Source organism: Aeromonas dhakensis (assembly GCF_000820305.1).
GTDB lineage: Bacteria > Pseudomonadota > Gammaproteobacteria > Enterobacterales > Aeromonadaceae > Aeromonas > Aeromonas dhakensis.
Genome location: NZ_CDBH01000003.1, coordinates 1 through 55,911 on the forward strand (window position 1 = coordinate 1; position 55,911 = coordinate 55,911).

The 55,911-nt window shown below is 62.9% G+C and carries 52 protein-coding genes, 1 tRNA gene and 1 pseudogene (1 of these 54 only partly in view); 36 read left to right on the forward strand and 18 right to left on the reverse strand.

The window, feature by feature from the left end; genetic code table 11:
- The first annotated feature begins 125 nt into the window (after positions 1 to 125).
- A tRNA-Asp gene (locus BN1143_RS00210) sits at positions 126 to 202 on the forward strand.
- 91 nt (positions 203 to 293) lie between these two features.
- On the opposite strand, the pseudogene BN1143_RS22875 reads toward BN1143_RS00210, so the two are convergent.
- The 6 genes and pseudogenes from BN1143_RS22875 to BN1143_RS00235 form a co-directional block, all read right to left on the reverse strand.
- Positions 294 to 407, reverse strand: a pseudogene (locus BN1143_RS22875) (cupin domain-containing protein); the annotation flags it as partial.
- Between the two features lie 1,116 nt (positions 408 to 1,523).
- Positions 1,524 to 2,510, reverse strand: coding sequence for a helix-turn-helix transcriptional regulator (locus BN1143_RS00215; RefSeq protein WP_005308002.1), 987 nt, complete (start codon positions 2,508 to 2,510; stop codon positions 1,524 to 1,526).
- Positions 2,511 to 2,814: 304 nt separating this feature from the next.
- Entirely contained in the window at positions 2,815 to 3,201 is a 387-nt protein-coding gene (locus tag BN1143_RS00220) for a SirB2 family protein (RefSeq protein WP_042049212.1), read from the reverse strand.
- Positions 3,198 to 5,054, reverse strand: a complete 1,857-nt coding sequence (locus tag BN1143_RS00225; RefSeq protein WP_005308005.1) for a monovalent cation:proton antiporter-2 (CPA2) family protein — start codon at positions 5,052 to 5,054, stop codon at positions 3,198 to 3,200. Before BN1143_RS00225 ends, BN1143_RS00220 begins: the two co-directional genes overlap by 4 nt.
- Positions 5,055 to 5,124: 70 nt before the next feature.
- Complete coding sequence (locus BN1143_RS00230; protein WP_005308007.1) at positions 5,125 to 5,724, reverse strand: NAD(P)H-dependent oxidoreductase; 600 nt, start codon at positions 5,722 to 5,724, stop codon at positions 5,125 to 5,127.
- A gap of 56 nt (positions 5,725 to 5,780) precedes the next feature.
- Entirely contained in the window at positions 5,781 to 6,626 is an 846-nt protein-coding gene (locus tag BN1143_RS00235; protein ID WP_042049214.1) for a LysR family transcriptional regulator, read from the reverse strand.
- A 143-nt stretch (positions 6,627 to 6,769) separates the two neighbouring features.
- On the opposite strand from BN1143_RS00235, the gene BN1143_RS00240 reads away from it, so the two are divergent.
- The 6 genes from BN1143_RS00240 (at position 6,770) to BN1143_RS00265 (ending at position 14,796) form a co-directional block, all read left to right on the forward strand.
- A complete protein-coding gene (locus BN1143_RS00240) occupies positions 6,770 to 7,492 on the forward strand; it encodes an SDR family oxidoreductase (RefSeq protein WP_042049215.1) in 723 nt (240 codons plus the stop codon).
- An 87-nt stretch (positions 7,493 to 7,579) separates the two neighbouring features.
- Positions 7,580 to 7,903 carry a hypothetical protein gene (locus BN1143_RS00245; RefSeq protein WP_005308010.1) on the forward strand — a complete coding sequence of 108 codons (324 nt, stop codon included), beginning with the start codon at positions 7,580 to 7,582 and terminating at the stop codon, positions 7,901 to 7,903.
- 47 nt (positions 7,904 to 7,950) lie between these two features.
- Positions 7,951 to 8,382 (forward strand): DUF411 domain-containing protein, encoded by a 432-nt coding sequence (locus BN1143_RS00250; RefSeq protein WP_005308011.1) that lies wholly within the window; start codon positions 7,951 to 7,953, stop codon positions 8,380 to 8,382.
- Positions 8,383 to 8,606: 224 nt separating this feature from the next.
- Entirely contained in the window at positions 8,607 to 10,760 is a 2,154-nt protein-coding gene (locus tag BN1143_RS00255; protein WP_026141204.1) for a S9 family peptidase, read from the forward strand.
- Positions 10,761 to 11,175: 415 nt separating this feature from the next.
- Positions 11,176 to 12,147: a TAXI family TRAP transporter solute-binding subunit gene (locus tag BN1143_RS00260; RefSeq protein ID WP_010635409.1), complete on the forward strand. Its 972-nt coding sequence runs from the start codon at positions 11,176 to 11,178 to the stop codon at positions 12,145 to 12,147.
- 87 nt (positions 12,148 to 12,234) lie between these two features.
- Complete coding sequence (locus BN1143_RS00265; protein ID WP_042049216.1) at positions 12,235 to 14,796, forward strand: TRAP transporter permease; 2,562 nt, start codon at positions 12,235 to 12,237, stop codon at positions 14,794 to 14,796.
- A gap of 192 nt (positions 14,797 to 14,988) precedes the next feature.
- Here BN1143_RS00265 and BN1143_RS21585 read toward each other — a convergent pair whose 3' ends face one another.
- A complete protein-coding gene (locus BN1143_RS21585; RefSeq protein WP_010635406.1) occupies positions 14,989 to 15,129 on the reverse strand; it encodes a hypothetical protein in 141 nt (46 codons plus the stop codon).
- 188 nt (positions 15,130 to 15,317) lie between these two features.
- Here BN1143_RS21585 and BN1143_RS00270 point away from each other — a divergent pair, with 188 nt between their 5' ends.
- Positions 15,318 to 15,944, forward strand: a complete 627-nt coding sequence (locus BN1143_RS00270; protein ID WP_005308018.1) for a lysoplasmalogenase — start codon at positions 15,318 to 15,320, stop codon at positions 15,942 to 15,944.
- Positions 15,945 to 16,005: 61 nt separating this feature from the next.
- Here the strand turns inward: BN1143_RS00270 and BN1143_RS00275 are convergent, their stop codons facing one another.
- Together BN1143_RS00275 and BN1143_RS00280 are read right to left on the reverse strand one after the other, a co-directional pair.
- On the reverse strand, positions 16,006 to 17,559 hold the full coding sequence (locus BN1143_RS00275) for a DHA2 family efflux MFS transporter permease subunit (RefSeq protein WP_042049217.1): 1,554 nt from the start codon (positions 17,557 to 17,559) through the stop codon (positions 16,006 to 16,008).
- A complete protein-coding gene (locus tag BN1143_RS00280; RefSeq protein ID WP_005308022.1) occupies positions 17,559 to 18,611 on the reverse strand; it encodes an HlyD family secretion protein in 1,053 nt (350 codons plus the stop codon). Before BN1143_RS00280 ends, BN1143_RS00275 begins: the two co-directional genes overlap by 1 nt.
- 96 nt (positions 18,612 to 18,707) lie before the next feature.
- On the opposite strand from BN1143_RS00280, the gene BN1143_RS00285 reads away from it, so the two are divergent.
- On the forward strand, positions 18,708 to 19,610 hold the full coding sequence (locus BN1143_RS00285) for a LysR family transcriptional regulator (protein WP_005308024.1): 903 nt from the start codon (positions 18,708 to 18,710) through the stop codon (positions 19,608 to 19,610).
- Positions 19,611 to 19,665: 55 nt separating this feature from the next.
- Positions 19,666 to 19,980, forward strand: coding sequence for a putative signal transducing protein (locus tag BN1143_RS00290; RefSeq protein ID WP_005308027.1), 315 nt, complete (start codon positions 19,666 to 19,668; stop codon positions 19,978 to 19,980).
- Positions 19,981 to 19,994: 14 nt separating this feature from the next.
- Here BN1143_RS00290 and BN1143_RS00295 read toward each other — a convergent pair whose 3' ends face one another.
- The gene (locus BN1143_RS00295; protein ID WP_042049218.1) at positions 19,995 to 21,278 is read right to left on the reverse strand and encodes a dicarboxylate/amino acid:cation symporter; all 1,284 of its coding nucleotides are present in this window, start codon (positions 21,276 to 21,278) and stop codon (positions 19,995 to 19,997) included.
- A gap of 208 nt (positions 21,279 to 21,486) precedes the next feature.
- Here BN1143_RS00295 and BN1143_RS22250 point away from each other — a divergent pair, with 208 nt between their 5' ends.
- Both BN1143_RS22250 and BN1143_RS00305 read left to right on the forward strand, forming a co-directional pair.
- Positions 21,487 to 21,732 (forward strand): YecH family metal-binding protein, encoded by a 246-nt coding sequence (locus BN1143_RS22250; protein WP_017764705.1) that lies wholly within the window; start codon positions 21,487 to 21,489, stop codon positions 21,730 to 21,732.
- A gap of 100 nt (positions 21,733 to 21,832) precedes the next feature.
- Positions 21,833 to 22,432, forward strand: coding sequence for a YhgN family NAAT transporter (locus BN1143_RS00305; protein WP_010635400.1), 600 nt, complete (start codon positions 21,833 to 21,835; stop codon positions 22,430 to 22,432).
- A gap of 105 nt (positions 22,433 to 22,537) precedes the next feature.
- Here BN1143_RS00305 and BN1143_RS00310 read toward each other — a convergent pair whose 3' ends face one another.
- Positions 22,538 to 23,506 (reverse strand): LysR substrate-binding domain-containing protein, encoded by a 969-nt coding sequence (locus BN1143_RS00310; protein ID WP_017764704.1) that lies wholly within the window; start codon positions 23,504 to 23,506, stop codon positions 22,538 to 22,540.
- A 273-nt stretch (positions 23,507 to 23,779) separates the two neighbouring features.
- Here BN1143_RS00310 and tatA point away from each other — a divergent pair, with 273 nt between their 5' ends.
- The 3 genes from tatA (at position 23,780) to BN1143_RS00325 (ending at position 25,896) form a co-directional block, all read left to right on the forward strand.
- Positions 23,780 to 23,941, forward strand: coding sequence for a twin-arginine translocase TatA/TatE family subunit (gene tatA / locus BN1143_RS00315; RefSeq protein WP_005308036.1), 162 nt, complete (start codon positions 23,780 to 23,782; stop codon positions 23,939 to 23,941).
- 14 nt (positions 23,942 to 23,955) lie between these two features.
- Positions 23,956 to 24,258: a YfcZ/YiiS family protein gene (locus tag BN1143_RS00320; protein ID WP_042049219.1), complete on the forward strand. Its 303-nt coding sequence runs from the start codon at positions 23,956 to 23,958 to the stop codon at positions 24,256 to 24,258.
- Between the two features lie 213 nt (positions 24,259 to 24,471).
- Positions 24,472 to 25,896, forward strand: a complete 1,425-nt coding sequence (locus BN1143_RS00325; protein ID WP_010635397.1) for an MltF family protein — start codon at positions 24,472 to 24,474, stop codon at positions 25,894 to 25,896.
- A gap of 7 nt (positions 25,897 to 25,903) precedes the next feature.
- Here BN1143_RS00325 and BN1143_RS22545 read toward each other — a convergent pair whose 3' ends face one another.
- Positions 25,904 to 26,050: a hypothetical protein gene (locus BN1143_RS22545; RefSeq protein WP_005308040.1), complete on the reverse strand. Its 147-nt coding sequence runs from the start codon at positions 26,048 to 26,050 to the stop codon at positions 25,904 to 25,906.
- Positions 26,051 to 26,127: 77 nt separating this feature from the next.
- Here BN1143_RS22545 and BN1143_RS00330 point away from each other — a divergent pair, with 77 nt between their 5' ends.
- Positions 26,128 to 27,381, forward strand: a complete 1,254-nt coding sequence (locus tag BN1143_RS00330; RefSeq protein ID WP_042049221.1) for a phospholipase D family protein — start codon at positions 26,128 to 26,130, stop codon at positions 27,379 to 27,381.
- A 476-nt stretch (positions 27,382 to 27,857) separates the two neighbouring features.
- Here the strand turns inward: BN1143_RS00330 and BN1143_RS00335 are convergent, their stop codons facing one another.
- A complete protein-coding gene (locus tag BN1143_RS00335) occupies positions 27,858 to 28,976 on the reverse strand; it encodes a fatty acid desaturase (protein ID WP_042049222.1) in 1,119 nt (372 codons plus the stop codon).
- A gap of 149 nt (positions 28,977 to 29,125) precedes the next feature.
- On the opposite strand from BN1143_RS00335, the gene fabR reads away from it, so the two are divergent.
- Both fabR and BN1143_RS00345 read left to right on the forward strand, forming a co-directional pair.
- Positions 29,126 to 29,746: an HTH-type transcriptional repressor FabR gene (fabR, locus tag BN1143_RS00340; RefSeq protein WP_005308043.1), complete on the forward strand. Its 621-nt coding sequence runs from the start codon at positions 29,126 to 29,128 to the stop codon at positions 29,744 to 29,746.
- Between the two features lie 20 nt (positions 29,747 to 29,766).
- Entirely contained in the window at positions 29,767 to 30,132 is a 366-nt protein-coding gene (locus tag BN1143_RS00345; RefSeq protein WP_115599463.1) for a YijD family membrane protein, read from the forward strand.
- Between the two features lie 38 nt (positions 30,133 to 30,170).
- Here the strand turns inward: BN1143_RS00345 and BN1143_RS00350 are convergent, their stop codons facing one another.
- Positions 30,171 to 30,482: a DUF1145 domain-containing protein gene (locus tag BN1143_RS00350; protein ID WP_005308045.1), complete on the reverse strand. Its 312-nt coding sequence runs from the start codon at positions 30,480 to 30,482 to the stop codon at positions 30,171 to 30,173.
- Positions 30,483 to 30,740: 258 nt separating this feature from the next.
- A complete protein-coding gene (gene rsmD / locus BN1143_RS00355) occupies positions 30,741 to 31,370 on the reverse strand; it encodes a 16S rRNA (guanine(966)-N(2))-methyltransferase RsmD (protein ID WP_017785716.1) in 630 nt (209 codons plus the stop codon).
- Positions 31,371 to 31,480: 110 nt separating this feature from the next.
- Between rsmD and ftsY the strand changes: the two genes are divergently transcribed.
- The 10 genes from ftsY (at position 31,481) to hutH (ending at position 43,353) form a co-directional block, all read left to right on the forward strand.
- On the forward strand, positions 31,481 to 33,145 hold the full coding sequence (ftsY, locus tag BN1143_RS00360; protein WP_042049224.1) for a signal recognition particle-docking protein FtsY: 1,665 nt from the start codon (positions 31,481 to 31,483) through the stop codon (positions 33,143 to 33,145).
- Between the two features lie 90 nt (positions 33,146 to 33,235).
- Positions 33,236 to 33,904, forward strand: a complete 669-nt coding sequence (gene ftsE / locus BN1143_RS00365) for a cell division ATP-binding protein FtsE (protein WP_005308049.1) — start codon at positions 33,236 to 33,238, stop codon at positions 33,902 to 33,904.
- A complete protein-coding gene (gene ftsX / locus BN1143_RS00370) occupies positions 33,904 to 34,860 on the forward strand; it encodes a permease-like cell division protein FtsX (RefSeq protein ID WP_005308051.1) in 957 nt (318 codons plus the stop codon). The genes ftsE and ftsX overlap by 1 nt, the downstream gene beginning before the upstream one ends.
- A gap of 451 nt (positions 34,861 to 35,311) precedes the next feature.
- Positions 35,312 to 36,166 (forward strand): RNA polymerase sigma factor RpoH, encoded by an 855-nt coding sequence (gene rpoH / locus BN1143_RS00375; protein ID WP_005308053.1) that lies wholly within the window; start codon positions 35,312 to 35,314, stop codon positions 36,164 to 36,166.
- Between the two features lie 198 nt (positions 36,167 to 36,364).
- Positions 36,365 to 37,024, forward strand: coding sequence for a carbonate dehydratase (gene can / locus BN1143_RS00380; protein ID WP_005308055.1), 660 nt, complete (start codon positions 36,365 to 36,367; stop codon positions 37,022 to 37,024).
- An 11-nt stretch (positions 37,025 to 37,035) separates the two neighbouring features.
- On the forward strand, positions 37,036 to 37,740 hold the full coding sequence (gene hutC / locus BN1143_RS00385; protein ID WP_005308057.1) for a histidine utilization transcriptional repressor HutC: 705 nt from the start codon (positions 37,036 to 37,038) through the stop codon (positions 37,738 to 37,740).
- 154 nt (positions 37,741 to 37,894) lie between these two features.
- Positions 37,895 to 39,130 (forward strand): imidazolonepropionase, encoded by a 1,236-nt coding sequence (gene hutI, locus BN1143_RS00390; RefSeq protein WP_042049226.1) that lies wholly within the window; start codon positions 37,895 to 37,897, stop codon positions 39,128 to 39,130.
- On the forward strand, positions 39,123 to 40,061 hold the full coding sequence (gene hutG, locus BN1143_RS00395) for a formimidoylglutamase (RefSeq protein WP_042049227.1): 939 nt from the start codon (positions 39,123 to 39,125) through the stop codon (positions 40,059 to 40,061). Before hutI ends, hutG begins: the two co-directional genes overlap by 8 nt.
- A gap of 45 nt (positions 40,062 to 40,106) precedes the next feature.
- Positions 40,107 to 41,816 carry a urocanate hydratase gene (gene hutU, locus BN1143_RS00400; protein ID WP_042049229.1) on the forward strand — a complete coding sequence of 570 codons (1,710 nt, stop codon included), beginning with the start codon at positions 40,107 to 40,109 and terminating at the stop codon, positions 41,814 to 41,816.
- Between the two features lie 4 nt (positions 41,817 to 41,820).
- Positions 41,821 to 43,353, forward strand: coding sequence for a histidine ammonia-lyase (hutH, locus tag BN1143_RS00405; protein WP_042049230.1), 1,533 nt, complete (start codon positions 41,821 to 41,823; stop codon positions 43,351 to 43,353).
- A gap of 73 nt (positions 43,354 to 43,426) precedes the next feature.
- On the opposite strand, the gene BN1143_RS00410 is transcribed toward hutH, so the two are convergent.
- Together BN1143_RS00410 and BN1143_RS00415 are read right to left on the reverse strand one after the other, a co-directional pair.
- Positions 43,427 to 44,524, reverse strand: a complete 1,098-nt coding sequence (locus BN1143_RS00410; RefSeq protein WP_042049231.1) for a calcium:cation antiporter — start codon at positions 44,522 to 44,524, stop codon at positions 43,427 to 43,429.
- A 220-nt stretch (positions 44,525 to 44,744) separates the two neighbouring features.
- Positions 44,745 to 46,280, reverse strand: coding sequence for an EAL domain-containing protein (locus tag BN1143_RS00415; RefSeq protein ID WP_042049232.1), 1,536 nt, complete (start codon positions 46,278 to 46,280; stop codon positions 44,745 to 44,747).
- A 547-nt stretch (positions 46,281 to 46,827) separates the two neighbouring features.
- Between BN1143_RS00415 and BN1143_RS00420 the strand changes: the two genes are divergently transcribed.
- Entirely contained in the window at positions 46,828 to 48,756 is a 1,929-nt protein-coding gene (locus BN1143_RS00420) for an RNase E specificity factor CsrD (protein WP_042049234.1), read from the forward strand.
- An 85-nt stretch (positions 48,757 to 48,841) separates the two neighbouring features.
- Here the strand turns inward: BN1143_RS00420 and BN1143_RS00425 are convergent, their stop codons facing one another.
- Positions 48,842 to 49,789: a 1-aminocyclopropane-1-carboxylate deaminase/D-cysteine desulfhydrase gene (locus BN1143_RS00425; protein WP_042049235.1), complete on the reverse strand. Its 948-nt coding sequence runs from the start codon at positions 49,787 to 49,789 to the stop codon at positions 48,842 to 48,844.
- 69 nt (positions 49,790 to 49,858) lie between these two features.
- On the opposite strand from BN1143_RS00425, the gene mshI reads away from it, so the two are divergent.
- The 7 genes from mshI to BN1143_RS00460 all read left to right on the forward strand — a co-directional run.
- Entirely contained in the window at positions 49,859 to 50,722 is an 864-nt protein-coding gene (gene mshI / locus BN1143_RS00430) for an MSHA fimbrial biogenesis protein MshI (RefSeq protein ID WP_042049236.1), read from the forward strand.
- Complete coding sequence (locus tag BN1143_RS00435; protein ID WP_042049237.1) at positions 50,722 to 51,315, forward strand: PilN domain-containing protein; 594 nt, start codon at positions 50,722 to 50,724, stop codon at positions 51,313 to 51,315. Before mshI ends, BN1143_RS00435 begins: the two co-directional genes overlap by 1 nt.
- Positions 51,315 to 51,962 (forward strand): MSHA biogenesis protein MshJ, encoded by a 648-nt coding sequence (locus BN1143_RS00440; protein ID WP_042049239.1) that lies wholly within the window; start codon positions 51,315 to 51,317, stop codon positions 51,960 to 51,962. The genes BN1143_RS00435 and BN1143_RS00440 overlap by 1 nt, the downstream gene beginning before the upstream one ends.
- Complete coding sequence (locus BN1143_RS00445; RefSeq protein ID WP_042049241.1) at positions 51,955 to 52,281, forward strand: SctD/MshK family protein; 327 nt, start codon at positions 51,955 to 51,957, stop codon at positions 52,279 to 52,281. Before BN1143_RS00440 ends, BN1143_RS00445 begins: the two co-directional genes overlap by 8 nt.
- 70 nt (positions 52,282 to 52,351) lie before the next feature.
- Positions 52,352 to 54,079, forward strand: a complete 1,728-nt coding sequence (gene mshL, locus BN1143_RS00450; RefSeq protein WP_042049242.1) for a pilus (MSHA type) biogenesis protein MshL — start codon at positions 52,352 to 52,354, stop codon at positions 54,077 to 54,079.
- Positions 54,080 to 54,171: 92 nt separating this feature from the next.
- Entirely contained in the window at positions 54,172 to 55,062 is an 891-nt protein-coding gene (gene mshM / locus BN1143_RS00455) for an MSHA fimbrial biogenesis protein MshM (protein ID WP_017787332.1), read from the forward strand.
- A protein-coding gene (locus tag BN1143_RS00460) for a tetratricopeptide repeat protein (RefSeq protein WP_042049244.1) crosses the window boundary here: on the forward strand, positions 55,059 to 55,911 show its 5' portion. 257 nt of this gene lie beyond the right edge of the window; only the first 853 of its 1,110 coding nucleotides appear in the window; the start codon lies at positions 55,059 to 55,061; the stop codon falls past the right edge of the window. Before mshM ends, BN1143_RS00460 begins: the two co-directional genes overlap by 4 nt.

A 55,911-nucleotide genomic window follows, 5' to 3' on the forward strand; every position in this document is an offset into this window, starting at 1 on the left:
TTCGCCATGCGAGAGTAGGATACTGCCAGGCACCCAATTAAACGGTGATGTGAAAGACATGACCGGCTGCGAGGATGACACCTCAGAATAAGCGGCAAAAGATTTAGCGAAAGCTAACCGAATGCGGAGCGGTAGTTCAGTCGGTTAGAATACCGGCCTGTCACGCCGGGGGTCGCGGGTTCGAGTCCCGTCCGCTCCGCCACTACTTAAGAAGCCCAGTCGAAAGACTGGGCTTTTTTTCGTTTCCGACACCGTCCTCATTTTCCCGAGTTGCCTCTTTTTCCTCACGCGACTCAGTAAAACACGCAGAGCCAGACGGTGGTCATGTCGGGATGGAGCCACTCGACCCTGTGCTTCTGGTGGGCAGGGATATTGATGTGATCTCCCGGACCCTGCTGGATCAGCTGCTATCTTTGTCTCTCTTGCCTGCAATGATATTAGGGGAGAACGACACTCCACTGAGTGTCCTGGAAGACTGCAGAGCGCCTCTGTGCTCCGTACTCATACGGCGAAGTGCAGCTTGAATGTCTCGGCGCTTCTTTCAGGCCTTGAGAGAGGTCTTGTCGAAAGACACAGCCAAGGTATGGGCGAGAGTGACGAGCAGCAGGAACAAGCGCAGGGACGTGGCATGCACAGCATCTGCAGCGTGAGTGATGTGATTGGGTTGTTTCTAATAAAAAGCGCAAAAAGAAAAGGGGACGGCAGCTGCCGTCCCCTCGAGTCATTTCGTCCAGTCCCTGAACTGCAACGCTCCCTGCAATCCCTGACTTTATCCTGATCCTTCGGAATATCCCCTTCCCAATCCGTTGAGGTGTCCTGTGGCCATCCTAGCCTGGCAATCGATCCTGATTGCTGCACTCTCTCCATCCTGGAGGTGTCCGTTACCACATCCCGTGGTGTTCCTTACGTCATCCTGACAGATAACCATCCGGGTTATCTCGCTTCATCCTGAAGCTGTCCTGCTCGCCTCCGGCGAGGTTCCTGTTCGTCCTGAAGAGCAACAATCCTGCTGCTCTGCCTCATCCCTAGGTGTCCTCAACCACGTCCCGCGGTGTCCTGTATTCCCTTTGATAACCATCCTGGCTATCGGCCTCATCCTGAGGTGTTCCCTGCCCACGTCCTGTGGTTTATTCCCTGCTTATGCGCTGTTTCTGCATCCTGCCGAATCAGCTTCGTCCTTGTGAGACTCATATTAAGGGAACCAGAGGGCGGAACAAGGGAGGAGTTGGCGTTGTCGGTGTGATAGGAACGCTTAAACGATCATGGTTTTGATAATAAATTCATATTAATCATGGTGTTAGTTTGTTTCGCAGGAAATCATAAGGATTCAAAGATGGCTTCGCGTACGGTTCGACACAGTGGCCTCTTACAGCGGCGATGGCTGATCTCTCACACGCAAAAACAGGGCGAAAACGATGGTAAAAACAGGCTCAATTCGGAGGGTAAGGCTTAAAAATTAGTTGAATAAATATGCTCAAAAAGAATACAAAAAGCCGGGCTTGGCCCGGCTTTTTGAGAAGGTGTCAGCTGACGCGGCTACCCGGTGTCGGATATGCCTTGCGCAAGGACTCTGGCGCCAGCACTTCCAAGTTCCCGCTCATGTTGTTGAGCCAGGTACGGAACTCCGGAGTGTCCTGCACCTCGGTTTCCACCACCACGCTGCGCTTGTCGTAGCGAGTCATGCGCGGGTTGTGGCCGGGGATCTGGCCGTCGACCAGGGTCGGGCAGTTGGCATCGATGCGACCGACGAAGCGGATCGGCCCGCTGACATCCTGGTACCCCTGATCGCGGATCAGTTTCTGGATATTGAAATCCTTCGGCTGGGTCGCGCTGAAGTTGGTCAGCTCCACGTTCTTGATGTGGTCGAACGGGATGCCGTAGACCTTGGGATCCAGCTCGGACAGAGTGCAGAGCAGGGTCGGCCCCTCTGCCTGGTTCAGAATGCCGAGCGGATTGATGCGGTCATAGCAGAGCCACACGGTGCGCTCCTTGATGACACGCTGGATCTCGGCGCTGAACTTGCGGCCACGCCACAGAGCATCGCGGATCAGGGTGCTGCGGCGGATCTCCGGGTTGCCGGCAAACGGACGCGGTGACTGGTGCACGCTCTCGAGCCAGCGTTCCGCCAGTTCGCTCTGGCTGTCACGGATCACCTGGCTGGCCTTGTCGACCAGCGGGTTCAATTCGGTCAGGACACTGGCGGGCAGCAGCTGGCTGGCCTGGTCGCTCCAGGTTTTCAGCGCCACTGCCAGCGACAGCGGCATGATGTTGGCAAAATCGTTGAGGCCATGGCGCTCGAAGCACCAGCCGTGTGGTTTGCTGCGTTCATCCGAGGTGAGATCGAACAACCCCATGCCGGACATCTCTTCCAGGTCCCGTTGCACGGTACGCAGACTGACATGAATGCCTTCTTCTTCCAGTTTTACCTGGAGTTGGCTGGCGGTCAGCTTGTAAGGGCGGTGCGGGATGCAACGCGCCAAGGTCAGTTGTCGTAACAGCTTCTTACTCATGGTGCATGCCTTCACTGGTTTAGCGTTGAGTGTATCCTAGCCATGCCTTGCGACAGTCTATGTCGCAAGTTTTGCTGCGACAACTGTCGCCATTTTCATACAAACCAAGCTAACTACATGATCATAAAAGAGAACGCTCTCTTTTCTGGCAGCAATTGAGGCTAAAAAATGATGAAAATTCGCCAAATGAAAGTGCTGTCTTACGGATTTGGCATAGAAGAAAAAACAGAAATGATGGGTAAGCGCAGAATATGATGTGGAGGAGAGGACTCTCCTCCACCGGGCGGGGATTTTTGCTGTCGGATCAGGCCAGCCAGGACCAGGCCGACTTGGTGATGGCGGCGCCCACCATGTAGCCGAATACCGCCAGGGCCGCGAGGCCGGCCACCAGCTTCTGACTGCGCGCAGGGCGCTTGAGCGCCATGACGCCGAGGCCGATGTAAACCACCAGCGCGATCAGCTTGGCCATCAGCCAGGGCTGCTGACCCGGGCTCATCTGCAGGGTCACCGCCAGCACTACCCCGAACAACAACAGGAAGGTGTCGTTGACATGGGGCAGGATCTTCAGCCACTTCTGCTGCAGGCGGGCACTGCCCCCCAGGGCCAGCAGCCAGCGATAGAGGAACAGCAGCACGCTGACCAGCGCCAGCGTCATGTGCAGTTGTTTGAGCAGGGGGTAATAGGCAATCATATTGCTTCCTTGTCGTTGTCGGGCAGACCGCTGTTCCAGTTGTGGGCGTGAATGCGCTCCTGTCCTTCCTGATCGTCTTGCAGCAGATCGGAGAGGATGTCCCGGTATTGCAGGCTCTTGTTGATATAGGTGTGTTCGTCGTCCAGGTAGTTGACCTGCTCCCGCAGCAGCCAGTTGTCGTGCTGCTTGAAGGTCTGCCCGGCCCGCCAGGCCTGGTTGGCCCGAAAACCGAGCTGGGTCAGGGCTTCCACCCCCAGATCCACGGCGGAACCCAGGGTTTCCCGATACACGCTGCCCACGCCCTGGCGCAGGATCTCGTGAGCGTGGGGACGATCCTGGGCTCGCGCCAGTATCTTAAGGTGCGGGAAGTGTTTCTTCACCATTTCAATCACTTCGAGTGAAGTCGCAGGGTCGTTGATGGAGAGCACCAGCAATTTGGCCTTGTGGGCACCGGCGGCGTGCAGCAGGTCGAGCCGGCTGGCATCCCCGTAGAACACCTGATAGCCATACTTGCGCAGCATCTCGATCTGGCTGGCATCCTGCTCGAGGATGGTGGTACCTATGCCGTGACCGTGCAGCAAACGACCCACTATCTGACCGAAGCGGCCGAAGCCAGCGATGATCACCGGGTGCTCCACCAGCTCCGGCTGTTCGTGCTGCGGGACCTCGCTCTGGTTGCGGTAGTCGAACCAGGGCTGGATCACCCTATCGTTGAGTATCAGCAGCAGCGGCGTCAGCGCCATGGAGAGCGCCACCACCAGAGTCAGCAGGGCGATGGTATCCCCCGGCAATACCCTGTTCTGAGCGGCGAACGAGAACAGTACGAAGGCGAACTCCCCCCCCTGGGCCAGCGCCAACCCGAAGGTCCAGCGCTGGCTCGGCGAGATGCGGATGATGAAGCCGAGCGCCATCAACACCAGCCACTTGAGCAGCATCAGGCCGACCACCAGGGCCGGGATCAGCAGCGGATGTTCGGCAAATAGCCCGAAGTTGATGCCGGCGCCGACCGACATGAAGAAGAGGCCGAGCAGCAGCCCCTTGAACGGCTCTATGTCCGCCTCCAGCTCGTGGCGATATTCGCTGTCCGCCAGCACCACGCCGGCGAGGAAGGAGCCGAGAGCGGGGGAGAGGCCGACCGATTCCATCAGCACGGCGATGGCGATCACCAGCAGCAGGGCGGCGGCGACGAAGATCTCCCGCATGTGGGACTGGGCGATGGCGCGAAACACCGGGCGCATCAGGTAATGACCCCCCAGCACTATGCCGGAGATGGCGGCCACCACCAGCAGGCCGTGTTGCCAGCCGGCCAGCTCCGAGCTGCCGCTGCTGGCCACCGGCGCGATGGCCAGCAGCGGCAGGATCGCCAGGATGGGGATGACGGCGATGTCCTGGAACAGCAGCACGGCGAAGGCGGAGCGGCCGCTCTCGCTCTGCATCAGTTTGCGCTCCTGCAGGCTCTGCAGCACGATGGCGGTGGAGGAGAGCGCCAGGATGAGGCCGATGGCCAGCCCCTGTTGCCAGGGCAGGCCAATGAGGTGGGCCACGCCGGTCAGGGCTGCCGTGGTGAGCAGCACTTGCAGTCCGCCGGTGCCGAGAATGGGCCCCTTCAGCTGCCACAGCAGCGCCGGCCTGAGCTCCAGCCCGACCAGAAACAGCATCAGCACCACCCCGAACTCGGCGAAGTGCATCACATCTTTTTGCTCACCCACCAGCCCCAGCAGGAAGGGGCCTATGATGATCCCCGCCAGCAGGTAGCCGAGCACGGATCCCAGCCCCCAGCGCTTGGCCAGCGGTACCGCGATCACCGCGGCGGAGAGGTAGATGAAGGCATCGAACAGCAAACCGTGTCCCATCAGCGGATCCTCCGCGCCGTGGTGGAGGCCGATGAAGGCAGGCCGGGCTGGCGCCCGGAGCGAGTTCGGGTCATGGGAGTACCTCCAGCAGATCGCGCAGATAGGGGCTGCCGCCGAGTTGTTCCGGGGTCAGCTGCTCGTCGCGCAGGGCGCACAGCAACTGGCGATAGTCTTGGCCGCAGCGGCGCAGCGCCTCCGGGTCCCGGATCTTGTGAAAGGAGTGCAGCACGAACGGGGGCAGCCAGCTCATGCCGCACAGCTGGGCCGTCTGCTGAAAGGGGAGCAGGAAGTCGAGCAGCGGGCGCTGGTTGTAGCCGGCGCTGCAGTAGGATTCGGGGGCACCGCCGGTGGTGATGGCCGACAGCCACTGCTTGCCGTTGAGGGCGTGGGCTTCCGGGCCATAGGCGTAGCCGTACTCCAGCACCAGATCCATCCACTCCTTCATGATGGCGGGGCAGGAGTACCAGTAGAAGGGGTGCTGGAAGACGATGATGTCGTGTTCAGAGAGCAGGGCCTGCTCCCGCTTCACGTTGATGAACATGTCCGGGTAGTGCAGATAGAGGTCGTGCAGGGTGATGCCCTCCAGCCCGTCGATGGCCTGCAGCAGCTGCTTGTTGGCCCGGGAGCTCTGCAGCGCCGGGTGTGAGAAGATGACCAGAATGCGTTTCATGGGGTCCTGACCTGAAGAGGAGTGGATGCCGGCAAAAGATGCATTGCGCAGCGACGTTAACAAGAAGCGCCGTGGCCCGCCAGCTCCGGGATCAGCTCGCGCAGCGCCGGATTGAGGGTCTGGTGGGCGGGATAGCAGAGGCCGATGCGCCGGAACATCCGTGGTCCGCGCACCGGCACGGTACACAGACCCGCTTCGTCCTCCACCAGTCCGTCCGGCAGAAAGCTGATGCCGACCCCGGCCAGCACCAGCGCCATCACCAGCCCCTTGCTCTCGGCCTTGGCCACCAGATTGAGGGTGAGCCGGTCACAGGCCAGCAGGCCTATGGTTTGCTGATGGGCTTCGCAGGGAGGGCACTCAATAAAATCATAATGTTGCAGCTCGGCCAACTCGAGTTGCTGGCGGCTGGCGAGGGGATGGTCGCGGCGCACGCACAAGACATAATCCTCCTCCCACAGCGGCAGGAAGATTTCGTCCTCCCGGCGCAGAGCATCCAGAGTCAGCCGACAGTCGGCAGGCGTCCCGTAATCGGAGAGGGTGAGATCCAGCTCGGGCAGTACCGCCTGCACCTGCTGCAGCAATCCCGCCACCCGCCGCCGGCTCAGGTCCGGCATGATGGCCATGTTGAGCCGCGCACGCGTCGCCTTCTGGCGAAACAGCGCCGGCAGCCGGCGCGCCTCTTCCACCAGCTTGACCGCGTGGGGATAGAGGTAATGGGCCTGATCCCTGGCCGCCACCCCCTTCTTGCCCCGGATGAACAGGCTGTCACCCAGGGTCTCTTCCAGCTGGCGCAGCCCCGCCGAGAGGGAGGGCTGGCTGACGTGGCAGCGTTCGGCCGCCGCCGTGATGTTCTTCTCTTCATAGATGGCGATGAAGAAGCGCAGCAGTCTCAGATCCAGCATAAGCCCAACCATAGTTTTTTCAGATGATAACCAGCGGAAAACAATATTTATCACTGATGGATGCAGTGACTATAGTGATCCCGTTCCGTGCTGGCCAGCCGCTTGTTTGCTCAAACCGACTCTTGAATCAGAAGGAAAACATCATGTCCAAGCCTCTCGTCGTGATCACCGGTGCCTCCGCCGGGATCGGTGCCGCCATCGCCCGCGCCTTCTCGGCCGCCGGCCATCCGCTGCTGTTGCTGGCCCGCCGGGTCGAGCCCATGCAGGCGCTGGGCCTGCCCGATACCCTCTGCATCGGGGTCGACGTGACCGACACCGCCGCCATGAAAGCCGCCATCCAGCAGGCCGAGGCGCAATTCGGTCCGGTCGGCTGCCTGGTCAACAATGCCGGCGTCATGCTGCTGGGCCAGGCCGACGTGCAGGATCCGGCCGAGTGGCAGCAGATGCTCAACATCAACGTGATGGGGGTGTTGAACGGTGTTCACGCCGTGCTGGCCGGGATGAAGGCGCGCCGCAGCGGCACCATCATCAACATCAGCTCCATCGCCGGTCGCAAGACCTTCCCGAACCATGCCGCCTACTGCGCCACCAAGTTCGCGGTACACGCCCTGACCGAAAACATCCGGGAAGAGGTGGCCGATGTCGGCGTGCGGATGGTGACCATAGCCCCAGGCGCGGTGGAGACCGAGCTGCTCAGCCACACCACGGACGAGAGCATCAAGGCCGGCTACCACGACTGGAAGGATCAGATGGGCGGCGTCATTGCGCCCGAGGTGATCGCCGAGGCAGTGCTCTATGCATGGAACCAGCCGGCCAATGTCTGCGTGCGCGAGATCGTGTTGGCGGCCACCCGTCAGCAACCTTGATGGAGGCTGACTGGAAGAGGGGGAGGGCTTGACCCTCCCCCTGGGCCAGGGGTTACCATAGGCCACCTTTCGTCAATGAGTCGTCTCATGGTTCTGACCCGTCGCCAACTCGCTCGCGCCCGCCGCTGGCTCCCCCTGTGGAGTCTGCTGATGGTGCTGATGTCGTTTGGCAGCCGGGCGGCGACCGATCTCTGTACCCTGACGCCTCATTGCAGCCAGAGCGAACGCACCCTGGAGAAGGCCATGCCCTGCGGCAGCTTCACCTCGGCGCTCGCCATGACGGTACTCAGCAGTGACAGCCTGACGGTTGCCATGCTGGAGCCCGACGCCCCGGATTTCATCTCCCCTTCCCAGTTCATGCCGGATGTCCCGACCGACCGGCTGGAGCGTCCTCCCCGCACCCTGGCTTGAATCTGACCCCCGTTTCCGGGCATGTTTCATTCAATCTGAGGTGAGTTATGTACAAATCCCTGCTACTGGCCGTGCTGGCCGGTACCGTCAGCTTTTCTGCTCTCGCGGCCGAGAAGATGACCGTCTACAAATCCAAGTACTGCGGCTGCTGCCAGGCCTGGAACAAGCACATGGAAGAGAATGGCTTCGAGCTCGAGGTCATCGAAACCGAACAGCTTGCACCGGTCAAACAGCAGTACGGTATCACTCCGCAGCTGGCCTCCTGCCACACCGGCGTGGTCAACGGCTATGTGATCGAGGGACACGTGCCCGCCGCCGATGTGCAGAAACTGCTCAAGGAAAAACCGGCGATCCGCGGCCTGACCATTCCGGGCATGCCCCAGAGTGCGCCGGGTATGGATATTCCGGGTCAGCCCTATCAGGTGCTGAGCATCAGCAATGAGGGCGCGACCAGGGTCTGGTCGAGCTACCCCGGCTGATGAAGGCTGGCTGTGAGCGGACACGCTTCCATCATGTGAGGCACACCTGAGCGAGCCCGTGTCGCTCACGGTCAGGTATGGGGGCCGCCATCGCGAGATGGCGGCCCTTTTACATCCCGGCGCGGGAGAACTTGCAACTGAAGGCGACAAGGGGCAGATTGGTCCCCTGTCCAAGGAGCCAAGGCTCAGGTCCGCCAACCCTTTTAAAGCGCAAAGGATGCGACATGTTCACCTTTTCCCGAGGGCTTCTGCTGCTGGCTTGCCTGGCCGCCGTTCCCTGTTCATATGCCAATGATGAGTCCGCCATGCCCACACGCGACACCCAGATCCAGCCTCCCGTGGCCGCCAAACACCCCCATACCCTGAAAAAACACGGGGATACCCGGGTCGACAACTACTACTGGCTGCGCGATGACGAGCGCCAGAAACCCGAGGTGCTGGCCTACCTGGAGGCCGAAAACGCCTACACCGACGCCATGCTCAAACCGGTCAAGCCGCTGCGCGACCAGCTCTATCAGGAGATGGTGGCCCGCATTCCCCAGCAGGACGAGTCGGTGCCTTATGTGAAGAACGGCTATCGCTACCAGACCCGCTACGAGCCGGGCAAGGAGTACGCCATCTATTCACGTAGCAAAATTGGTGAAGAGGCTACAAGCCTGCTGCTGGACGGCAACCAGCGCGCCGAGGGCCACGAGTTCTACGCTCTGGGGGCGCTTGAGGTGAGCCGCAACAACCGCTGGCTGGCGGTGGCGGAAGATTTCCTCTCCCGCCGCCAGTACCAGATCCAGTTCTTCGATCTGGAGAGCGGCAAGTGGGCCGCCGACACGCTTCCGAACACCTCCGGCAATCTGGTGTGGGCCAACGACAGCAAGACGGTGTTCTACGTGCGCAAGCACCCCAAGACCCTGCTGCCCTACCAGGTCTATCGTCACGAGCTGGGTACGGATCCCGCCAAGGACACCCTGGTCTACGAGGAGAAGGACGACACCTTCTATGTGAGCCTCTATGCCACCACCTCGGAAGATTTCATCGTCATCGCCCTCTCCAGCACCACTACCGGCGAGGCGCGCCTCATCGATGCCAACGTGCCGACCCAGGCGCCGCGGCTGTTCCTGCCGCGCCAGGTGGATCACGAGTACAGCCTGGATCACTACCGCGGCCGCTTCTATGTGCGCTCCAACAAGGACGGCAAGAACTTCGGCCTCTACGAGACCAAAGAGAGCCCGGTGGAGCGCTGGAAGGCGGTGATCGCCCCCAATCCGGATGTACTGCTGGAGAGCTATGCCCTGTTCAAGGAGTGGCTGGTGCTGGAGGAGCGCAGTCAGGGGCTGACCCGGCTGCGCCAGGTCAACTGGCAGAGCGGCGAGCAGAAGGAGATCGCCTTCGACGATCCCGCCTATGTCACCTGGCTTGCCTACAACCCGGAGCCGGACACCAGCGCCCTGCGCTATGGCTACTCCTCCATGACCACGCCGTCTTCCACCTACGAGCTCGACCTGAACAGCGGCAAGCGCACCCTGCTCAAGCAGCAGCCGGTGGCGGGTTTCAAGGCCGATCAATATGCCAGCGAGCGGCTCTGGATCACTGCCCGTGACGGCGTGGCCGTGCCGGTGTCGCTGGTCTATCGCAAGGACCAGTTCAAGAAAGAGGGGACCGGCGCAGGCACCAATCCGCTGCTGGTCTACGGCTATGGCTCCTACGGCGCCAGCATGGATCCGGACTTCAGCAGCGCCAGGCTGAGCCTGCTGGACCGCGGCTTCGTCTACGCCATCGCCCACATTCGTGGTGGCGAGGAGCTGGGCCGCCACTGGTATGAGGATGGCAAGCTGCTGAAGAAGCAGAACACCTTCAACGACTTCATCGACGTGACCGAAGCGCTGGTGGCGCAGGGTTATGGTGCCAGGGATCAGGTCTACGCCATGGGCGGCAGCGCCGGCGGCCTGCTGATGGGGGCCGTCATCAACCAGGCGCCCCAGCTCTATCGCGGCGTGGTGGCCCAGGTGCCCTTCGTCGACGTGGTCACCACCATGCTGGACGAGTCCATCCCCCTCACTACCGGTGAGTACGACGAGTGGGGCAATCCGAACCAGAAGCGCTACTACGACTACATGAAGGCCTACAGCCCCTACGATCAGGTCAAGGCGCAGGCCTACCCGAATCTGCTGGTCACCACAGGCCTGCACGATTCCCAGGTGCAGTATTGGGAGCCGGCCAAGTGGGTGGCCAAGCTGCGGGAGCTGAAGACGGATGATAACAAGTTGTTGCTGAGTACCGACATGGACGCCGGCCACGGCGGCAAGTCGGGCCGCTTCAAGGCCTACGAGGATATCGCGCTGGAGTTTGCGTTTATCCTGGATCTGGCCAAGCCAAAAGCATAAGTCACCAAGGTTGCAGCCCTTGCCAGACAAGGGCTGCAAAAGAATCTCCTTTCCCTCTTCCCGCCTGCTGTCCGGTAGCACAACCAATTAATCTTCGATCGGCAAATTAATGATCGGCTTCAAATTTCTGGCGACCGATATCCTTCATTTTGTGTTTTTGTTTGATTTATGTTGGCGCCGTGTGCTTAATCGATGCCGTTATAACTCTTTAATTGGCCCCCTCGGTGCCAATTATCTCTGGTTGGCATGAAGCCGACTGTCTCACCACAGGATGCTGGTGGCTTTTTGGGGAACGCTGGTCGTTCACCCATTTCCTCATCGCGAGGTCACGGACGACCGCCGACGCAGCACGGCGGTTTGTCTTGCATTCGCCCGTGGAACGGGCGAGCTGAATCAATCAAAAAGGATGAACAACATGAAAGGATTATCCCTGGCGTGTGCCTTGTCGGCAGCTCTGGTCGGTGTCTCGTTTGGTGGTCCGGTACAGGCGCAGGAGCGCTTCGTGACCATAGGCACCGGCGGTCAGACCGGTGTCTACTACGTGGCGGGCCAGTCCATCTGTCGCTTCCTCAACCGCGGCGCCGCCGATCACCAGATCAAGTGCAACGCCCCGGCCAGTGGCGGCGGTGTTGCCAACGTCAACGGCATCCGCTCCGGCGAGTTCAACTTCGGCATCATGCAGTCCGACCACCAGTACAAGGCGATGAAGGGCGTCGAGCCGTTCAAGGCCGAGGGTCCGATGGATGACATCCGCGCCGTCTTCTCCCTGCAGAGCGAAGTGTTCACCATCCTGGCCCGCAAGGACGCCAAGATTGCCGGCTTCGACGATCTGAAGGGCAAGCGCGTCAACATCGGCAACCCGGGCTCCGGCCAGCGCGACACCTTCGAAGAGATCATGGCCGTCAAGGGCTGGGACAAGTCTGTGTTCAGTCTGGTCTCCGAGCTCAAACCCGCCGAGCAGGCCTCTGCCCTGGGTGACAACAACATCGACGCCATGAGCTACTTCGTCGGTCACCCCAACGGCGCTATCCAGGAAGCCTCCACTACCACCGACACCGTGCTGGTGCCGGTGACCGGCCCCGAGATCGACAAGCTGCTGGCCGAGAAGAGCTACTACAGCAAGGCCGAGATCCCGGGTGGTCTGTACAAGGGCAGCCCGAACCCGACCCCGTCCATCGGTGGCAAGGCCGTACTCTCCACCAGCGCCAAGGCCGATCCGGAAGTGGTCTACCAGCTGGTCAAGTCCGTGTTCGACAACCTGGATCGCTTCAAGCGCCTGCACCCGGCTTTCGCCGACCTGAAGGAAGCCGACATGATCAAGGTGGGTCTCTCCGCCCCGCTGCATGAAGGCGCGGTGCGCTACTACAAGGAACGTGGCTGGATGTAATCCGGTTGCGGTTTCGGATGTGCCCCAGACTCGCTCCTCCCTCGGGGGGGCGAGTCTCATTTATTGCAGTACCAACAGAGCCACACTATGCAGCAAACACAACAACAAGAGGCGCTCTCGGCCGAGGAGCTGATCGCCCAGGATGTGGGAGCCCGCCTGCCGGTGGGCACCATGAGCTGGATCATCGCGGGTCTTGCGCTGATCTGGTCCCTGTTCCAGCTCTGGATCGCTTCGCCGCTGCCGTTCTCTCTCGGCATCGGTGTTCTCAACGACACTGAAACACGCTCGATTCACCTGGCTTTCGCCATCCTGCTCGCCTATCTGGTGTTCCCGGCCATGCGCAGCTCGCCGCGCGACCGCGTGCCGCTCGGTGACATCGCCCTTGGCCTCATCGGCGCCGCCGTCGCCAGCTACCTGTTCATCATGTATGAGCAGCTGGCCCAGCGCCCCGGCAACCTGACCACCATGGACTTCGTGGTCGCCTGTATCGGCATTCCGCTGCTGCTGGAAGCCGCCCGCCGTGCCCTCGGCCCGGCCCTGGCGGTGATCGCCATCGTCTTCCTGGCCTACAGCCTGGCCGGTCCCTGGATGCCCTCCCTGCTGGCCCACCGCGGGGTGAGCCTGCATGCGCTGGCCAACCACCAGTGGATCACCACCGAAGGGGTGTTCGGCATCGCCCTCGGGGTCTCCACCAGCTTCGTCTTTCTGTTCGTGCTGTTTGGCGCCCTGCTCGAGCGTGCCGGTGCTGGCCACTACTTCATCCAGCTCGCCTTCAGCCTGCTCGGCCACCTGCGCGGCGGCCCGGCCAAGGCAGCCGTGGTGGCCTCGGCCCTAACCGGCGTCATCTCCGGCTCCTCCATCGCCAACGTGGTGACCACGGGCACCTTCACCATCCCCATGATGAAACGGGTCGGCTTCTCCAAGGAGAAGGCCGGCGCGGTGGAAGTGGCCTCCTCGGTCAACGGCCAGATCATGCCCCCGGTCATGGGAGCCGCCGCCTTCCTGATGGTGGAGTACGTTGGCATCCCCTACGTCGAGATCATCAAGCACGCCTTCCTGCCGGCGGCCATCTCCTACATCGCGCTGCTCTACATAGTGCACCTCGAGGCGCTCAAGCTCGGCATGCAGCCCATCGGCAACCGTCAGCCGCGGCCCTGGCTGCGCCGCCTGACCGGCTTCGCCTTCGGTGCCGCTCTCATCAGCGGCCTCTCCATGGCGGTCTACTATGGCCTGGGCTGGCTCAAGCCGGCGCTGGGCGACTACGCCCTGCCGGGGATCAGCGTGCTGCTGGCCGCCGCCTACCTGGGACTGCTGAAGATCGCCGCCAGCAACGAGCCGTTGCCGTCGGAAGATCCGGACAAGCCGCTGGACGAGCTGCCGGAAACCCGCGCCGTGCTGCTCTCCGGCCTGCACTTCCTGCTGCCGGTGGTGGTACTGGTGTGGTGTCTGATGGTGGAGCGACTCTCCCCGGGCCTGTCGGCCTTCTGGGGCTCGGTGATGCTGATCATCATACTGCTGACCCAGCGCCCGCTGCTGAACTGGCTGCGCACCGATGGCAAGCATGACTACGGCAGCTTCACCGACGGCGTGGTGGATCTGCGCGAGGGGCTGATCGCCGGTGCCCGCAACATGATCGGCATCGGCATCGCCACCGCCACTGCCGGCATCATAGTCGGGGCCGTCTCCCAGACCGGCGTCGGCCTGGTGCTGGCGGATCTGGTGGAGTTCCTCTCCATGGGCAACCTGCTGCTGATGCTGCTGCTGACCGCCCTGCTGAGCCTGATCCTCGGCATGGGCTTGCCCACCACCGCCAACTACATAGTGGTGTCGAGCCTGCTGGCGCCGGTAATCGTCACCCTGGGGCAGCAGAACGGCCTCATCGTGCCGCTCATCGCCGTGCACCTGTTCGTCTTCTACTTCGGCATCATGGCCGATGTGACCCCGCCGGTGGGGCTGGCCTCGTTCGCCGCGGCTGCCGTCTCCAAGGGCGACCCCATCAAGACCGGGATCACGGCGTTCTACTACAGCCTGCGCACCGCGGCACTGCCGTTCCTGTTCATCTTCAACACCGACCTGCTGCTCATCAACGTGGACTTCGCCCACGGCGTGCTGATCTTCATCGTGGCCACCATCGCCATGCTGATCTTCGCCGCCGCCACCCAGGGCTACTTCCTGGTGAAGAGCCGCTGGTACGAGAGCGTGCTGCTGCTGCTGGTGGCCTTCACCCTGTTCCGTCCCGGCTTCTGGATGGACATGCTGCACGACCCGTATCGCGACGCCGCGCCAGCCGAGCTGGCCCAGACCATGGGCCAGGTGGAGGCCGAGAGCACCCTGCGCCTGCGGATGGAAGGGGAAGATGCGGTGGGCAAGCTGCGCCGCTTCACCGTGCTGCTGCCGGTGCCGGATGGCGCGAGCGGTGAGGATCGTCTGGCCAAGCTGGGGATCCAGACCTATGAGCAGGACGGCAAGATCCTGATCGACAGCGTCACCTTCGGCAGCCAGGCCGCCGAGCTGGGGCTGGAGATGGACCAGCAGATCCTGAGCGTCAAGGCGCCCACCGAGCGCTGGCCCAAGGAGCTGATGTGGCTGCCGGGCTTCCTGCTGTTCGGCGCCGTGATCTGGCTGCAGCGGCGCCGTCAGGCACGCTGATCCCGCACCCAATAAAAACGGCGCCACGATGGCGCCGTTTTTATTTACCCCGTGTGGGGTTCAATCCTGTGGATCCTGCTCCTGCAGCAGGCTCAGGGTCTGTTGCTCCACCTGGCTCAATCCCAGCTGCTCGCAGGCCTGCTCAAAGCTGATTCCCAAGTGACACATCATGATGTCTGATACCGGGAAGGCTTATTCTTGCGGATCCTGCTCTTGCAGCAGGCTCAGGGTCTGTTGCTCCACCTGGCTCAATCCCAGCTGTTCGCAGGCCTGCTCAAAGCTGATTCCCAAGTGGCACATCATGATGTCGATGGCGGGCAGATAGTTTCTCATTGCTTCTTCCATGGTGATCCTCCGAACCCGTTCCTTATGCCCGAACCGGGAGTGCGGGACAATTAGACTTTAGGCGTAGAGTGCTCGTTTGCTGAGCGCCTCTGCCACTGGCCGGGGGAATTTGTTACTCTCCCTGTCAGCAAGAAGATGTTGCCGTATGACTGCGAGCGACACGTGAGGAGCAGGGCATGTTATTGAGTTTCTTGATCATCGCATCGGGCTGGTGGCACATTCGTGCGGCCTACGGCTCAGACTCCCGTCAGTTCTACATCAGCAAGCCGCTGACCATGCTGCTCATCATAGCGCTGGCGTTCGGCTATCAGGGCTATGACCACGACGGCTCCCACGCCTGGATCCTGCTCGGTCTCTGCCTGTCGCTGGCCGGCGACGTGCTGCTGATGCTGCCGAGCGACCGCTTCATCCAGGGGCTGGCGGCATTTCTTGTCGCGCACCTCTGCTACATCGTCGGTTTCGCCCAGGGGCCGCTGGTGCTGAACCTGGTGGATGGCCTGCTGTTGCTGCTGGTGGCCGGCATGGTGTTCGGCCTGTTGTGGGGCAAGCTCGGGGAGATGAAGATCCCCGTCTTCTGCTACATGCTGGTGATCATCGGCATGGCCTGGGTGGCCGCCGGTGCCTGGCATGCCTCCCTCACCGCCGGCAGCGCCGCCGCCCTGGTGGGGGCGCTGATGTTCCTCTTCTCCGACAGCATGCTGGCGCTGGATCGCTTCCGTCGCCCCTTCCCCCATGCCACCGCCTGGGTGATGAGCAGCTACTTCGCCGCCCAGTTCCTGATCGCCGCCTCGTTGGCGGGTTGACCGGCGGGCCGCAATAAAAAACGGGCCTGCCGGCCCGTTTTGCTACTCCCTTCCCACTCTTTCACGCCTCGACCGGTTCGGCATCCGGCGCCCTCGGGGCCGGCTGCTTGAGCAGCAGCATCAGGGCGCTGGCGATCAGCAGGAAGATACCCATCACGAAGAACACCTGATTGTAGGCCATGATGGCCGCCTCGCGGCTGATGGTGTTCGACAGCATGGCCTGAGCCTGCAGACGGGCCAGCTCGGGGCCGGAGCCCTGGGCCATCATGTTCTGGGCCAGCTGCAGCAGATAGGCCTGTCCCTCTATGCTGGTGGCGGCCAGGGTACTGCCGATCTGGCTGACATGGGTGCGGGTATCGTTGTCGATCAGGGTCGCTATGATGGCGATGCCGAAGGCCCCCCCCAGGTTGCGCAGCACGTTGAGCAGGGTGGAGGAGGAGGGGATTTCGTCCGGCGTCAGGCTGGCGGTCGCCACCAGGGAGAGCGGCACCATGATGAAGGGCTGGCCCAGCGCCCGCACGATGAGCGACTGGATCAGCTGGGGCCCGGCGTAGTCCGCGCTCATGTTCATGTTCATGAAGCAGCTGACGGCGAACACCAGAAAGCCGAAGCTCACCAGATAGCGCGGATCTATCTTGTGGGTCAATTTGGGCACCAGTGGCAGTACCAGCAGCTGGGGCAGTCCCATCCACATCAGCACCTCGCCGATTTCCAGTGCGTTGTAGTTGTGGATCTGGGTCATGTAGAGCGGCAGCACATAGATGGAGCCCATCAACGCCATGCCGAGCACCAGGTAGGCGAAGCAGGCCAGCGCGAAGCGCGGGTTGTGCAGCAGCCGCAGGTTGACCAAGGGGTGGCGGCGCAGCAGCTGGCTGATGACGAAGAACACCAGCGCCACCACCGAGATGACGGTGAGCCGCACGATGAAGCTGGAACCGAACCAGTCCTCCCGGTTGCCCTCTTCCAGCACCACTTCCAACAGGCCAAGCCCCACCGCCATGGTAAGGATGCCGATGAGATCCACCCGCTTGATCACCTCCCAGTCCACCGGCTTCTTGTCCAGCCCGTGGGCCAGCATGGCCATCACCAGCAGTCCCGGCGGCACGTTCAGGTAGAAGATGTAGTGCCAGGACATCTGCTCGGTCAGCCAGCCGCCCAGGGTCGGGCCGATGGCGGGGGCGAAGGTGGCGCACAGGCCGAACAGTGCCATGCCGGTGGCTCGCTTGTGCAGCGGCAGCAGGCTGACGATGAGGGAGAAGGCCATGGGGATCAGCGCCCCGCCGGTGAAGCCCTGCAGCGCCCGAAAGACGATCATGCTGGTGAGGTTCCAGCTGAACGAGCAGAGCACGGAGGCGATGATGAAGGCGCCTGTGGTCCACAGCAGGTAGCGCCGCACGCTCAGCCCCCGGCTCAGCCAGCCGCTCAGCGGGATGGCGATCATCTCTGCCACCAGATAGGAGGTGGAGATCCAGGAGCTCTCGCTCAGGGTGGCCGACAGGGCCCCCTGAATGTCCTTCAGGGAGGCGTTGGTGATCTGGATGTCGAGGATGGCCATGAAGGCGCCGATGAGGCCCCCCATGACCGCGATCCAGTTGCGGCGTGGTATGGCGTCCATCAGTTGGCGGCGACCACGGGATCAGGGCTGCGGGTGTCGACGATCACCTCGGTGGAGAGGCCAGGCAACAGCTTGCCTGCCAGGGCGCCCGGATCCGGAATGCGGATCTTGACCGGTACCCGTTGCACGATCTTGGTGAAGTTGCCGGTGGCGTTCTCCGGCGGCAGCAGGGCGAACTTGGCACCGGTGGCCGGTGCCAGGCTGTCGATGATCCCCTCGACCGGCTGATCCGGATAGGCATCCAGGATCACCTCCACCTTCTGGCCGGGCTGCATGTGGAGCAGCTGGGTCTCCTTGAAGTTGGCCTCGACCCACACCTGCTGCAGCGGCACCAGGCTGGCCACCTGCATGCCGGACTGGACGTAGAGCCCCGCCCGCAGACTGCGCTTGCCAATGATGCCGTCGGCCGGTGCCCGCAGCTCGGTATAGGCAAGCTCCAGCTTGGCCTGTTCCAGCTGGGCGGCACTCAATGCCAGCTTGGCCTGGTTCTGCTTGGCCTCGGCATCCAGCACCAGCAGCCGCTCGCGGGCGGCCTGCAGGGCCGCTTTGGCCTCCTGTTCCTGGGCCTGATTGACCTGCAAACCAGCGCGTACCTCGTCCAGGCTGTCCTGGGAGCTGTAGTGGCGCTGGTTGAGCTGGCTGACGCGGCGCACCTGCTGCTGGGCCCGAACCTGTTCGGCATTGGCCGAGCTGACCTTGGCTTCGGCCTGGCGAATGAGGCTCAGCTGCTGGGTGCGGGTGGCGGCGAGATTTTCCGCCGTCGCCTGGTTGAGGCGCAGGTCGGCCTCGGCCTCGGCCACCTTAGTCTTGTACTCCCGGTCGTCGAGGCGGGCGATGAGCTGGCCGGCCTTCACCGGCTGGTTGTCGGTCACCAGCACTTCGCTGATGTAGCCGGAGAGCTTGGAGCCGATGCCGGTCACCTCGCTTTGCAGGTAGGCGTTGTCGGTGCTCTCGAAGTAGCGGCCGTGCAGATACCAGTAACCGGCAAACAGCAGGCCGAGCAGGGCCAGTATCATGGCGGCCAGCAGGGGGATCTTCTTGTGTTGACTCATGTGGGGGATTCCTGAACTTAAGAGAGGCAGGCTAACACTGGCCAACTGTTTCGATTAGTATCCATTTATGAGATATACAGTTTCACTGGTGCAACAATGGATCTGAACGCTGCATTGATTCTAGTGCGGATCGTCGACAAGGGTTCCTTCACGGCGGCCGCCCAGGAGCTGGGCATGACCAAGGCGACGGTGAGTCGGCGCATCGCCGAGCTGGAGCAGCGCCTCGGCGTGCGGCTGCTCTACCGCTCGACCCGCCAGCTCACCCTGACCGAGGCGGGCGAGCAGTACTATCTGCGCTGCAGCAAGGCGGTGGACGAGCTGGCCCAGGCCGAGCTGATGGTGAGCGCCAGCCAGCAGGAGGTGACCGGCACCCTCAAACTGGCGGTGCCCATCGAGGCAGGGCAGCTGGTGGTAGGGCGACTGGTGGCGGAGTTTCTGCAGGCCTATCCCGGTCTGCAGGTGGAGCTGGAGCTGACCAATCGCATCGTGGATCCCATCAACGAGGGGCTGGATGCGATCGTGCGGATCGGCGACATGAGCGACTCGAACCTGGCAGCACGGCGGCTGTGGAGCAATGCCCGCCTGATTTGTGCCAGCCCGGCGTACCTGGCGCGCAGCCCCGCCATCACTCATCCCGAGGATCTGGTGCAACATGAGCGGGTGGCGGTGACCAGCGGCTTTCTGGCCTCGCACTGGTGTTTCGAGCGGGATGACAAGGAGGTGCTGGTTGACCCTCCCTCCCGCTTTCGGGTTAATAATATAACCTGTGCCCGAGAGGCGGCGAAGGCCGGGTTGGGGCTCGCCTCTCTGCCCGCCATGCTCTGCCACGAGGAGCTGGCGAGCGGGACCTTGGTGTCCGTGCTGCCCGAGTGGCAGCAGCCCAGGGTACCCATTTACCTGCTGTTTCCGGAGCGGCGGCTGATGCCGCGAAAATTGCGGGTGTTCATCGATTTCATCGTGGCCAAGGGGGCCGACTACGGCATAGACACCTTGCTGTAGCCGGCCAGAGTCGGTGCCGTGGTAACGGCATCGTGGGGGATCTGAGGGGGAAGACATGGATCACTGGATCAATCTGTATCGGGCTTCCCATTCGCTGGAGGCCCACGCCCTGAAAGGGGCGCTGGAAGTGGAAGGAGTGCCGGTGCGGCTCAATGGCGAGGCGCTGTCGGGCGCCCTGGGCGAACTGCCGGTGGACATGCTGCAGGTGACCCTGATGGTGCGCGAGCAGGATCGCAGCAAGGCGGGACGGGTCATCGAACGCTATCAGCAGCGTCAGGGCAACGGCTGGCTGTGCGGTCAGTGCGGGGAGGAGAACGGCGCCAACTTCGATGTCTGCTGGCGCTGTCACCACGATCCCCACGAAAATTAATCGCTCGCCCTGCCTCAGCGCAGGGTGAAGTCGATGTCCTCCCCCGCGCTGGCGTCGTGATAGGTCGTCAGATCCAGCTCCCGCTCGCTGCGGGCAATCAATACGGAAACCAGAATATCGCCGGAGACGTTGACCGTGGTGCGCGCCATGTCGAGGATCCGGTCGATCCCGGCGATCAGTGCCACCCCCTCCAGCGGCAGTCCCACCGCGGTCAGGGTCAGCGTCAGCAGCATCAGGCCGGTGCCCGGCGTGCCCGCCGTGCCGATGCTGGCCAGGGTGGCAATACTGATGATGGTCAGGTAATCCACCAGGTGCAGATCCACCCCGAAGGCCTGAGCCACGAACAGGGCGGTCACCCCCTGATAGAGGGCGGTACCGTCCATGTTGATGGTGGCGCCGATGGGCAACACCTTGGCTGTGATGGCGGGGGAGACCCCGAGCCGGCGCTCGGCACAAGCCAGGCTGATGGGCAGGGTGCTGTTGCTGGAGCTGCTGGTGAAGGCCACCGCCTGGGCATCGACGATGCTCTTGAAGTAGTGCAGCGGATTGAGGCGGGCCAGCAGGATCAGCAGGCTGCTGTAGACGCCGAGCACGTGCAGCAGGCAGCCGAGGTAGACGGCGCCGATCACCTTGAGCAGCGGCAGCAGCAGGCTCATGCCGTACTTGCCGGTCATCCAGGCCATCAGGGCACAGACGCCGTAAGGGGCCAGTGCCATCACCATCTGGGTCAGCTTGAACATCCCCTCCGCCAGCGAGGTGAAGAAGAGGATGGCGGGGCGGCCGCGTCGACCGGTGGCGTTGAGGGCGAGGGCAAGGGCCACCGCGAACACGATCACCTGCAGGATCTTGCCGTCCACCATGGCCTGCACCGGGTTGCGCGGCACCAGGTGGCTCAGCACGCTGGCCAGGGTGGGGGACTCCGCCATGCCGACCCGCTCATAGGGCCCCATATTGGCACCCATGCCGGGTTCCAGCAGCCAGCCCATCATCAGGCCGATGCAGATGGCGACGGCGGTGGAACAGAGGTAGAGGCCGATGGCCTTGCCGGCGATGCGGTCTAGGGCCTTGCCCTTGAGCAGCGAAGTGAGGCCGGCGATGACCGAACAGAAGATGAGAGGCACCATCAGCATCTGGATGGTGTTGACGAACAGCACGCCAATGGGTTTGAGCAGCAATGCCTGTTCGCTGAAAGCGGCGCCGAGCCCGATCCCCGTCAGCATGCCGAGCAGGGTCTTCAACCAGAGCGGACGGCGGGTCCAGATCCGCCAGGGTTTGAAAGCCAGTCCATGGAACAGCATGACGCCAATGTCCTTATATTCGGTCTGCGTTGGCAAAAAGGGGCGTTAGTGTAGCCATCCCCTGCTTAGGTTGCCACATTATCGACAAAGCCGTGACCATCACCAGTGCGGGGGCAGGGAAATCGGCAATTTGTTGGCCTATATCAAGGTCGTCGGCAGTGGAGCAGGATTTAATAGGCATCAAATATGTCTATTCAAGAGGTTTGCAATGACTCAATCGGTACACGGCCACGAAGTGATGGAGATGATGCTGGCGCAGGGCGGCCAGTTCACCCGGGCCAGCCTCAAGCAGGCCATAGACGCACGCTTCGGGGCGGATGCCCGTTTCCATACCTGCAGCGCCAGCGAGATGGATGCCGAGGCGCTGATCGACTTCCTGGCCAAACGCGGCAAGTTCATCGAATCGGAGCAGGGTTTCCAGACCCGCGCCGACAAGATCTGCAACCACGGTTGATCCCCGCCGGCGAGCGCCTGCCGCGCTCGCCGAATCCCGCCGCCTTTGTTATATTCGCCCTCTTTCCCCTCCTCTGTTGAAGGCTTGGCCTGGGCGTTGTATGGATACTTTCTCCGCTGCCGTCATGTTGTTTCTGATCATGGATCCGCTGGGCAACCTGCCGGTCTTTCTGTCGATCCTCCGTCATATCGATCCCAAGCGACGTCGCAAGGTGATGATGCGGGAGCTGCTGTTTTCGCTGGTGATCATGATGGCGTTCCTGTTCGTCGGGCAGCAGATCCTCAATTTCCTCAACCTGCGCCAGGAGGCGGTCAGCATCGCCGGCGGCATCATACTGTTCCTCATCGCCATCAAGATGATCTTCCCGAGTGAAGGGGGGGTGACCGGGCTGGCCGCGGGGGAGGAGCCCTTCCTGGTGCCCATGGCGATCCCCATGATTGCCGGCCCCTCGATCCTGGCCTCCTTGCTGCTGCTGGCCAACCAGGAGCCGACCCGGATGGCGGACTGGTCGCTGGCCCTGCTGATGGCCTGGGGCGCCAGCGCGGTGATCCTGATGTTCTACGAGGTCTTCAACAAGCTGCTGGGTGAGCGAGGACTCACCGCGGTGGAGCGTCTGATGGGCATGCTGCTGGTGATGATCTCGGTGCAGATGCTGCTCGACGGGGTGCACCACTACCTGGCGGTGACTGGGCAGAACTGACCAGCCGATATGCAAACAGGAAAGACACGGGGCTAGATGAGCCCCGTTTTTTTGCCTGTGATCCGGCGAGGTGACCGTCAGGGTCTTGCGGCCCTGTGCCGATAGTCAGGCCGGTTCGGCAGCAGTGGGTTCCAGCTTGCCCATGATCAGCGCCAGCAGGGTTTCCCGCAGCCAGCGGTGGCCCGGATCCTCCTCGTGGCGCTGATGCCAGATCAGCAGGTGGGAGATGCTGTCGAGGGCGATGGGCAGCGGCAGCGGCACCAGCGGGTAGACCTGGGTGGCATGGCGGGCGTAGAGCCGGGAGAGGGTCACTATCATGTCCGAGTGCATGCCCATCCGCAGCGCCGCCTCGAAGGAGGGCACGGTCGCCTCGATGCGACGATAGAGATCCTGCTCCGCCAGCTTGTGATCCAGCATCCAGCGATCGCGCCCCTCGCAATAGGTCTGCACGTGGGGATAGGCCAGGTAGCGGGTGAGATCCCACTCGGGTTCGTGCAGGGCTGGGTGGTCGTGCTGCACCAGGCAGGTCAGATCGTCGATGGCGAGCAGTCGCTGACAGATGGCGTTGGGCAGGGTATCGAGCCGAAAGTCCGAGTTGATGCAGTTCTCCCGCACCGTGAAGGCGATGTCCACCTGGCCCTGGCTCATCTCGGTCAGGCTGTTCTCGGTCCACTCCTCGTAGCGCAGCCGGATGCCGGGTGCCTGCCGTTTCAGCTCGCTCAGGTAGAGCGGCGCGAACAGAGTGAAGGCGCTGTCCATGCTGGCAATGACGAACTCCCGCTCGGTGGTGGTCGGGTCAAAATCCGGCGGCTGGATCAGGTTGTCCAGCGACAGCAGGATCGGCTGCAGTTGCTGCTGCAGGCTGAGGGCGCGTGCTGTGGGTTCCAGCCCGTAGGCCGAGCGCACGAACAGGGGATCGTCGAAGGTTTCCCGCAGCCGGCCGAGCGCTTTGCTGACGGCAGACTGGCTCAGATGCAGGCGACGGGCCGCCCGGCTGCCGTTTCGTTCTTCCAGCAAAACTTGCAGGATTATCAATAGATTGAGGTCGATACGCCCCAGCTGTTCCAGCAACATGATATGAATCCTCTTCAATTCTTAGATGAATTTATACCATTTGTTTTCATATCTAGGCGAACTTATGCTCGAAACGTCTCTCGCCTTCAATGGCGGCTGGTACAGGATGTAGTGGTTGAGGGGACAAGTAGCATCAAGCAATACGGCGGCCTTTGGGTCGCCGTATTTTTTGGTGATTTATTTGCAAACTTGCGCCTGTCTTGATTTTGCCCAACAATCTTTGCGCCTTCTTTTGATACAAACGATCGGTATCTATCAGTCAGGAGTATCCCTATGGGACTCGGTGGAATTCATATCTGGCATTTGTTGATCCTGCTCGTCGTCGTGGTCGTGGTGTTTGGCAGCAAACGCCTGGCCGGCGCCGGGGAAGATCTGGGCACCGCCATCAGGGATTTTCGTAAAGCCTTGCGTGACGATGAATCACAGCCGAAATAAGTGGGAGTTGAATGATGTCCGTAGAAGAGAAAGTGGAATTGAACGAGACCTGTGACAGCTGCGGCTGCTTCGCCGAAATTGGCACCATCATCGGCGAGGGCGATGATGTGATGGAGCTGGTGATCGAGGCCGCCGAAGAGGCCGACGCCCGCACCAAGCTGGCCGCCTACGAGGCGCTGGCCAAGCAGGTCACCGCCGAAGCCAAGAGCAGCAGCGAACTGAGCCAGGGCGCCAACGGCGTGATCCTGAAAGCCCGCCTGCAATTCACCTGCACCGCCGAAAAACTCATTTTCGAGATGCGTGCCCGCTCTATCTGAGCCCCCTGAAAACACGGCAGGTTCGCCTGCCGTGCTGACCCTTCTGCTGTGGGTCTGCGTTCTATAGTTAGTTATCCCACAGATGGTTTTGCCCGACGCGAGTCGGCCAACAGAAGGCGATCTCATCATGGTTCAGCGCAGGCTCTTCGCCCCCCCTCTCCACGTCGCTCATCACCTCTTTGACCTGCCCGGACAGCCACTGGCGGTGACGCCATGAGGCGGCGCTGGCTCTGGAGCCTGCTCATTCTGTGGGCGCTGCCGCTGCTGGCGGCGGATCTCAAGCCGCAGCGGCTGCCCCAGCCAGGGGATCTCGCCAGCATATTGCAAAAGAAAGAGCTGAGGGCCCTGGTGGTCTATGAGCGGGGCTTTTTCTTCCTCGACAAGGGGACCCAGCACGGCATCCTGGTCAACCAGCTGCAGGGGTTCGAGCGCTGGCTGAACCAGACCTACCTGGCCAAGGAGAAGATCAAGCTCAAGATCATCTACATCCCGGTGCGCCAGGACAAGCTGCTGGACTATCTCGCCGAGGGGCGGGGGGATCTGGTGGCTGCCAACATGACGGTGACGCCGACCCGGCGCGAGCAGGTGACCTTCTCCAACCCGGTGATCGCCCCCATCGAAGAGTGGGTGGTGAGCCAGCACAGCCTGCCGACCTTCAACCGCATTACCCAGCTCTCTGGCCGGCGGGTCTGGGTGCGGGCCAGCTCCAGCTATTACGAGAGCCTGCGCCAGCTCAACTGGCTGTTTCGCGAGCTGGGGCTGCCCCCCGTCTATATCGAAACCGTGCCTGAATACCTGCAGGACGGGGATCTGCTGGAGATGGTGGCGGCCGGCATCATACCGCTCACCGTGACCGACAGCTTCAAGGGGCGGATCTGGCTCGGCATGATCAGCGGGCTGCGAGCCCACAAGTTGATCCCGCTGCGGGACAACGGCCGCAGCGCCTGGGCCCTGCGCAACAACAGCCCAGAGCTGCTCAAGGCGGTCAACGACTATCTGGCCGATGCCGGCAAGCGCACTCTTTACAGCGACATGGCCCTGCGCCGCCTGCTGGCTCGCAACGACCAGATGAGCAACATACTGGCGCCGGATCCGCTGGGCCGGTTGTCGACCATCCGCAAGGTGCTGGAGCAGCAGGCCGACAAGTACCGGCTGGACTGGCTGATGTTGGCGGCGCTGGCCTACAAGGAGTCTGGCCTCAATGCCAATATCCGTTCCGAACGGGGGGCGGTGGGGATCATGCAGCTGTTGCCGAGTACCGGCAGCGAAGTGGGCATTCGCGGCGCTCGCCTCGCCAGCCTGGAGGGTAACGTGGAGGCTGCCTGCCGCTACATGCGGTTGATCCTCGACACCTATTTCAACGATCCCAAGCTGGACGTGCTCAACCGCCACCTGTTTGCACTGGCGGCCTACAATGCCGGCCCGAACCGGGTGCAGGCGCTCAGGGCCAAGGCCGAGGCCGCCGGGCTGGATCCCGACGTCTGGTTCGGCAACGTGGAGCAGCTGGTGGCCAACGAGGTAGGCCAGGGGCCCATCAACTATGTCAGCACCATCTACAAGTACTATGTGGCCTACCGCTTCAGTCTACCCCAGCTGGAGGGCAAGGCGGCCGCCATCGAGGCGGTGGCCCAGCCCTGACGTCCTGCTAGTGCGATGGGGCGGGCGAGGTGAAAGGCTGCCAGGCCTGATCCCTGTGTTGCAGATACCAGGGGGTCAGCTGGCCGCTCGGCGAGGGATCCGGCTCACTGGCCTGCGGTCTGTGACTGATGGCGGGGCGATCCGTGAGTTCCATGGTAAATTCCTTCATCCTGTTGCTACGAGGCCCTTAGCCAGCGTTATGCCATTTCCTCATGACAGGCGGATGACGCCATGATCCCCGCTGAATTCGCCCTGATAGACCAGCCCGAGCTGGCGCTCAAGCTGCGCTGTCAGCTGATCCGCGGCGCCAGAAGCCGGATCCAGGCCCAGTACTACAGCTGGGAGGAGGACAGCAGCGGCAAGCTGCTGCTGTCGGAGCTGCTGCATGCCGCCAAACGCGGGGTGCGGGTGCAGCTGCTCATCGACGACCTCTATGCCGGCGACAACCGCTTCCTGGAGATGGTGGCCCACCAGCCGGGCATCGAGGTGCGCCTGTTCAATCCCTTCTGGTTGCGCGGCTGGCGGCCACTGACCCTGTTGCTGGAAGGCCTGCTCAGCTTTCGCCGCATCAATCACCGCATGCACAACAAGCTGCTGCTGGTGGATGGCAGCCAAGCGGTGATCGGTGGTCGCAACATCGGGGATCGTTACTTCGGACTCGGCGGTGCCCCCCAGTTCGTCGATCTGGATCTCGCCTGCCGCGGCCCGCTCTGCCAGCGGGTCGAGCAGGGGTTCGATCAATTCTGGCGCAGCCGCTGGAGCCACCCGATCCGCCGTCTGTTGCGCCGCCCGCTGCAACGGGCCGAGGTGCAGGTGGTGAACGACTTCCTGCTGACCCTGAACGAGCCGCAGATCGCGGCCGTCTATGACCTGCCCGCCAGCCTGTTCGATCCCGAGCCGATCCCTCTGTGCTGGCATGCCGGGCGGGCCGAGGTGTGGTTTGACCGCCCCGGCAAGGGGTTGGTATCCCGGCCCACCACGGCGCGCCTGCTCTGGCGCAAACTGGCCGACAATCAGGGCACATTGCGCCTGGTCACCCCCTATCTCATCCTGACCCGGGGTCTGCGCCGCCGACTCAGGCAGCAGCGCCAGGCGGGGGTGACCATCGACATCCTGACCAACTCCCTGGCCAGCACGGATGTGCCGCTGGTGTACGGCGCCTACCGCCGTCATCGTCCCTGGCTGATACGCCAGGGCATAGCGCTGTCGGAGCTGGAGGGGACATCCCTCAGCCTGCACGCCAAGCTGATCCTGGTGGGGGAGGAGGAGGCGCTACTCGGCAGCTTCAATCTGGATCCGCGCTCCCTGCTGCTCAACACCGAGCTGGTGCTGCATCTGGCCTGCCCCGCGCTGTGCGCCGAGTTGCAACAGTGGCTGGCGATCTGGCAGCAGCGTTCATCCCACTCGGTGGCTGCCCCGCCCTCGACCCTGCGCCGCCTGCTGGCCAGGGTCAGCGACTGGTTGCCGTTGCAGCGCTGGTTGTGAGTGGATCATGGCTTGTGCGAGATCTCGCAAAGCCTTGTGCGCCTTCGAGGATAACGTTTGCCATCCAATGGCGATGGAGTGATTTATCGTATTGTTTTTAATCAGATTGTTTTCTGGTTGAAGTTGGATGAGCGGTAGATGCTTGCATAGATGGCCGAATATATCGGTTTTTTATTTTATTTATCTGCGTAATATTTCAACTGCAAGGACAACACGGCGGCTTGCCGTCGTGCGGAAGAGGGTCGTGAAGGGAATCGGCCGACTGGATCGCTCCAGCCGGAGCCTGCTTCAGATGGGTAGCGGAAACTCAGGAAGCAGGAGAGGAACCCGACGGGACCGGATTCCAATATGGAACATGCTATTTGCGAGGGGGTGACATGCGAGTGTCACCCCATTTTTTATGGCCTGCTGGCTGGGCTGAACAAAAAGACCGCCGATTGGCGGTCTTTTTGTTTGTGTCGTCTGACGGTCTATGATCAGGCGATGCCTGCCAGCAGGCGGCTCCAGTTGCGCTTGGCCACGGTGAAGGCATCGTGCAGGTTGCGATACTCCAACTGCAGTTTCAGCTGGTCGTAACGGGCCAGCGCCTTGCGCTTGCGCTGCTCCAGCAGGCGTTTGCGGCTGGCGTAGTAGTGCTGCAGCTGCTGGCTCAGCTTGTCGTACTCCTCCTGCAGCAGCGCCTGCCACAGCTCCCTGTCGTCCTGTCTGTGCAGTCTGGCCTGGGCCCGTTTCAGCTGCATCTCCAGCCTGGCCTGCTCGATCCGCTCTTCCGGGCAGGCGCGCAGATCCCGTGCCAGCCCGCACCAGGCGGCACTGCGGATCAGCCACTTGGTAGGATCGAACTGCCACCAGCGGATGCCGTTGCGATAGTCGTTCTCGAACAGGTGGTGGAAGTTGTGGTAGCCCTCGCCGAAGGTGAAGAAGGCCAGGATGCCGTTGTCCCGCGCGCTGTTGCGGTCGGTGAAGGGCTGACTGCCCCAGATGTGGGCCAGGGAGTTGATGAAGAAGGTGGTGTGATGGGTCATCACCATGCGCAGCACTCCGGCCAGCAGCAGCATGCCGAGCAGATCGCCGTGGACGAGCCCCAGCAGCAGCGGGATGCCGATGTTGGTGGCCAGGGTCAGCGCCAGATAGTGCTTGTGCTGGAAGGCGACCACGGGGTTGTTCTGCAGATCCCGCACGTTGCTGTAGTCGTGGTAGATGTCGCGCTGATATTCCCGCAGCATCCAGCCGATGTGGGAGAACCAGAAGCCGCGGCCCGCACTGTAAGGATCCTTCTGGTTGTCATCCACGTGGCGGTGGTGGCGACGATGATCGGAAGACCAGTGCAGCGCCGAGTTTTGCAGGGCGAGGGCACCGCCGATGGCGAAGATCCACTGCAGGATCGGGTGCGCCTTGTAGGCCTTGTGCGACCAGAGCCGGTGGTAGCCGGCGGTGATGGAGATGCCGCAATAGCAGAACAGCAGCAGGAAGCTGCCCCACTGCCAGAGGTCATAGCCATGGGTCATGCCGTACCAGGGTACGGCGATCAGGGCGGTCAGCCCGGAGAGGGCGAACAGCAGGGTGTTGGTCATGATGATCGGGGGGCGTTCCATCTCACTCGGTTCCTTTCAGCGAACAGCTGTGCGCTATTTTCCATGCAGCCGGAATTGGGGTCAATGGTAAAAAAGTAGGAGACAAACCTGATCCTGGCGCAGCCTTCGGGTTATCATTTGGCCTCGATAACCTGAAGGTGACTGTTTTCGTGGGTATTCGCGCGCAACAAAAAGAAAAAACCCGGCGTACTCTGATCGAGGCTGCGTTCAGCCAACTGTGCGCCAATCGCAGCTTTTCCAACCTCAGTCTGCGGGAAGTGGCGCGGGAGGCCGGTATTGCGCCCACCTCCTTCTATCGTCATTTCCGCGACATGGAGGAGCTGGGTCTGACCCTGGTGGATGAGGGCGGACTGACCCTGCGCCAGTTGATGCGCCAGGCGCGTCAGCGCATCGCGGGTGGCGGCAGCGTCATCAGCACCTCGGTACAGACGTTCATGGAGTTCGTCGAGAACAACCCGAACATCTTCCGGCTGCTGCTGCGCGAGCGCTCCGGCACCTCTGCTGCATTTCGCCAGGCGGTGGCGCGGGAGATCCAGCACTTCATCGCCGAGCTGACCGACTACCTCGAAGCCACCACGGGGGCGCCGCGGGAAGAGGCCTACATCCAGGCCGAGGCCATGGTGACCATCGTCTTCAGTGCCGGTGCCGACGCCCTCGACATGACCAGCGAGGAGTGCCGGGCCCTGTCCGATCGCACCATCCGTCAGCTGCGCATGATCGCCATGGGCGCCGAGGTCCAGAACCAGAAGCGCCGTGAACCTCTCTCTTAAGTCAAAGGATGGACAGCTCCATGCATGACCAGAACACGATTCCGAAGAAACCCCTGCTGCTGACCCTGCTCATCGGCATCTGTGGTGATGCCTCCCTGACGGTCTTGTCAGAGTCTGCGGTGCCCTTCTCCTTCTTCCCGATGATCGCCTTCGTGCTGGCCGCCTATCAGCTCTACCAGCACTACCGTCATGTCTCGCTGGAGGGCAACACCCCGGTCTGCATGCTGCTCAGCTTCTTCATCGGCGTGTTCGGCCATTCGGCGCTGGTCAAGGTGCAGTACCCAGAGCTTGGCAGCAACTTCTTCTCGCTGATCATGATGTTGCTGCTGCTGGCTGTGCTCTCCATCAAGCTCGGTATCAGCGTGGGGAAAAAAGAGAAGGAGTGACCAGCACTCCTTCCATCACCACCATGACAGAGCCGGGATCACCCGGCTTTGTTGTCTTCGCCGCGCCGCTTGGCATCGACGATGGCCTGCAGCCTGGCGCGGATCTCAACCATGCCGAACACCCCGAACACCAGCACCTGGGTGAACTCGAGCCGGCTCACCGCGAAGTAGGGCTTGCAGGCTGCCTTGACCATGCTGGCCTGCACCCAGTGCATCAGGATCACGATCACGCCGCACACCGGCAGGAAGCCATTGAGCTTGCCCGGCAGCGGGGCGATCAGGCTGACCAGCACGCCGAACCAGAAGAACAGGATCAGACCCATCGCCAACAGATTAAACACCCGCTTCATCGTTTACCTCCCGCACATAGCATTGATAGCAGACCTGATTTGATCGGCCCGTTTGTCCTTGAGCCGTTGTCCAGATTGATGGGGAGGGGCTCGTGCCCATCTTCCCCTGTCATCCGGTTGCTAAACCGCGGCGTCATTCTTGATCTCCCGCAGATAGAGCTGGTAGCAGACCTGGTTTGATCGACCTGCTTGTCCTTGAGCCGTTGTCCAGATTGACGGGGAGGAGCTCTGTGCCCATCTTCCCCTGCCATCCGTTTGTTAAACCGCGGCGTCATTCTTGATCTCCCGCAGATAGAGCTGGTAGCAGACCTGACCCGCTTGCTTGTCCTTGAGCAGTTGCCAGCTGGCTGGCAGAGGCAGATCGGCCATCTCCTTCTCCCGCTCCAGATAGATGAGGGCGTCCGGTGCCAGCCAGCCGCGCTGCTCCAGCAGCTCGCACACCTGGGGCAGCAGCTCACGGCGAAAGGGGGGGTCGAGAAACACCAGGTCGAACGGCGTGGCCGGCCCCTGCAGCCAGCTGACGGCATCGGTCTGGATCACCTGACCCTGGCTGCTGCCGAGGGTGGTCAGGTTCTTCTTGATCTGCTCGGCGGCGCCCCTGTCCATCTCGATCAGGGTGACCTGCTCGGCGTAACGCGATAGCGCCTCCAGCCCCAGCCCGCCGCTGCCGGCGAACAGATCCAGGCAGCGGGTGCCGCGCACATGGGGAGCCAGCCAGTTGAAGATGGTCTCCTTGACGCGATCCGTGGTGGGTCTGAGTCCTTCTACATCCCTGACCGGCAGTTTGCGGCCTCGCCACTGGCCGCTGATGATTCTTACAAAGCCCGATTTCCCCTGCGGGGCTGGGCTCTTGCTCGGGCCGTTACGGCTGGATTTCACTCTGGGCATCGCGTTTCGTCGTCAGAAAATAAAGTGATAGTATAAGGCGGTTCATTTTTATGCCGACCCGCCGAGGGACGGCTATCTTAGCAGTCAGCCTTTGATGTGAGTATTTTTAGATGGCAAAAGGTTTGTTTTCCTGGCTGGGTTTCGGCCGCAAGAAAGAAGAGGCTGAGGCTGTCCAACCACAGACACCGCAAGCCACCCCGACTACCGTTGAGTCCGACGTTGCGGCTCACCCCGCTCCCGTTTCCGAGACGACTGTTTCCGATAGTACGCCGGCCGTCGCTGCTGAAGTGCCCGCCAGCGCACAGAATTCTGTTTTGCACGATGATTGCTGCCCGCCTGCCGAGCTGGACGACCATGGTCCGCTGGTGGTGGAGGAGTGCGCCTCCGATCTGGAGCCGGTGATCGTCAATGAAGCCCTGATCGCCGAAGAGGAGCGCGCGGCTGCCGAGGCGCAAGCTGCCGAGGCTGCCCGGGTTGCGGCCGACCTCAAGGCGGCGGAAGAAGCCCGCCTTGCCGCTGCCGCTCAGGTTGCCGAAGAGGCTCGTCTTGCTGCTGAAGCCCGCGCCGCAGAAGAGGCTCGCATTGCCGCCGAAGCCCGCGCGGCAGAAGAGGCTCGCATTGCTGCCGAAGCCCGCGCCGCGGAAGAGGCGCGTATTGCCGCCGAAGCTCGCGCCGCAGAAGAGGCTCGTATCGCAGCCGAAGCTCAAGCAGCCGAGGAAGCCCGGATCGCCAAAGAGGCCCAGCGGGCGGAAGATCTGCGCCTGGTCGCCGCGATGGAGGCTGAGGCCGCTGCCCTCGCAGCTCTGCCGTTGGCCGCCAAGGTGGACGACGACACTCAGGACAAGCCGCAGCGGGAGGGCTTCTTCGCTCGCCTCAAGCGCAGCCTGGTGCGCACCAAGGAGAATATCGGTTCCGGTTTCTTCGGCCTGTTCCGTGGCAAGAAGATCGACGATGAGCTGTTCGAAGAGCTGGAGACCCAGCTGCTGACTGCGGATCTTGGCGTCGACACCACCACCCGCATCATCGAGGGGCTGGTGCAGCACGCGGACCGCAAGCAACTCAAGGATGCCGAGGCGCTCTACGGCCTGCTCAAGCAGGACATGGGCGAGATGCTGGCCAAGGTCGAGCAGCCGCTGGTGATCGACACCGACAAGAAGCCTTACGTGATCCTGATGGTGGGCGTGAACGGGGTCGGCAAGACCACTACCATCGGCAAGCTGGCCAAGCAGTTCCAGGCCGAGGGCAAGAGTGTGATGCTGGCCGCTGGCGATACCTTCCGTGCCGCCGCCGTCGAGCAGTTGCAGGTGTGGGGTCAGCGCAACAACATTCCGGTGATTGCCCAGCACACCGGCGCCGACTCCGCCTCCGTCATCTATGATGCCATCGAGGCTGCCCGCTCGCGCGGGGCCGACGTGCTGATCGCCGATACCGCCGGCCGCCTGCAGAACAAGAGCAACCTGATGGAAGAGCTCAAGAAGGTGGTGCGGGTGATGAAGAAGCTGGACGATGCGGCGCCCCACGAAATCATGCTGACCCTGGACGCCGGCACCGGCCAGAACGCCCTGAGCCAGGCCAAGCTGTTCAGCGAGGCGGTGGGCCTGACCGGCATCACCCTCACCAAGCTGGATGGCACCGCCAAGGGCGGCGTCATCTTCGCGGTGGCCGACAAGTTCCAGATCCCGATCCGCTACATCGGGGTGGGCGAGGGGATCGACGATCTGCGTCCGTTCGTGGCCAACGACTTCATCGAGGCGCTTTTCAGTCGCGAGGAGTGAGTGTCTTCGCGATGAGCAAGCTCGGGCGCCGTGAGTTGAGCGCCCCCTGCCCCGACCCAGGTCGGGGCTTGTCACTGTCAGGGAACCGTTATGATCCGTTTTGACAAGGTCAGCAAGGTTTACAGCGGCGGCCATCAGGCGCTGCAGAAGGTCAGTTTTCATCTGCGCAAAGGGGAGATGGCCTTTCTGACCGGGCACTCGGGCGCAGGCAAGAGTACCCTCCTCAAACTGATCAGCGTAATGGAACGGCCGACCGACGGCCGTGTCTTCTTTCATGGCGATGACGTCAGCCACATCAAGCGGGGGGAGATCCCCTATGTGCGCCGCCAGATCGGCATGATCTTTCAGGATCACCGCCTGCTGATGGACAGAACCGTGTTCGACAACGTGGCGCTGCCGCTGGTGATCGACGGCTACAGCCATGGGGACATCAACAAGCGGGTGGCCGCTGCGCTCGACAAGGTAGGGCTGCTCGGCAAGGAGCGCTACCAGCCACGCATGCTCTCCGGCGGTGAACAGCAGCGGGTTGGCATCGCCCGTGCCATCGTCAACAAGCCGCCGCTGCTGCTGGCGGATGAGCCGACCGGCAACCTGGATCCCCAGCTCTCCATGGACATCATGCGGTTGTTCGAGGAGTTCAACCGCTTCGGCGTCTCCGTGCTGATTGCCACCCACGATCTGGGGCTGATCGCCCGCATGCGCTATCGCACCCTGACCCTCAAGGCGGGTCGCATGTATTCGTCCGGGGAGGAGCTCTGATGGCCATTCGTGCGCGTCACAAACAGCCGCCACTGCGGCGTTTCATGATGTACTGGGTCGACCACGCCCGCCAGGCCTTTGCCAGTCTGGGGGAGCTGTGGCGCAATCCGCTCGCCTCGCTGATGACGCTGGCGGTGCTGGGGGTGAGCCTGGCGCTGCCCTCCTGCTTCCACGTGCTGCTGAAAAATGCCGAGGTGGTGGAGGGGAGCTGGCAGACCAGTTCCCAGATCTCCCTCTACCTGCGCAAGGATCTGCCCGAGCAGAACATCCTCGACATGAAGCAGCGGATCCTGCTCTACCCGGAGGTGGAGTCGGTCACCTACATGAGCCGGGATGAGGCGCTCAAGGAGTTTCGCGAGATCTCCGGCTTTGGCGATGCGCTCGACTACCTCGACAGCAACCCGCTGCCGCCGGTGTTGAGCGTGATCCCGGATCCGCGCTGGCAGAACCCGGAAGGGGCGGCCGAGCTGCTCAACAAGCTGAGCAACGAAGACGGGGTCGAGCAGGGCAAGCTGGATCTGCAGTGGCTGACCCGGCTGCAGGGGATCATGAACCTGCTGCGCCACACCATCACCGGCATCGCCGTGCTGCTGCTCTCCGCGGTACTGCTGATCGTCGGCAACACCCTGCGCCTGAATATCCTCAATCAGCGTTCCGAGATCGAAGTGCTCAAGCTGGTGGGGGCGACCGATGCGTTTATCCATCGTCCCTTCCTTTATACCGGCATCTGGTTCGGGGTCATCGGCGGCATGCTGGCCTGGTGGCTGACCGAGGTGATGGTGATCTGGAGCGAAGGGGTGGTGAAGGAGCTGGCGGGTCTCTACAACAGCAACTTTAGGCTGGTGGGCATGGGAGCGGTGGACGGGATCAACCTGATCCTGCTGGGGGCCCTGCTGGGTCTGATCGCCTCCTGGTTTTCGGTCCATCGCCACATTCGCGACATCGAACCGTCCTGATTAATTTATCAGCGTTTCAAAGCGCTGGATTTTGCGACCTGGATCAAGTAAAAGAGTGGCCGTTTCTGGCACGGCCACCGTTCTGGGAGTAATCTGGATAGCACCAGTCTTCAGGATCTTCTCTGGATCCTGTGAACCTTCTGATTTATAAGCAGTCTACAATTGCGAAGAATTTATACGGGTGTGGCCCCTATGCCTTGCTCGTCTGACTTGGCAAGCATGTGAAGGTTGCGAGCTCCGCAACAATGGACTTAGCATGCTACTTTTCGGGGGTCCTTCATTGTGACCCCCTTTTTTTGACTGTTCATTCATGATTCATCCTGCCGGCCTAAGATGATTCCGGTTCAGACATGCCAGTCATGTTTGATGCAGGCCGCAGAATGGCGTCCGGTCAGTAGACAGGCCCTCTCAGGGTGTTAGACTGATTCGATTGAAAAGTAAGAGGTAGAACATGGGAACTTCATTGCAGCGCACTATGGCTCTGATTCCGCAAGGTAGTCTGGAAGGCTATATCCAGGCAGTAAACTCGATTCCGGTGCTGAGCGCAGAGGAAGAGCGTGAGCTGGCTGAGCGTTTGCAGCAGGAAGGCGATCTCGAGGCTGCCCGTCAGCTGGTTATGTCGCACCTGCGTTTTGTCGTTCACGTCGCCAAGAGTTATGCCGGTTACGGTCTGCCCCAGGCCGATCTGGTGCAGGAAGGCAACATAGGCCTGATGAAGGCGGTCAAGCGCTTTGACCCGAGCGTCGGCGTGCGCCTGGTCTCCTTCGCGGTGCACTGGATCAAGGCTGAAATCCACGAATACGTGCTGCGCAACTGGCGCATGGTCAAGGTGGCGACTACCAAGGCCCAGCGCAAGCTCTTCTTCAACCTGCGCAAGTCCAAGAAGCGTCTCGGCTGGCTGAACCACGAAGAAGTCCAGGCCGTGGCCGCCGACCTCGGCGTCTCCGCCGCCGACGTCACCGAGATGGAAGCGCGCATGAGCAACTACGATCAGGCGTTCGATCTGGTCGGTGATGAGGACGAAGAGGGCGGTTTCGCGCCGGTTCACTATCTGGAGGACAAATCCTCCGATCTGGCGGCCACCATCGAGAACGACAACTGGGACGATCATGCGACCCGTCGTCTGAGCTCGGCCCTGGCCACCCTGGACGAACGTAGCCAGCACATCATTCGCGCCCGCTGGCTCGACGATGACAGCAAGACCACCCTGCAGGAGCTGGCCGATACCTACGGCGTCTCCGCCGAGCGGGTGCGTCAGCTTGAGAAGAATGCCCTCAAGAAGCTGAAGGATGCGATGGAAGCATAATCCTGCGCGCCGGGCGGATTCGTCAGCTTGAGAGGCTCGCGCCCAGGCAGCTGAAAGATACGAGGGAGGCCTGATGCCTCCTGATGAAAACAGGGCCCGATGGCCCTGTTTTTGTTTGCCGGTGATCTGGTCGGCCTTGCCTTGGTTACCCTTGTGTATGGTATGTTGCCGCCACTGCCACAGTAGGGAGAGCAGATAGTGAAACTCTTGAACGACTTGTTTACCAACAACCGCGAGTGGGCGGAACGGATCAAGGCCGAGGATCCCGAATTCTTTGCTACCCTCTCCGCCCAGCAAGCCCCCGAATACCTCTGGATCGGCTGCTCCGACAGCCGGGTACCCGCCAACCAGCTGATGGGGCTGCTGCCGGGGGACGTGTTCGTCCACCGCAACGTCGCCAACCTGGTGGTACACACCGACTTCAACTGCCTCTCGGTGCTGCAATACGCGGTCGAGGTGCTCAAGGTGAAGCACATCATCGTCTGCGGCCATTACGGCTGCGGCGGCGTCAAGGCGGCGATGCAGAACCAGGAGCTGGGGCTCATCGACAACTGGCTGCGCAACATCAAGGATGTCTACTTCAAGTATCGCGAGCAGCTGGATGCCATCGAGGATGAGCACGAGCGCTTCGACTACCTGTGCGAGCTGAACGTGGCCGAGCAGGTGGCCAACGTCTGCCACACCACCATCATCCAGAACGCCTGGCGCAAGGGGCAGGAGCTGGCGGTGCACGGCTGGATCTACGGCATCAAGGACGGTCTGCTGCACGATCTCGATCTCTGCATCAGCGGGCCCGAGCAGATCCCGGACGTCTATCGCGCCTGGCCGGACATGCGTCCGCCCCACCGCCGTCGCTGAGGAGCATTCCGTTGGCACCGGCCCTCTATCTGCAGATCAAGCAGCACATCCTGGACGGGATCCGCGAACGCCACTATCAGGCGGGCGACCGGATCCCGACCGAGGCCGCCCTGTGCGAGCAGTTCACCGTGAGCCGGATGACGGTCAACAAGGCGCTGCGCGAACTGGTGGCCGAGGGCTGGCTGGTGCGCACCGCCGGCTCCGGCAGCTTCGTGGCGGACCGGCGCACCGAGTCGCCGCTGCTGGCCATTCGCAACATCGCCGACGAGATCGCCGAGCGGGGCAGCGAGTACAGCGGCCGGGTGATCCGGCTGCAGCGCCAGGCCGCCGACGAGAAGGTGGCGGTGCAGCTGGGGCTGCGGGTCGGGGCGCCCATCTTTCACAGCCTCATCGTCCATCAGGCCGACGGTGAGCCGCTGCAGCTGGAGGAGCGCTTCGTCGATGCGGAGCGGCTGCCGGAGTATGGCGAGCAGGATTTTGCCAGCCAGACCCCCAACCGTTATCTGATGGAGGTCTGCCCTCTCTCCGAGATGGAGCACGTGGTGGAGGCGGTGCTGCCGAGCGCCGGCGAAGCCGGCTTGCTGCAGGTACGGGTCGACACCCCCTGCCTGTTGCTGCATCGGCGTACCTGGTCAGACGGTTATCTGGTCTCCTATGCCCGTCTGCTCTCGCCGGGCTCCCGCTACAAGTTGAGCTCCAAGACCAGTCTCAGCTAATTGTATATACATATAATTTTTGACAAAGCCCGCCTCTGGCGGGCTTTTTGTGTTTAAGCTCTAATGAACACGCTGTTATCAAGATGTGAACTTGATCCTTTCTTTCCCGTCAGAGATCGGATATAAGTTAATGTATATACATTTAGAGGTCGGTATGAACAAGGAACTGTTGAACTGCGAGCGGGTCTGGCTCAACGTGACACCCGCCACTCTGCGCTCCGATCTGGCTGACTACGGTCTGCTGGAGCCCCATGCTCTCGGCGTTCATGAGGGGAGGATCCACGCCCTGGTGCCCATGCAGGATCTCAAGGGCCCCTATCCCGCCCATTGGCAGGACATGAAGGGCAAGCTGGTTACCCCCGGCCTCATCGATTGCCACACCCACCTCATCTTCGCCGGCAGCCGCGCCGAAGAGTTCGAGCTGCGCCAGAAGGGTGTGCCCTATGCGGAGATCGCCCGCAAAGGCGGCGGCATCATCAGCACGGTGCGCGCCACCCGTGCCGCCAGCGAGGATCAGCTGTTTGAACTGGCGCTGCCACGGATCAAGTCGCTGATCCGGGAAGGGGTCACCACGGTGGAGATCAAGTCCGGCTACGGCCTCACCCTGGCAGACGAGCTCAAGATGCTGCGGGTGGCTCGCCGACTGGGAGAGACGCTGCCGATCCGGGTCAAGACCACCCTGCTGGCAGCCCATGCGGTGCCGCCGGAGTATCGCGACGATCCCGACTCCTGGGTCGAGACCATCTGTCAGGAGATCATCCCGGCCGCCGCCGAGGCGGGGCTGGCCGATGCGGTGGACGTCTTCTGTGAACACATCGGCTTCTCGCTGGCCCAGACCGAGCAGGTCTATCTGGCGGCGGATCAATATGGCCTGGCGGTGAAGGGGCACATGGATCAGCTCTCCAACCTGGGGGGCAGCACGCTGGCTGCCAACTTCGGGGCCCTCTCGGTGGATCATCTGGAGTATCTGGATCCGGAAGGGGTCCAGGCGCTGGCTCACCGCGGCGTGGTCGCGACTCTGCTGCCCACCGCCTTCTATTTCCTCAAGGAGACCAAGCTGCCGCCGGTCGCCGCACTGCGCAAGGCGGGAGTGCCGATGGCGGTCTCCTCCGACATCAACCCGGGCACGGCCCCCATCGTCTCCCTGCGGATGGCCATGAACATGGCCTGCACCCTGTTCGGCCTGACCCCGGTGGAGGCCATGGCCGGGGTGACCCGCCACGCCGCCCGGGCGCTTGGCGAGCAGGAGCAGCTGGGGCAGCTCAGGGTCGGCATGCTGGCGGATTTCCTGGTCTGGAACTGCGGCCATCCGGCCGAACTCTGCTACCTCATCGGCGTCGATCAGCTGGTGAGCCGGGTGGTCAACGGGGAGGAGACTCTGCATGGATAAGTTCAACGGGATCGACATGTCGGTCTGGCAGGGACGTCAGGATCCGGAAGACGGTGAACTGGCCCTGCGCTGGCATGACAGGGTGCTGCCCTGGCTGGGACGCGGTGAACCCGGCGTGGTACTGCTCGGCTTCGCCTGTGACGAAGGGGTGCGCCGCAACAAGGGGCGCGTCGGCGCCGCCGGTGCGCCGCTGGCGGTGCGCAAGCTGCTCGCCAACACCGCCTGGCATCTGGGCCAGCCCGTCTACGACGGCGGCGATGTGCACTGCGAGGATGGCGATCTCGACGCCGCCCACGAGCGGCTGGCCGAGCGGGTCGCCACAGCCCTGGAGCAGGGCCAGTTTCCGCTGGTGCTGGGGGGCGGTCACGAGGTGGCGTTTGGCAGCTGGAGCGGCCTCAACCGTCATCTGGGCGGCCGTGGCAGGGTAGGCATCATCAACTTCGACGCTCACTTCGACCTGCGCATGAAGCTGGAGCAGGCGAGTTCCGGCACCCCCTTCTTCCAGATTGCCGAGCAGTGCGTCGCCCAGGGCTCGCCCTTTACCTACGCCTGCCTCGGGGTGGCCGAGACCGCCAACACGGCGGCCCTGTTTGCCCGCGCCGAGGCGCTGGGGGTGTGGCACGAGCTGGACGAGGCGATGACGCCGACCGAGTTGCCAGCCTTGCTCAACGGGCTGGATGCCTTTATCGCCCGCTGTGACCACCTCTATCTGACCATCGATCTGGACGTGCTGCCTGCCGCCGTGATGCCGGGGGTAAGTGCCCCTGCCGCCCGCGGCGTGGAGCTGGCGGTCATTGAACCGCTGATCGCCCATATCCGGGCCAGCGGCAAGCTCAGGCTTGCCGATCTGGCCGAGTACAACCCGAACCTGGATCAGGACAACCGCAGCGCCCGCGTGGCCGCGCGCCTGGTTCACCAGTTGACCAAGTAGCGGCGCACCGCGCCGCCTGACCGTATCGCTAAACAAGGAGTGTCTATGTCTGTACAACACCAGGATCCCCGCCACGATCCGAGCCGGATCATCCGTGCTCCCCACGGCACCCAGCTGACTGCCAAGAGCTGGCTCACCGAGGCGCCCCTGCGGATGCTGATGAACAACCTGGATCCGGAAGTGGCCGAGCATCCCCAATCCCTGGTGGTGTACGGCGGCATCGGTCGTGCCGCCCGCAACTGGGCCTGCTTCGACAAGATCGTCGAGGTGCTGACCCGCCTCGAGGAGGATCAGACTCTGCTGGTGCAATCCGGCAAGCCGGTTGGCGTGTTCCAGACCCACAAGGACGCCCCGCGGGTGCTGATCGCCAACTCCAACCTGGTGCCGCACTGGGCCAACTGGGAGCACTTCAACGAGCTCGACAAGAAGGGCCTGATGATGTACGGCCAGATGACCGCCGGCTCCTGGATCTACATCGGCACTCAGGGGATCGTGCAGGGCACCTACGAGACCTTCTTCGCCGTGGCGAACCAGCACTTCAACGGCGAGCCCAAGGGACGCTGGATCCTGACCGGGGGCCTGGGTGGCATGGGCGGCGCCCAGCCGCTGGCCGCCACCATGGCCGGCTTCTCGATGATCGCCGTGGAGTGCGACGAGACCCGCATCGATTTTCGCCTCAAGACCCGCTACGTCGACAAGAAGGCCCATAGCCTGGATGAGGCGCTGGCCATGGTCGAGGAAGCCAGGCAGAGCGGCACTGCCGTCTCCGTCGGCCTGCTCGGCAACGCCGCTGACGTCTTCGCCGAACTGGTGGCCCGCGGCATCACGCCGGACGTGGTGACCGACCAGACCTCAGCCCACGATCCCATCCACGGCTACCTGCCCCAGGGCTGGAGCGTGGCCCAGTGGCGCGACCTGCAGAAGAGCGCGCCGCAAGAGGTCAATGTGGCCGCCCGCCGTTCCATGGCTCGCCAGGTGGAGGCCATGCTGACCCTGCAATCCCGCGGCGCCGCCACGCTCGATTACGGTAACAACATTCGCCAGATGGCGCTGGAAGAGGGGGTCAAGAATGCCTTCGACTTCCCGGGCTTCGTGCCGGCCTATATCCGCCCGCTGTTCTGCGAGGGCATTGGCCCGTTCCGTTGGGTGGCCCTCTCCGGCGACCCGGAAGACATCTACAAGACCGATCAGAAGGTGAAGGAGCTGATCCCGGACGATCCCCACCTGCACAACTGGCTCGACATGGCCCGCGAGCGCATCGCCTTCCAGGGCCTGCCGGCGCGGATCTGCTGGGTCGGCGTCAAGGATCGGGTGCGCCTGGGCCTGGCCTTCAACGAGATGGTGAAGAACGGCGAGCTGAAAGCCCCCGTCGTCATCGGTCGCGACCACCTGGACTCCGGCTCGGTGGCGAGCCCGAACCGCGAGACCGAATCCATGATGGATGGCTCCGATGCCGTCTCCGACTGGCCGCTGCTCAACGCCCTGCTCAACACAGCTGGCGGAGCGACCTGGGTTTCCCTGCACCACGGTGGCGGTGTCGGCATGGGCTTCTCCCAGCACTCCGGCGTGGTGATCGTCTGTGACGGCACCGACGACGCCGCCAAGCGGGTCGGCCGCGTGCTGCGCAACGACCCGGCCACCGGGGTGATGCGTCACGCCGATGCGGGCTACGAAATTGCCATCAACTGTGCCGTTGATGAGAAACTGGATCTGCCGATGATTGACGGCGCCAACGGTGTCAAAGGAAAGGTGTAACACCATGTTTGAACTGACTATTACCCCGGGCGAGCTGGATCTCGCCACCCTGCGCCGCGTCAGCCGCGAGCCGGTACACGTTTCACTGGATCCTGCCGCCCTGGCGGGGATCCACGCCTCCGCCGCCGTGGTCACCAAGGTGATCGAACAGAATCGCGTGGTGTATGGCATCAACACCGGCTTCGGCCTCCTGGCCAACACCCGTATTCCGGTGGAGCAGCTGGACGAGCTGCAGCGCTCCATCGTGCTCTCCCATGCCGCCGGTATCGGCGAGTACATGGATGACGCCACCGTGCGGCTGATGATGGTGCTCAAACTCAACTCCCTAGCCCGCGGTTTCTCCGGCATCCGCCTGACGGTGCTGGAGGCCCTGATGCGCCTCATCAACGCCGAGGTGTATCCGGTGGTGCCGAAGAAGGGCTCCGTCGGCGCCTCCGGCGATCTGGCGCCGCTGGCCCACATGAGCTGCCTGCTGATCGGTGAAGGCAAGGCGCGCCACAAGGGCGAGCTGATCGATGCCACCACGGCCCTCAAGATTGCCGGGCTGGAGTCCATCGCACTGGCACCGAAAGAGGGGCTGGCACTGCTCAACGGCACCCAGGCGAGCACCGCCTTCGCGCTGGAAGGGCTGTTCCACGCCGAGGATCTCTACGCCGGTGCCATCACCATAGGCGCCATGAGCGTGGAGGCGGCCCTTGGCAGCCGCCGGCCATTCGATGCCCGCATCCACGCGGTGCGCGGTCAGCGCGGGCAAGAAGACGCGGCTGCCTGCTACCGCCACCTGCTGGTGGATGGCAGCGAGATCGGCATGTCCCACCACAACTGCGAGAAGGTGCAGGATCCTTACTCCCTGCGCTGCCAACCGCAGGTGATGGGCGCCTGCCTGACCCAGATCCGTCAGGCGGCCGAGGTGCTGGTGTGCGAGGCCAACGCGGTCTCCGACAACCCGCTGGTGTTTGCCGAGGATGAGGACATTCTCTCCGGCGGCAACTTCCACGCAGAACCCGTGGCCTTCGCCGCCGACAACCTGGCGCTGGCCATCGCCGAGATAGGCTCCCTGTCTGAGCGGCGCATGGCGCTGCTGATCGACTCGCGGATGTCCGGTCTGCCGGCCTTCCTGGTCAACAACGGCGGCGTGAACTCGGGCTTCATGATCGCCCAGGTCACCTCGGCGGCGCTCGCCTCCGAAAACAAGACCCTGGCCCACCCGGCCTCGGTGGACAGCCTGCCCACCTCCGCCAACCAGGAGGATCACGTCTCCATGGCCACCTTCGCCGGTCGCCGGCTGGCGGACATGGCCGAGAACACCCGCGGCATCCTGGCGGTGGAACTGCTGGCGGCAGCGCAAGGGTTGGATTTCCGCTCACCGCTGCGTTCCACCGAGCTGGTGGAGCTGGCCAAGGGCCGTCTGCGCGAAGAAGTCAGCTTCTACGACAAGGACAGGTACTTCGCGCCGGACATCGAGGCGGCCGCCGCCCTGCTGGGCCGTGCCAGCTACAACGACCTGATCCCGGCCGGCGTGCTGCCGAGCCTCTAAGCAGCCATCCAGCCCATGACAAAAGACCGCCCATCGGGCGGTCTTTTCGTTGCTGGGGTTGCTGATTTAGCGGTTATTCGTGCTCGAACATGAGGAACAGGTAGACCACGAACAACACCAGGTGGGTAGCCCCGTGCAGCGCATTGGTGCGGCCGCTGCTGAAGGTCACCTTGCACACCATGAGAGTGGTGATGAGCAGCACCATGTCGGCGGCGGAGAGGCCTAGGCGCACCTCCTGCCCCAGCATGGCGCCGATGAACAGTACCGCAGGCACTGTGAGGGCGATGGTGGCCAGCACAGAGCCGAAGTAGAGGTTCATGGCCCGCTGCAGCTGGTTGTTGAAGGCCGCCTTGATGGCGCCGACCGCCTCGGGGGCCAGCACGATACAGGCGACGATGAAGCCCCCCAGCGCCGGCGGCGCCGCCAGCACCTTGACCCCGTGGTTGATGGGAATGGCGAGGGTCTTGGCCAGCAGGATCACCACCACCAGATAGGCGAGCAGCAACAGGGTGTGGTAGACGTTGCTCTGCAGCGGGCCGTGGTGCTCTTCGTAATCCTCGTGATCGCTGTCGATGAAGAAGTGGCTGTGACTGCGGGTCTGGATCAGCAGGAAGACGCCGTAGAGCAGCACAGAGATGATGATCAGCATCCAGGACATGGCGCTCGACATGCTGCCGATGTTGCCCCCCTCGGTGACGTTGGGCAGTACCAGACAGAGCAGCGCCAGCGGAATGATGGCCACCAGATAGGATTTGACCCCGTCCAGATTGAAGCTCTGGGTGTGGTAGCGCCAGCCGCCAAACAACAGGGTGAAGCCCACCAGGCCGTTGGTCACCAGCATCACCACCGCAAACATGGTGTCGCGGGCCATCACCGGATTGGGTTCGCCGGTCAGCATGACCGAGGAGAGCATCACCACCTCCAGCGAGATGACCGACAGGGTCAGGATCAGGGTGCCGAAGGGTTCGCCCAGCTTGATGGCGAGGGCATCGGAGTGGCGCACCACCGAGAAGATGGCCCAGGTGACGATGGCAAGCAGCACAGCCGACACCGGAAGATAGATCCCGAGCGGAGTTGTCTCTGTCAGCAGGTCGCTACCGGGCGTCTTGAAGAAGAGCAGGGTGAGCAGGCCGACGGGCAGGGCAATCTCTTGCCGGATAAATGACTTCATAGGCAGTGGTTCTCATCTCGGGGCGGCGTGAGCCGACGGGTATGGAGCAGGATGGCACGTCACCGCAGTGACGGCCCTGCCAATGATAAAGGCTGTTGTCCGCGCAAGGAAAAAACATTTTGTTGCAAGATATGAGGGGAGCCGCATCCTCACCCGCTGCCAGCACAGAGTGGTGCTCGCCTGTGCGGTCGAGGGGGCGGTCGAGAGGGCAGAGGCTGGCTCAGCGCTCGCCCCCGTGGTTCTGGTACCAGGCCAGCAGCCAGATCTTCAGCTTGGTCAGGGCCATGGGCGGGGCATAGACGTAACCCTGGATCAGGTGCACGCCGTGCTGGTCCAGATATTCCACCTGATCCTGGCGTTCGACCCCCTCGGCGATCATTTCCATGCCCGACTCGCGGCCAAAGGCGATGGTTGCATCCAGCACGCTGCGTTTGAGATCGTCCGTGCCTATGGTGTCGACGAACATCTTGTCGATCTTGATCTGGCGGATGCCGAGTCGCTGCAGGTAGGCGAAGCCGCCGTAACCGGTGCCGAAGTCATCCAGCTTGAAGTGGTAGCCCCGCTGCTGCAGGGCGCCGATCTCGGCGCTCGCCGTTTCGATGTCGGTGATGGGCTTGCGCTCGGTCAGCTCGAAGGTGAGCTGGGCGGGAGAGGGCCAGCCGTGGCGAAGCAGCAGGTTGCGCAGGTGCGGTTGCTCCAGGTGGGAGGCCACTATGTTGACGCTGACCCACTGGCCGGGGATGAGCTTGGGCAGGTCGGCGATGACTTTTTCCAGCAGCTGGCTGGTCATGGGCAGGATCAGCTCCTGCTCTTCCGCATAGTCGATGAAGGCCCCTGGCGGGATCAGGCCGCCGCCCCGCTGCCAGCGCAGCAGTGCCTCGAACCCCACCACCTGCTGGCTGCGGCTGTCCACCACGGGTTGGTAGAAGGGGACGAACTCCCGCCGCGCCAGTCCGGCCTGCAACAATCCCTTGAGAGAGCGACGGTAGTTGCGCAGCCCCCAGTAGGCCGCGACCAGCAGGGCCCCGATGGCGGCGCCGCACCAGAGCCCGTAGTAGCGGGCCTGCTGCAGGGCGTACTGCTCGAGTGCCCGGCCCGCCCACAGGGTCTGCCGGATCTGCTCGTGGGGATCGAGAAAACTGAGGCTGAGGCTTTGACTGCCTGCCTCCTCCTTGATGGCGCTGTCGCCGCGGGGGAAGGTCGGGCTGGAGCCCCTCGGTTGCAGCTGGCTGAATTCGAGGTAGAAGCAGTTGGCGCAGGGATATTGCAGCAGGGCGTGGCTCCAGCTGTTGCTCAGCACCCAGTAGACTATGTTGCCGCCGCTGCGGTAGTAGGCGACTATCTCCTGTTCGGTGTTGAAGCGGGCCTGGGTGGCCGCGATCCCAAAAGCATCCTGATTGGGGTAGGGGGGCAGCTCGGCCAGGGTGAAGGGCAGATCCATCCCCAGGCTGGAACAGCCGCCACCGGAGGCGAGCAGCAGCCCCTGAATGCGGATGTGTTCGTTGTAAAAACGGGGGGCTCGCAGCAACGCCATGTCCTGCTCGCCGCAGTCAAAATGGAACTGCACCAGCTGGTTGCGAATGCTCTCGTCCAGTACCTGATGTCGCTCCACCAGGGCGGCCTTGATCTCCTCTTTTTTCTTCTGCAGCAGCTGGTGGGCCAGGGTGCCGCCGAGCAGTTGGCTGAGGGGAAGACTGGCCAGCAGCGGCAGGCAGAACAGCAACAGAGTGAGCCAGAGTGGGGAGATGGTTCGCAAGGGGCACCTGCCTGATGGGCGAATAGGATGCATATGAGTGGCATCATCATAGTGCATTAGCTGCATCGATTTGAGCGGAGGCGATCACACTTGTGTCGTAGATTTATAATCTACTGATAAATAATGGTTTTATAAAATCGGCTGCTGAAGATTCAATCGCTGACCTGTCATAAATGACAATTGTCCAGCTTATCTGAAGTGGCTAGAGTAGCCGTGCGGTTTGACTCACCGTGTGTTCAATACTCCTGTATCTGTTTTTTTGTCAGTAGCACAGAGTGTTAGTTTTGATATGAGTGTTTCTTTTGGTCCCCTCTGCGGGACCATTTTTCTGCCTGTCATTCGGCCATGGCCCTGAGCCCTGCCTCCCTTTCTTTTCCGTGATCCTCCTTTTTTGGCTGCCACCCTGTCCGGGGCTTGGTGTTCTCGCACCTGTTTGGGTATGCTCGCCCGCTTAATTCCAGAAGCGGGATCTTCGTCCATAGGCGCGCTTCAAGGTTGGCTGATACGATGAAGCCACATGGAAGTTGTCGGGCATACGGAAAGGTACATGAAACTGACCACCCAGCTTGTCTCGTTTATTACCCTGTGCGTCATCGCGGCCATGGCCATGGTGCTGCTTGGCGGGGTGTTCAGCTTTCGCGAGCTGGGCATGGAGCTGCAGCAGAAGAAGGTCAACTCCCTGGTGGAGATCATCGACAAGCAGCTGGATATCGCCGACGATCATCAGGATCTCACCCGCTGGCTGCCGACCCTGCTGCGCTCGGCCCACGTGGTTGAGCTGGAGATCCGCCAGAACAAGCAGCGGATCTACTGGTTTCGCGACGTGCAGCAGCCGACCGACGAGAGCCTGCTGATCCCCTATCACCAGGCCATTCCCCATCAACCCGACATGCAGGCCGACTTCAAGCTGGAGCGGCCGTTCAAGGAGTTCGAGTACTCCATCAAGGCCATGTCCGGCATCTCCCTCGGCATCTTCATCGTGGTGTTCGGGCTCTGGTACTCCATCCGCTGGCTGCGTCTGCAACTGCGCGGGGCCGAGCTGCTGGCGGAGCGGGCCCAGCTGATCCTGGACGGCAAACTGACCAAGCTGGCCCACGATCCGGCCGACGAGTGGCCGCAGTCAGCCAGCCAGGCCCTCGACTATCTGCTGGCCGAGCTGGCGGATGCCCGCAAGGAACGCAGCCGCTTCGACAACTTCATCCGCAGCAACGCCTTCGTCGACAAGCTGACCGGCATCGGCAACCGGCTGTTCTTCGACAACCGGCTGGAGAGCGCCATCATGGAGGCGAGCGTGATGAGTGGCGGCGTGCTGCTGATCGAGCTGGCCGGGCTGGAGGAGCTGGATCCCGAGCTGAACGGCCGCCAGAGCCAGGATCTGCTGATGGAGGCGAGCGCCTCCATTGCCGCCTTCGTGCGCAAGCACAGCGGTGCCCTGCAGGCTCGCTATGCCGGTCAGGTGTTTGCGGTGCTGCTGCCCAACATGTCGGAGAGCGAGATGGTGGATGCCGCCGGCCAGCTGCACAAGAGTCTGCAGCGGCTGCACTGGCCCGAGGCGGTCAATGCCGACACCGCCGTCTATCTGGGGGCGGTCTGCTATCAGGCCGAGGACTCCCTGCTCAAGGTGCAGGAGGAGGCGGAGCTGGCGCTCAAGAGCGCGCAGCTGCAGGGCCACACCGGCTGGTTCCTCTACGAGAAGCAGCTGGACGAGGAGCAGAGCAGCAAGGGCACGGTGCGCTGGCGCACCCTGATCGGCCGGCGCATCGAGGAGCACGGCATCGACTTCTACGTGCAGCCGGTGCAGCAGGAGCGGGATCAGGTGGTGCTGCAGCAGGATCTGCTGATCCGGATCCACGACGAGCAGGGACGGGAGCTGCAGGCTGGCGTCTTCATGCCGATGGCGGAGAAGGCGGGGCTGCTGCTGCCGCTGGATCGGCTGGTGGCACAGCAGACCCTCGCCCTGTTGCGTCAGCGCTCCGAGCAGAGCTGCCCCATCAGCCTGACTCTCTGCGCCCAGAGCCTGCTGCACCGGGAGTTCCAGCGCTGGCTGTTCTTCGATCTGTTCCAACTGCCGCGCAGCACCAACGAGCGGCTGATCCTGCAACTCTCCGAGGCCCAGGTGACCCGCCACTACGAGGCGCTCAAGCGGCCGCTGCGGGCACTGCGCATGCTGGGCTGCCAGCTGGCCATCGATCATGCCGGCCAGGACGTGGTGAGCACCCAGTACATCAAGGAGTTCGAGATCAACTTCCTCAAGCTGCACCCCAGCCTGGTGCGCGAGATCCACACCCGCCAGGTCAACCAGATGGCGGTACGCAGCCTGGTGGGGGGTTGTGCCAATACCCGCACCCGGGTCATCGCCGTGGGGGTGGAGAGCGGCGACGAGTGGAAGATGCTGCGCCACCTCGGGGTGCACGCCGGGCAGGGCCCCTGGTTTGCCGAGCCACAGCGGCTGGTGCTGGAACCGGCCGGCGCCTGACGGAGGCAAGAGAGGGTCGCTTGGGCGACCCTCTCTTTTTTTGTGGTCAAGAGCGGTGGTTCAGCGCCTGCGCCGCGCCCGACCGTCACAGGCGCCCCTGCTCTCTCAGCCCCGCCAGCCCCTGCATGCCGCCGGTGTGGATGAAGACGATCTTGCTGCCGCGCGGGATGCGACCGGCCGCCAGCTCGCGAAACAGCCCCCACATCGCCTTGCCGCTGTAGATGGGTTCGAGTGGCAGACCCGTCTCGGCGCTGAAGGACTGCACCCACTGCCAGAGCGCCGGAGTGAATTTGGCATAGCCGCCGTCGTGGTGATCCAGCGCGATCCGCCAGCCGGGCGTGTCGGCAGCGGCGGGATGGAGGCGGCGCACCTCGTCGGCGATGAAGCTCCCCCCCTTGAGCACGGCGATGGCGAGGATCTGTTCCAGATCCCGCTTGCCGGCGATGAGCCCGGCCAGGGTGCCGCCGCTGGCACAGGGCAGCACCCAGAGATCCGGCGAGAAGGGCACCTCGTCGACCAGCTCGGCCACTCCGGGGATGGCCAGCGGGCTGCTGCCCCCCTCCGGCACTATCAGGGTCTCTTCATCCTGGAATTGGTCCAGCCAGGCGGGATCCTGCCGTCGCCGGTAGCTCTGGCGGTCGACAAAAATGAGATCCATGCCCCAGCCTTTCGCCGCGCTCAGGGTGGCGTTGCTGACGGCTTCCGGTTCCCCGCGTATGATGCCGGTAGTACGCAGGCCAGATTGGCACCCGGCCGCCGCCAGGGCATGGATATGATTGGAGTAGGCGCCGCCAAACGAGAGCAGATGGCGCTTGCCTTGCTCCTCGGCATACCGCAGGTGGTACTTGAGCTTGCGCCACTTGTTGCCCGAGATGGCGGGGTGGATCAGATCGTCCCGTTTGCACCAGAGCTGGACATCATGGGTGTTCAACAGCGGGTGCGAGACAGCGTGCAGCGGCGAGGGCAGCAGGGCCGGTTGCAACGGCAACGACAAGCCGGATTGGGGCTGGGGTGGCAATGAGTAATCCGTCATTTATCTGGAGGCTAATGCTCTGTTTATGCTAAGGTTTAATCCATTTTTGGCGGCCAGGTGCGGGTTTCAATGAAACAACTTTTCAGACGTTCGACCCCGGGCGGACAGGTGGGACTCCTGCTGGCCGGCGATCGGATCATGCTGGCTTCGCTCGGCAACCCACCCATCTTCGCCACCCGCGCCATCAACGGCCCGCAAGAGTGGTCCCAGGCCATGGGCGAGCTGTTCAGCCGCCACGGCCTCGCCAAGTCTAAGGTGCGAGTCGCCCTCGCGGCCAGCCTTTATCAACAGGTCCAGATCGACAAGCCGGCGGTGCCCGATGCCGAAATGGCTGGCGCCCTGCCCTGGGCGGTCAAGGATTACGTCAACGAGCCCGTGCTGCAGCTCGCCATGGATTATGTGGACCTGCCCACCCCGCCCGCCGGCCGGCCGCGCATCAACGTGATCTGCGTGCCCAAGGCCCGGGTGCAGCAGCTGGCGGATGCGGTCAATCAGGTGGCGACCCTGGAGGCCATCGTCAGCGATGAACTGGCGATGACCGCCCTCTACGAGCCGGATCAGACGGTGCGCATGCTGCTGTGGCAGCCAAAGGGGCAGGATCTGCAACTGCTGGTGTTCCATCAGGGGGGGCTCTGCTTCTCCCGTCAGCTGCGTGGTTTCACGGCCCTCGCCGGCGAGCACGAACCGGAAGCCATGCTGCTCGATTCGCTGGCGCTGGAGATCCAGCGCTCCCTCGATTACCTGGCGGGCCAGCTCAAGCTGCCGGAGCTCGGCCAGATGCAGCTCGCCATCGCCTCGCCCTTCATCGGCACCCTGGTGCGTCACATGGAGCAGACCTTCGGCTTTGCCGTCTCCGCGATGGCCAACAAGGCGATCCTGTCTGGAGTCGAATATCTCTCGGCCTATGCAGCTGCTCTGGGGGAGGATGCCTGATGAAACGTCAGATCAACCTCTATGGCGCCGAGTTTCGGCCCAGACGGCAGTGGGCCAGCCTCAACCAGATGGCGCTGGTGTGGGGCGCTTGCGTGCTGGTGCTGCTGTGCGCCGCCGCCGTCATCGGCTGGCAGCAGCATGGGGTCGAGCGCGAGCTTACCCAGTTGCGGGCTGAACTGGAGGTCAAACGCGGCGAGGCGCAGCGGCTGGATGCCGAGCTGGCCCGCCACCAGGCCGATGGCCTGCTGCAACAACAGCTTGTCACCAAGCAGGAGGAGCTGACCGCCAAGCAGGGCCTGATCAGGCAGCTGGGCAGCCTGGCGCTGCAAAAATCCAGGGGCTATGCCGGGCTGATGGCCGATCTCTCCCGCATCCGGGATCCGCAGCTCTCCTTGCAGCGGATCGAGATCGCCGACGGGCGTGTCAACCTGTCCGGTTTCGCCGGCCGCAGCCAGGACGTGCCGGCCTGGGTCAACCGTTTCAAGCAGACCCCCAGTCTGGCGGGCAAGCAGTTTGGTGAATTGACCTTGAGCCGCGACAAGGAGGGCCGGCTGGCCTTCCAGCTCAGCGGCATCGAACGGGAGAAGCCCTGATGAGCCTGAAAGCGCAGTGGCAGGCCTGGGCAGACAAGCTGGCCGCCCTCAGCCAGCGTGAGCGGGTACTGATCATGCTGACCGGCGTGGTGCTGGTCGGTGCCATCTCCACCTATGGTTGGCTGGATGCCGCCGTGGTGCGGCTGGAGCAGGATCGGCTGGCGCTGAGCTCTGCCCAGCGGGATCTGGAGATCATGGATCTCGAGAACCAGGGCAAGCAGGCCAGGCTGGCGCGGGATCCGGATCAAAACGTGCGCACCCAGCTGGCTGGCGTGGATGAGGAGATCGGCAAACTGGATGCGGCGCTCAAGGCCCAGACGGTGGATCTGATCCAGGCCCACGAGATGCCGGAAGTGCTGGAGGCGCTGCTGTCGCGCTCCGCCAATCTGCACATGGTGGCGCTCACTTCGCTGGCGCCCGAGCCGCTGATGGCGGGCGAGCAGCGCATCAACCTGTTCAAGCACGGCATCCGCCTCAAGCTGGAGGGCGGCTATTTCGACGTCTACCAGTACCTCAAGGCGCTGGAGGCGCTGCCGCGCCACTTCTACTGGAAGCAGTTTGACTATCAGGTGCAGGAGCATCCAAGGGCCGTGGTGGAGATGGAGATCTACACCCTCAGCACCAGCAAGGAGTTCATTCGTGGCTAGATGGTTTCCCCTGTGGGCGTGTCTGTTCACCCTGCTGGCCCAGGCGCAGACCGAGGTGTTGCAGGATCCCACCGCTCCCTTGAGCGGCGTCACCAGTGGCGCCAGTGCGACCGGTTCCCGCGAGGCCGGTCTACCCAGGCTGCAGAGCATCATGCTGGGCAACGGCCCGGCACTGGCGGTGCTCAACGGCAACAGTTATCGGGTCGGTCAGCAGGTCGAGGGCTATCGCGTGGTGGCCATCAGTGCAGATGCCGTGGTGCTGGAGAAGGGGGGCAAGCGCCAGTCGCTGACCCTGTTTGCCAGCAAGATCCGCATCTGAACGCGCTCCGTCCGGGATGGGCGGAGCCAGGTTTGTCGAGTTTAATTGCAAGTCAGGGCGCACTAATTACATGAAAAAACATCATCTCTGCCTGATTTCCGTGGCCGTGCTGACGGCAGGCTGTACCAGCTACCGCCACCCAGAACCCGTGCAGGCCAAGGACGCGCTTCGGCACGCCATGACTGAGCAGAGCAAGGCCGGCGCATTGACCAGCGTACCCAAGTCGGTACAGAGCGAACTGCTGCAACTGAACCGCCCGCCCCAGGCCATCAGCATGCCGGAGCCCAGGCTGCGCATCGCCGCGCACGACGTGGATGCGGTGGAATTTTTCGGCTCTCTGTTCAAGGGCTCCCGCTACAGCGTGGCGGTGCATCCCGGGGTGGCCGGCCAGATCTCGGTCGAGCTCAAGGACGTGACCCTGAGCGAGGTGCTGGGGGTGGTGGGGGACATGTACGGCTTCGACGTGCAGCGCAAGGGCAACGTGTTTCACGTCTACCCGGCCGGGCTGCGTACCGAGACCATTCCGGTCAACTACCTGATGATGTCCCGACGCGGCCTCTCCCGTACCTCGGTCAGCACCGGCGGAGTGACGGCCAACGACAGTAATGGCAACAGCAACAACTTCGATAACGCCAACGGCAATACCAACAACAGCACCAGCAACCGCTCCTCCAATGGCGGCTCGGGCAGTGACGGCAACGGCACCCGCATCGAGACCGACACCAACAGCGACTACTGGACTGATCTGCGCGACACCCTGCAGACCCTGGTCGGCAGCGGTGATGGCCGCGCCGTCATTACCAGCCCGCAGGCGGGCCTGGTCACCGTCCGGGCCTATCCGAAAGAGCTCAAGGCGGTGCGCGAGTTCCTCAACCAGTCCGAGAGCCACCTCAAGCGCCAGGTGGTGCTGGAGGCGCGGATCCTGGAGGTGGCCCTCAGCGAGGGTTACGAGCAGGGGGTGGACTGGAGCGGATTGACGGCCAGCTGGGATGGCAACAAGGGTATTCCGACAGTGGCTCAGCCCATCCTGACTGCTCCGGGCAGCGATCCCGCGTACAAGCTGTTGAACGGTGCCGGCTCGCTGGGACCCAGCCTGGTGGGCGCAGCGAACCCGATTTTCAAGGCAATTGGTGGTGGTGCCGGGTTTACCATCACGGATGGCAACTTCAACGTGGCGGTCAACCTGCTCAAGACCCAAGGGGACGTGAACACCCTCTCCAGCCCGCGGGTGACGGCGACCAACAACCAGAAGGCGGTGATCAAGGTGGGGACTGACGAGTACTACGTCACCAACGCCTCCACCACTATCACTACGACCCCCACGGGCACAGACAAGACCCCCAACGTGGAGCTGACCCCCTTCTTCTCCGGCATCGCGCTGGATGTGACGCCGCAGATCGACGAAGAGGGCAAAGTGCTGCTGCATATCCACCCCTCCGTCATCGACACCGAGGAGCAGAACAAGGTGATCGACATGGGGACCACAGGTGGCAAGCTGCAACTGCCGCTGGCCAGGAGTTCGATCCGCGAGTCCGATACCGTGGTGCAGGCCAACAACGGCGACATCATCGTCATCGGCGGCCTGATGAAGACCGACAAGCAGGAGATCGTCAGCAAGGTGCCGCTGCTGGGGGACATCCCCTGGGTTGGCGAGGCCTTCACCAACCGGCGCGAAAGCACCAAGAAGGTGGAGCTGGTGATCCTGCTCAAACCGACCGTGGTGGAGAAGGACACCTGGCAGAACGAACTGCAGCGCTCCTCCGAACTGCTCGACAAATGGTATCCCCCCAAGGGTTGATGGCATGAACGCCTATCAGGCTCTGTCCCCTGGTCTGGTGCTGGCGGGTGGTCTGTTGCAGACCGCCCGGCCTTGGCGTGGGAGCTGACGACATGTACCTGAACCACTTCGGGCTGCAGGAGGCCCCCTTCGGCCTCACCCCCAACACCGGTTTCTATTACGGGCTGCCTCCGCATGAGGAGGCGCTGCAGGTGCTCAACTGGGCGCTGGCACAGGGGGAGGGCTTCATCAAGGTGACCGGCGAGGTTGGCACCGGCAAGACCCTGCTCTGTCGCAAGCTGCTGAGCGAACTGGGCTCGGAGGAGCGGCCGGTGCGTCTGGCCTGGCTGCCCAATCCCCATCTCAGCCCGGCCGAGCTGCGCATCGCCCTGGCGCTGGAGCTGGGGTTGCCGGTGCGGGATCAGAGCGAGCTGGATCTGACCGACCGCATCCACCGCCACCTCATTAGCCTGCATCGGCAGGGGAGCCGGGTGGTGGTGCTGATCGACGAGGCGCAGGCGCTGCCGGACGAGACGCTGGAGGCGATCCGGCTGTTCGGCAACCTGGAGACCGAGTCGAGCAAGCTGCTGCAGATAGTGCTGTTTGGCCAGCCCGAGCTGGATAGCCGGCTGGCCAAGCCCCATCTGCGCCAGCTGCGCCAGCGGATCGGCTTCTCCTACTGCCTGCGGCCGCTGCGGTTCGACGAAACCCGCGCCTATCTGGAGCACAGATTGCACATCTCCGGTTATCGCGGGGCCCCGCTGTTTGGCGGGTCGGCCCTGCGCCAGCTGTGGCGCGCCTCGCGCGGCATCCCGCGGCTCATCAATATCCTGGCGCAGAAATGTCTGATGCTGGCCTACGGCCAGGGAGCGCGCCAGATCGACGGCCGGCTGGTGCGACTGGCCGTGCGCGACACCGATGACGCTCGCCGCTTCGTGTCGCGGCGCTGGTGGCCGCTGCTGCTGTTGCTGGGCTGTGCCCTCGCCTATGGAGTCTGGCAATGAGCGTGATCAATCAGATGCTAAAGGATCTGGAACAGCGTCAGCAGGGGGGCGAGGGGGCCGTCTATGTGCCGCCCGTCCGCCAGCAGGGCTGGTGGATGTTGCTGCTGACCCTGATCTGCGGGCTGGCCCTCGGCATTCTGGGCTGGCGTACCTGGATCTACTGGCAGCAGAGCCAGCGGGTCGTCGAGGTCCGCCAGCTGCAGACGACCGGCGAGCCCACACCGGACGCCGTTGCCCACGCCGTGCCCGCCCCTGTGCCGGCCAGTGCAGAGCAGGAGCCGGTGGATCAGGTGGTGGCGCTGCCGACCCCGCGCCAGCTTGCTCCATCACCGGCCGCCGAGCCGAGACAGGCGCCGGCTGCGCAGGAAGAGGCTGTCGCCGACGAGGCAGACGTAGCGGCCGTCGACGAGGAGGGGCCGAGCGACGAGGAGCTGCAACCCGACCTCTATGCCGAACTGGCGGCGGAGCAGGAGGCCCCCGCGGCCGCGCCGCGCAAGCCCGGCGTGCTCAAGATAGAGACGGTCAACCTCTCCGAGGCCGAGCTGGCCACCCTGGCCGAGCGCAAGGCCACCACCGCCATGGCCAAGGGGCAGCTGCGCGATGCCCAGGACAACTACTATCAGGTGCTGGCCCACGATCCCCGCAATCAGGGGGCGCGCGAACAGCTGGCGGGTCTGCTCTACGGCGAGGGACGGCTGAGCGAGGCGAGCCAGTTGCTGGAGGAGGGGCTCAGGCTCGATCCGGGGCAGGCGGATTTTAGGCTGCTGCTGGCGCGGCTCGCCATCAGTGGCGGTGATCAGCGCAAGGCGCTGGATTGGCTGACCGGCTGCCGACCGGATCTCGCCAGCA

What these genes read in the sequence shown, in the direction of transcription:
- BN1143_RS00215 (WP_005308002.1), bottom strand. Translation starts at nt 2,510, where the DNA reads ATGAGTAAGAAGCTGTTACGACAACTGACCTTGGCGCGTTGCATCCCG.
- BN1143_RS00220 (WP_042049212.1), bottom strand. Translation starts at nt 3,201, where the DNA reads ATGATTGCCTATTACCCCCTGCTCAAACAACTGCACATGACGCTGGCG.
- BN1143_RS00225 (WP_005308005.1), bottom strand. Translation starts at nt 5,054, where the DNA reads ATGGGACACGGTTTGCTGTTCGATGCCTTCATCTACCTCTCCGCCGCG.
- BN1143_RS00230 (WP_005308007.1), bottom strand. Translation starts at nt 5,724, where the DNA reads ATGAAACGCATTCTGGTCATCTTCTCACACCCGGCGCTGCAGAGCTCC.
- BN1143_RS00235 (WP_042049214.1), bottom strand. Translation starts at nt 6,626, where the DNA reads ATGCTGGATCTGAGACTGCTGCGCTTCTTCATCGCCATCTATGAAGAG.
- BN1143_RS00240 (WP_042049215.1), top strand. Translation starts at nt 6,770, where the DNA reads ATGTCCAAGCCTCTCGTCGTGATCACCGGTGCCTCCGCCGGGATCGGT.
- BN1143_RS00245 (WP_005308010.1), top strand. Translation starts at nt 7,580, where the DNA reads ATGGTTCTGACCCGTCGCCAACTCGCTCGCGCCCGCCGCTGGCTCCCC.
- BN1143_RS00250 (WP_005308011.1), top strand. Translation starts at nt 7,951, where the DNA reads ATGTACAAATCCCTGCTACTGGCCGTGCTGGCCGGTACCGTCAGCTTT.
- BN1143_RS00255 (WP_026141204.1), top strand. Translation starts at nt 8,607, where the DNA reads ATGTTCACCTTTTCCCGAGGGCTTCTGCTGCTGGCTTGCCTGGCCGCC.
- BN1143_RS00260 (WP_010635409.1), top strand. Translation starts at nt 11,176, where the DNA reads ATGAAAGGATTATCCCTGGCGTGTGCCTTGTCGGCAGCTCTGGTCGGT.
- BN1143_RS00265 (WP_042049216.1), top strand. Translation starts at nt 12,235, where the DNA reads ATGCAGCAAACACAACAACAAGAGGCGCTCTCGGCCGAGGAGCTGATC.
- BN1143_RS21585 (WP_010635406.1), bottom strand. Translation starts at nt 15,129, where the DNA reads ATGAGAAACTATCTGCCCGCCATCGACATCATGATGTGCCACTTGGGA.
- BN1143_RS00270 (WP_005308018.1), top strand. Translation starts at nt 15,318, where the DNA reads ATGTTATTGAGTTTCTTGATCATCGCATCGGGCTGGTGGCACATTCGT.
- BN1143_RS00275 (WP_042049217.1), bottom strand. Translation starts at nt 17,559, where the DNA reads ATGGACGCCATACCACGCCGCAACTGGATCGCGGTCATGGGGGGCCTC.
- BN1143_RS00280 (WP_005308022.1), bottom strand. Translation starts at nt 18,611, where the DNA reads ATGAGTCAACACAAGAAGATCCCCCTGCTGGCCGCCATGATACTGGCC.
- BN1143_RS00285 (WP_005308024.1), top strand. Translation starts at nt 18,708, where the DNA reads ATGGATCTGAACGCTGCATTGATTCTAGTGCGGATCGTCGACAAGGGT.
- BN1143_RS00290 (WP_005308027.1), top strand. Translation starts at nt 19,666, where the DNA reads ATGGATCACTGGATCAATCTGTATCGGGCTTCCCATTCGCTGGAGGCC.
- BN1143_RS00295 (WP_042049218.1), bottom strand. Translation starts at nt 21,278, where the DNA reads ATGCTGTTCCATGGACTGGCTTTCAAACCCTGGCGGATCTGGACCCGC.
- BN1143_RS22250 (WP_017764705.1), top strand. Translation starts at nt 21,487, where the DNA reads ATGACTCAATCGGTACACGGCCACGAAGTGATGGAGATGATGCTGGCG.
- BN1143_RS00305 (WP_010635400.1), top strand. Translation starts at nt 21,833, where the DNA reads ATGGATACTTTCTCCGCTGCCGTCATGTTGTTTCTGATCATGGATCCG.
- BN1143_RS00310 (WP_017764704.1), bottom strand. Translation starts at nt 23,506, where the DNA reads ATGTTGCTGGAACAGCTGGGGCGTATCGACCTCAATCTATTGATAATC.
- tatA (WP_005308036.1), top strand. Translation starts at nt 23,780, where the DNA reads ATGGGACTCGGTGGAATTCATATCTGGCATTTGTTGATCCTGCTCGTC.
- BN1143_RS00320 (WP_042049219.1), top strand. Translation starts at nt 23,956, where the DNA reads ATGTCCGTAGAAGAGAAAGTGGAATTGAACGAGACCTGTGACAGCTGC.
- BN1143_RS00325 (WP_010635397.1), top strand. Translation starts at nt 24,472, where the DNA reads ATGAGGCGGCGCTGGCTCTGGAGCCTGCTCATTCTGTGGGCGCTGCCG.
- BN1143_RS22545 (WP_005308040.1), bottom strand. Translation starts at nt 26,050, where the DNA reads ATGGAACTCACGGATCGCCCCGCCATCAGTCACAGACCGCAGGCCAGT.
- BN1143_RS00330 (WP_042049221.1), top strand. Translation starts at nt 26,128, where the DNA reads ATGATCCCCGCTGAATTCGCCCTGATAGACCAGCCCGAGCTGGCGCTC.
- BN1143_RS00335 (WP_042049222.1), bottom strand. Translation starts at nt 28,976, where the DNA reads ATGGAACGCCCCCCGATCATCATGACCAACACCCTGCTGTTCGCCCTC.
- BN1143_RS00345 (WP_115599463.1), top strand. Translation starts at nt 29,767, where the DNA reads ATGCATGACCAGAACACGATTCCGAAGAAACCCCTGCTGCTGACCCTG.
- BN1143_RS00350 (WP_005308045.1), bottom strand. Translation starts at nt 30,482, where the DNA reads ATGAAGCGGGTGTTTAATCTGTTGGCGATGGGTCTGATCCTGTTCTTC.
- rsmD (WP_017785716.1), bottom strand. Translation starts at nt 31,370, where the DNA reads ATGCCCAGAGTGAAATCCAGCCGTAACGGCCCGAGCAAGAGCCCAGCC.
- ftsY (WP_042049224.1), top strand. Translation starts at nt 31,481, where the DNA reads ATGGCAAAAGGTTTGTTTTCCTGGCTGGGTTTCGGCCGCAAGAAAGAA.
- ftsE (WP_005308049.1), top strand. Translation starts at nt 33,236, where the DNA reads ATGATCCGTTTTGACAAGGTCAGCAAGGTTTACAGCGGCGGCCATCAG.
- ftsX (WP_005308051.1), top strand. Translation starts at nt 33,904, where the DNA reads ATGGCCATTCGTGCGCGTCACAAACAGCCGCCACTGCGGCGTTTCATG.
- rpoH (WP_005308053.1), top strand. Translation starts at nt 35,312, where the DNA reads ATGGGAACTTCATTGCAGCGCACTATGGCTCTGATTCCGCAAGGTAGT.
- hutI (WP_042049226.1), top strand. Translation starts at nt 37,895, where the DNA reads ATGAACAAGGAACTGTTGAACTGCGAGCGGGTCTGGCTCAACGTGACA.
- hutG (WP_042049227.1), top strand. Translation starts at nt 39,123, where the DNA reads ATGGATAAGTTCAACGGGATCGACATGTCGGTCTGGCAGGGACGTCAG.
- hutU (WP_042049229.1), top strand. Translation starts at nt 40,107, where the DNA reads ATGTCTGTACAACACCAGGATCCCCGCCACGATCCGAGCCGGATCATC.
- hutH (WP_042049230.1), top strand. Translation starts at nt 41,821, where the DNA reads ATGTTTGAACTGACTATTACCCCGGGCGAGCTGGATCTCGCCACCCTG.
- BN1143_RS00410 (WP_042049231.1), bottom strand. Translation starts at nt 44,524, where the DNA reads ATGAAGTCATTTATCCGGCAAGAGATTGCCCTGCCCGTCGGCCTGCTC.
- BN1143_RS00420 (WP_042049234.1), top strand. Translation starts at nt 46,828, where the DNA reads ATGAAACTGACCACCCAGCTTGTCTCGTTTATTACCCTGTGCGTCATC.
- BN1143_RS00425 (WP_042049235.1), bottom strand. Translation starts at nt 49,789, where the DNA reads ATGACGGATTACTCATTGCCACCCCAGCCCCAATCCGGCTTGTCGTTG.
- mshI (WP_042049236.1), top strand. Translation starts at nt 49,859, where the DNA reads ATGAAACAACTTTTCAGACGTTCGACCCCGGGCGGACAGGTGGGACTC.
- BN1143_RS00435 (WP_042049237.1), top strand. Translation starts at nt 50,722, where the DNA reads ATGAAACGTCAGATCAACCTCTATGGCGCCGAGTTTCGGCCCAGACGG.
- BN1143_RS00440 (WP_042049239.1), top strand. Translation starts at nt 51,315, where the DNA reads ATGAGCCTGAAAGCGCAGTGGCAGGCCTGGGCAGACAAGCTGGCCGCC.
- mshL (WP_042049242.1), top strand. Translation starts at nt 52,352, where the DNA reads ATGAAAAAACATCATCTCTGCCTGATTTCCGTGGCCGTGCTGACGGCA.
- mshM (WP_017787332.1), top strand. Translation starts at nt 54,172, where the DNA reads ATGTACCTGAACCACTTCGGGCTGCAGGAGGCCCCCTTCGGCCTCACC.